This is a genomic window from Micromonospora sp. NPDC049257, from assembly GCF_040678915.1.
GTDB classification, from domain to species: domain Bacteria; phylum Actinomycetota; class Actinomycetes; order Mycobacteriales; family Micromonosporaceae; genus Micromonospora; species Micromonospora antibiotica.
The window spans coordinates 1-57671 of record NZ_JBFAQU010000031.1; the positions used below are offsets into that span (position 1 = coordinate 1).

Genomic DNA, 57671 nt, shown 5'->3' on the forward strand with positions numbered 1-57671 from the left:
GCCCGCAGCGCCGGCACGGTGGCGGCGGTGACCCCGCCGATGGCGATCACCGGCACGGCGACGGCGGCGACGACGGCGTGGATGCCGACCCGCCCCCGGCCCGACGGGTCCGGTCTCAGCAGCGGGGCACGTTCGGGATGTAGCCGTCGTGGCCGGTGTAGACGTAGGCGTCGGCGATGAACCGGCCGGAGCCGATCCGGTCCCAGATCGCGCTGGTGCCGTAGGTGCCGGTGACCGTGGTGCCGCTGGTCTGGCAGCCGATGGTGACGTTGGTGCCGTCGGCGACCGTGCCGACCGACGCGTAGCCGGTGCCCGGCCCGGACCGCACGGTCAGGGGCGTGCCGGCGGTGTCGACCGTGCCCGACCCGGTGCCGCTGGAGCAGCCGTTGCCGCTGGTGTACGTCTTGGTGCCCCAGTACAGCGCGACCGTGCCGTTGAACTTGACCTTGATGTCGTCGCCGTTGAGGCGCTGCTCGTAGTGCAGGTGCGGGCCGGTGGAGCCGCCGGTGGAGCCGACCCAGCCGATCACCTTGCCGTAGCCGACCTGCTGCCCGACCGAGACGTTGAAGCCGTTGAGGTGGGCGTAGTAGGTCGTGTAGCCGCCGCCGTGGTCGATCCGGACGTACTTGCCGTAGCTCGTACCGCCGAGGTCGGTGACCCGGTCGACGGTGCCGGGGGCGCTGGCGACCACCGGGTCACCGACGTCGTCGGTGCGGTTGAAGTCGATCGCGTTCGCCGGGCTGTGGTCCGACCGGGTCTGGCCGGACCAGGACTGGTTGCAGGGGAAGGGCACCTTGAACGTGGGCGCGGCCCACGCCGGGCCGGCCGGCACCAGGATTCCGGTGGCCAGCAGAAACGCTGCCAGCAAGCTCCACCACCGTTTACGCATCCAGCACCTCCGATGTAGAGATTCTTCGATGTCCTGCCCTGAGGGTGGCAGATATCGCCATCAATGGGAAGCGGTACGGACCCCTGCCCACCCCTATTCGGTGACCACGGGTGGGAGCGCGCCCACCAGCGGTGAGAGGGTTTCGTGATTGTTACCGGGCCGTGTCCACCAGGGGGGTGGACCGATCGGGATGCAAGCGCTTACATGTGGGGACGACTCATCGGACCGGCGTCGGGTTCCCCCACCTGTGGGCGCGCCGGCAAGGAAGGAGAACGGCATGGCGTTTGCCAGATCACGCCAGGCTCTCGCGATCGCCGGCGTGCTGGGGCTGGCCCTCGGCGCCGCCGCCTGTGGCACCGGCAACGACAAGAAGAGCAGCAACGCGGGCTCCGCCGAGTGCGCCGCATTTGAGAAGTACGGCGACCTCGACGGCAAGAAGGTCACCGCCTACTCGTCTATCCGGGACATCGAGGCCGACCGGCTGGCCCAGTCCTGGAAGCAGTTCGAGGACTGCACCGGCATCGAGATCGACCACGAGGGCTCCGGCGAGTTCGAGGCCCAGATCACCGTGCGGGTCGACGGTGGCAACGCCCCCGATCTCGCCTTCATCCCGCAGCCCGGCCTGATCAAGCGGTTCGCCGACGCCGGCAAGCTCAAGCCTGTCGCCGCCGCCACCAAGACCGAGGCCGAGGCGAACTACTCCCCCGACTGGCTGAAGTACAGCACCGTCAACGGCCAGTTCTACGGCGCCCCGCTGGGCTCGAACGTCAAGTCGTTCGTCTGGTACTCGCCGAAGACCTTCAAGGAGAAGGGCTGGGCGCCCCCGACCACCTGGGACGAGCTGATCAAGCTCTCCGACACCATCGCGGCCAGCGGCACCAAGCCGTGGTGCGCCGGCATCGAGTCCCAGGACGCCACCGGCTGGCCGGCCACCGACTGGATCGAGGACGTGCTTCTGCGTACAGCCGGCCCCGAGGTCTACGACCAGTGGACCACCCACGGCATCCCGTTCAACGACCCAAAGGTGGCCGACGCGCTCAACCGGGCCGGCACCATCCTCAAGAACGAGAAGTACGTCAACGGCGGCTTCGGCGGCGTGAAGAGCATCGCCACCACCTCCTTCCAGGAGGCGGGCGTCCCGATCACCACCGGTAAGTGCGCCCTGCACCGGCAGGCGTCCTTCTATGCCAACCAGTGGCCGAAGGGCACCAAGGTGGCCGAGGACGGCGACGTCTTCGCGTTCTACTTCCCGTCCATCGACCCGGCCAAGGGCAAGCCGGTGCTGGGCGCGGGCGAGTTCGTCGCGGCCTTCACCGACCGCCCCGAGGTCCAGGCGGTGCAGACCTACCTCGCCTCCGGCGAGTACGCCAACAGCCGCGCCAAGATCGGTGACTGGGTGTCGGCGAACAAGAAGCTCGACCTGGCCAACGTCCCGAACCCGGTGGACAAGCTCTCCGTGGGCATCCTCCAGGACCCGAAGACCGTGTTCCGCTTCGACGGCTCCGACCTGATGCCGGCCGCCGTGGGCACCGGCACCTTCTGGAAGGGCATGATCGAGTGGATCAACGGCAAGGACACCGCCACCGTGCTGGGCAACATCGAGAACAGCTGGAAGTGAGCTGAGACGGTGGCCCGGTCCGTACCCACGGGCCGGGCCACCGTCTGATACCGAACCCTTGAGAGGGAGGGTCGATGGAGTTCGACTTCGCTGAGGAACAGCCGAAGTTCCTCATGCTGATGTACGGGCTGATCGCTTTCGTCGCGGTGGTGGGCGGTCTGCTCCTGCTCCTCGACGTGGTGCCGGCCTGGTTCGCCCGCCGTCGGGAGGCGCAGTTGGTCGCCGCCTCGACCGGCGGTGGTCCACTGCCCCGCCGACGCAAGCCGCGGGAGGGGCTGTTCGCGCTGTTCTTCCTGTTGCCGACGTTGCTGCTGCTCAGCATCGGGTTGGTGGTGCCGGCGCTGCGGACCGTCCTGCTCTCCTTCATGGACGCCGGCAGCAAAGACTGGGTGGGGCTGAGCAACTACAGCTGGATGTTCTCCGAGGACTCGATCGTCCGGGTCCTGCTCAACACCCTCATCTGGGTGCTGCTGGTGCCGCTGGTGGCCACCAGCTTCGGCCTGCTCTACGCCGTGATGGTGGACAAGGCCCGGTTCGAGTCCATCGCCAAGTCACTGATCTTCCTGCCGATGGCGATCTCGTTCGTCGGCGCCAGCATCATCTGGAAGTTCGTCTACGCCTACCGCAGCGAGGACCAGGACCAGATCGGCCTGCTCAACCAGGTCGTGGTCAGCCTCGGCGGAGAACCCCGGCAGTGGCTGCTCGACTCACCGCTGAACACCTTCCTGCTCATCGTCATCATGGTCTGGATCCAGGCCGGTTTCGCCATGGTGGTGCTCTCCGCGGCGATCAAGGCGATCCCGGCGGACATCGTGGAGGCGGCCCGCCTCGACGGGGTCAGCCCGTGGCAGATGTTCTGGCAGATCACCATGCCGAGCATCCGTCCGGCGCTGATCGTGGTGGTGGTGACCCTGTCGATCGCCACGCTCAAGGTCTTCGACATCGTCCGGACGGCCACCAACGGCAACTACGACACCAGCGTGATCGCCAACGAGATGTACAACCAGGCGTTCCGGTACGGCGAGAACGGGCAGGGCTCCGCCCTGGCGGTCTTCCTCTTCATCCTGGTGATCCCGATCGTGATCTACCAGATCCGCAACCTGCGTCAACAGCGGGAGGGCTGAGATGACCACCGCCACGCCCACCGTCGGAGCCGGGGCCCAGGCCGCCGGGAAACCGACCACCACCGCCGGCCGGGTCCGTAACCGGCTCAACAGCCGCACCGCCACCCTGGTCTCGATCGTGATCGCGCTGCTCTGGACGATCCCGACCTTCGGCCTGTTCATCTCCTCGTTCCGCCCCGAGGCGGAGATCAAGTCCACCGGCTGGTGGACGTTCTTCACCGACCCGCAGTTCACCCTGGAGAACTACCAGGACGTGCTCTTCGGCTCGTCCTCCTCGTCGGGGCAGCTGGCCAGCTACTTCATCAACTCGCTGGCCATCACCATCCCCTCGGTGCTGTTCCCGTTGGCCTTCGCCTCACTCGCCGCGTACGCACTGGCCTGGATCAACTTCCGGGGGCGGGACTGGCTCTACATCGCGATCTTCGCGATGCAGATCGTGCCGTTGCAGATGGCCCTGGTGCCGCTGCTGAAGTTCTTCTCGACCGGGGTCACCGTGGCCGGTGTGCAGCTGATGCCGGCCTGGAACCTGGTGGACGAGCAGAAGTTCGCCCAGGTGTGGTTCGCGCACACCTGCTTCGCGCTGCCCTTCGCGGTGTTCCTGCTGCACAACTTCGTCTCGCAGCTGCCCCGGGACCTGATGGAGGCGGCCCGGGTCGACGGGGCCACCCACCCCAAGATCTTCCGCACCATCGTGCTGCCGCTGATCACCCCGGCCCTGGCGGCCTTCGGCATCTTCCAGTTCCTCTGGGTCTGGAACGACCTGCTGGTCGCACTGATCTTCGCCGGGGGCGGCAACGAGACCGCCCCACTCACCGTGCGGCTGGCCGAGATGGCCGGCACCCGGGGCAACGAGTGGCAGCGGCTCACGGCCGGCGCGTTCGTCTCGATCGTCGTACCGCTTGTCGTGTTCCTGTCGTTGCAGCGCTTCTTCGTGCGCGGTCTGCTCGCCGGCAGCGTCAAGGGTTGAGGTCCATTCGCCGCCGCCCGGCAGCACCGGGCGGCGGCGGAGGGCGGCGCGGAGCGGGGGAACCACAGCGTGACCAGGATCGACGACGTGGCCCGGCTGGCCGGGGTCTCCACCGCCACCGTCTCACGGGCGTTGCGCGGCCTGCCGACGGTGTCGGCCGCGACGCGCCGCCGGGTGCTCGCCGCCGCCGAACAGCTCCAGTACGCGGTGTCGCCGAGCGCCTCCCGACTGGCCGGCGGCCGGACCGGCACCGTCGCCGTGGTGGTCCCCCGGATCACCCGCTGGTTCTTCGGCACCGTCGTCGAGGCGGTCGAGGAGTTCCTCCACGACTCCGGTTACGACCTGCTGCTCTACAACCTCGGCGGGCGGGAGCAGGTGCGGCAGCGGGTGCTGCGCACCGCCAACCTGCACAAGCGGGTCGACGCGATCGTGCTGGTCGCCACCCCGCTACGGCCGGCCGACCTGACCGCCCTGGCCGAGCTGGACCTGCCCGGCATCACCATCAGCTCCGGCAGCACGGTGCCGGGTTGGCCCTGCGTCCGGATCGACGACGTCGCGGCGGCCCGGACCGCCACCCGGCACCTGCTCGACCTGGGCCACCGACGGATCGCCCACATCTCCGGCGACCCGACCGACGAGTTGGCCTTCACCACCCACACCGACCGTCGTCGGGGCTACCGGGAGGCGCTGCGCCGCGCGGGTCTGCGCCCCGATCCCAGCCTGGACATGGAGTCGCAGTTCACCATCGACGGCGGCAACCAGGCCACCGTCGAACTGCTGGCCCGGGGCGAACCACCCACGGCGATCTTCGCCGCCTGCGACGAGATCGCGATGGGCGCGATGACCGCGCTGCGCGACGCCGGGTTGCGGGTGCCGCAGGACGTCAGCGTGATCGGCGTGGACGACCACGACCTGTCCGGCGTGCTCGGGCTGAGCACCATCGCCCAGCCCGCCGCCGAGCAGGGCCGGCTCGCCGCCCGGCTGCTGCTCGATCCGCTGGGCACCGGCACCGTCGAGCCGTACGCCGGACGGGTGCCGGCTCCCCGCGGGGCCGACGGCGACGGCACCACGCCGACCCCGCCGGTGATCCTGCCCACTCGGCTGGTGGTACGGGAATCGACCGCCCCTCCCCGGGCACACTGAACGGATTCACCCCCGCACGGCACGGCACGCTCGACACAGGGAGAAGGCTCTGAACACCGACGCGAGGCAGCAGGACCAGTCCATGGGCGTGGCCCACGGATGGTGGACCGAAGCCGTCATCTACCAGATCTACCCGCGGTCCTTCGCCGACTCCGACGGCGACGGCATCGGTGACCTGCCCGGCATCACCGCCCGGCTCGGGCACCTGGCCGAGCTGGGTGTCGACGCCGTCTGGCTGTCGCCGTTCTACCCGTCGCCGCAGGCCGACGCGGGCTACGACGTCGCCGACTACCGCGACGTCGACCCGCTGTTCGGGAGCCTGGCCGACGCCGACGCGCTGATCGCCGAGGCCCGCGCGAAGGGCCTCAAGGTGATCGTCGACCTGGTGCCCAACCACACCTCGTCGGCGCATCGCTGGTTCCGGGCCGCCGTCACCGCCGCCCCCGGCAGCCCCGAGCGGGCCCGGTACATCTTCCGCGACGGCCTCGGCCCGGACGGCGCGACGCCGCCCAACGACTGGCAGAGCGTCTTCGGTGGCCCCGCCTGGACCCGGCTCGTCGAGCCCGACGGCCGGCCCGGCCAGTGGTACCTGCACCTGTTCGACACCGCCCAGCCCGACCTCAACTGGGACAACCCGGAGATCCGCGCCGAGTTCCTGGACGTGCTCCGGTTCTGGCTGGACCGGGGGGTCGACGGCTTCCGGGTGGACGTGGCGCACGGCCTGATCAAACAGGCCGACCTGGCCAACTGGGAGGAGCCGCAGGAGATCCTCTCCGGCAACGAGGCGGACAAGCCGCGCCCACCCATGTGGGACCAGGACGGCGTCCACGAGATCTACCGGGACTGGCGGCAGGTGCTCGACTCCTACGACGGCGCGCGGATCCTGGTCGCCGAGGCATGGGTGGAGCCGGCCGAACGGATCGCCCGCTACGTCCGCCCCGACGAGATGCACCAGGCGTTCAACTTCGAGTACCTGCTCGCCGCCTGGACGGCCCCCGCCCAGTACGCGGTGATCACCCGCTCACTGGAGGCCACCGACGCCGTCGGCGCCCCCACCACCTGGGTGCTGTCCAACCACGACGTCATCCGGCACGCCTCCCGGATGGGCCTGTCCGCCCAGGGCGGCCGACCCAACGGCATCGGCATCGGCGACCCCCAGCCGGACGCCGCGCTGGGCCTGCGCCGGGCAAGGGCGGCCACCCTGCTGATGCTGGCCCTGCCCGGCTCGGCCTACCTCTTCCAGGGCGAGGAGTTGGGGCTGCCGGAGCACACCACGCTGCCCGACGAGGCCCGGCAGGACCCGACCTGGGAGCGCAGCGGCCACACCCAGCGGGGCCGGGACGGCTGCCGGGTGCCGATCCCGTGGGAGGCCGACGCCCCGTCGTACGGCTTCGGCCCGACCGACGCCAGCTGGCTGCCGCAACCGCCGCTGTGGGCCGAGTACGCCCTGGACCGGCAGCAGGGGGTGGCCGGTTCGACGTACGAGACGTACCGGACCGCGTTGCGGCTGCGGCGCGAGCACGGCCTGGGTCGGGGCACCCTGGAGTGGCTCTCCTCCGGCGACGAGACGCTGATCTTCCGCAACGCCGGGCTGACCGTGCTGACCAACTTCGGCACGGCCGCGGTGCCGCCCCCGGCCGGGGAGCTGCTGCACAGCAGCGCGCCGCTGGACGCCGACGGCCGGGTTCCCACCGACGTCACGGTCTGGGTCCGGCACTCCTGACCCACTCCGGCACCGCCGGGCGCTGCATCCACCCGTTGGTGCAGCGCCCGGCGGTGCCCGGCGCTCGGGCGGCTTCACTCCCGACGGTGCCCGGCGCTCAGGCGGTGCAGTTCCCCGGCGGTGCCGACGCTCGGGCTCACCGGTGACACCTGCCGGGCGGGACGGGACCGGGGCCCGGGTACTGCCGGTCGCGTCCTTTCGAGCTGATGACGTCAGCGACTCACCGACCCGGATGACACGCACCCACCAAAGTGACGACAGCAGCTCAGCGGCGGAAGACCCGCCCCAAGCCGATCGGCCGGGAACGTCCCGTCCCGCCCACACCGGCCTCTCAGCCACGATGGCGGGCCACGGACGGCGACGCGTTCGGGCTGGCTGGTGATCCGTCAACGTCATCAGCTCGAAAGGACGCGACGGGGTGTACCTGCCCGGCCCGACCGAGCGGGAGCGACACGGCCCCGGCAGGCAGGCCCCGGCAGGCAGGCCCCGGCGGGCAGGTCAGCGGCGGGCTGCGCGGTCGTGCAGCAGGTCGCGAACCGCGGTGATGTCGCGGGGTGAGGTGCGCGAGGCCAGCCAGTACATCAGCCCGGTAGGGATGAAGAAGAGCTGGAACGCGGCGAGCCCGACCGCGTAGTTCAACGGCGGCGGGAAGGCCACCCGCAACGCGTGGAAGGCCGCCCCGACCAGCCCGTTGCCGGCTGCCCGGCCGACCCCGTTGACCAGGTTACCCAGGCTGTAGACGGTGCCCCGGTGCTCCGGCGGGTTGACGTCGGCGATCAGGGCGAACCAGTTCGGCGAGTTCGCCGAGGTCAGCGCCAACGCCACCAGGGCCGTCAGCAGGCTCAGCCCGACCGTCGGCTCGGTCACCACGCTGGCCAGCACCGCACCCACCACCGCGCCGGTGCCGCCGCCGTCGGGCACGTCGATCCGGATCGGCACGAAGAACAGCACCAGGTAGAACGGCAGCGCCGCGAGGATGCCGACCGCCGCGACCAGGGCCCGCCCCCGGGGGGTACGCCGTTGCAGCGCGTCCCCGGCCAGCCCGCCGACGATGGAGAACACCCCGCCGAGCTGGAACAGGGTGGCGAAGACGCTGCCCACCACGACCGCCGTCGCCGCCGAGTAGCCCTGCCCCTGCGCCCGCTCGGCGAACAACACCGGCAGCCACACCAGCGAGCCGAACGCCGCCTGCGCGGTGAGGCCCTGCATGATCAACCAGCGGTTGGTCCGCCGGCCCAGGATGCGCGGCAGGTCGGCCCGGGTGATCCGGTAGTCGTACTCGACGCCCGCCTCGATCGCCCCGGCCAGCTCCGGTTCGCTCTGCCCGCGCCGGATGTCGTACGTCAGCAGGTAGGCCACCGTGGCGGCCAGACCGACCACGGTGAGCAGCAGGAACGGGCGTCGCCAGTCGGTCGCGCCGAGCAGCCCGCCGGTGAGCGTGCCGGCCAGGGTGCCGACCCCCTGGGACAGCCCCCAGAAGCTCATCACCAGCCCCCGGCGACGCGGGGAGATCAGGTCGGTCACCACAGAGAACCCGACCGAGCCGACCGCACCCAACCCGACCGCGGCGACCAGTTGCGCGGCGAGGAACGTCGGGAAACCGGTGGCGAACGCGCTGCCGCCGGTGCCGGCCGCCCAGACCAGTGTGCCCACCATCAGCAGCGGCTTGCGGTTGGTCCGGTCGCCGACGTACGCCCAGGCCACCGCCGCGACCGCGCTGACCAGGAAGCTCACCGCCGTGACCAGGCCGAGCATCCGCTGCGGCACCCCCAGCGCCCCGGAGATCGGCCCGTACAGCGGGGGCACCAGGCCGATCGCCACGTTGTCCAGCGAGGCGAGCACCACGAACACCACGACGCTGTAGAGGCGGTGCGCCGTGTTTCCGCGCCGGGGCATCCTGCTGCCGGTCATGTCCGGCAGCCAACCAGGTGGGTCTCCCGGCCCGACGGGCACCCCCGCCGGGGCGGCACCGCCGACCCCGTCCCTGCGGGATCACCACGCCCGACAGGTGGCCGGGCCCTCGTCGGAGGTGACCGGCAGGACCACGGGGGACCCGGTCGTCGACCGGTGACCGGCCCCCGTGCGCCGGTCACCGGTCGACGTCGCCGGTCGGGTGGATCACTCCCCGGTCGCGGCCACCCGGTCGAGGGTGTGGTCGCGGGCCTCGGCGTACCGCTGCCGGATGGCGGGGACGGGCTCCGCCGCGTACTCCTCGGTGTCCTTCGGCGCCCAGGTGGGCGGGGTCGCGCCACCCAGGGCGAGCCAGGCGGCCTGGCGGGCCGCGCCGTCGGCGACGTACTCCCCTGGCGGGGGCACCAGCACCGGGCGACCGAAGACCTGGGGCGCGATCCGGCGGACCGCCGCCGAGCGGGCCCCGCCACCGACCAGGATCACCCGCTCGACGGTGGCCCCCTGGGCGACCAGCGCGTCGAGGCCGTCGGCCAACGCGCAGAGCATCCCCTCGACCGCCGCCCGGGCCAGGTGGGCCGGGGTGGCGGTGCGCAGGGTGAGGCCATGCACCGAGCCGGTGGCGGTGGGCCGGTCCGGGGTCCGCTCCCCTTCCAGGTAGGGCACCATGACCAGGCCGTCCGCCCCGGGTGGGGCGCTCAACGCCAACTCGGACAACGCGTCGAGGTCGACGCCGAGCAGCGTCGCCGCCGAGTCGAGCACCCGGGCCGCGTTGAGCGTGCAGACCAGCGGCAGGAACCGGCCGGTGGCGTCGGCGAAGCCGGCCACCGCGCCCCCGGCGTCGGCGGCGGGGGTGTCCGCCACCGCGAAGACCGTGCCGGAGGTGCCGATCGAGACGACCACGTCGCCCGGACCCGCGCCGACGCCCAGCGCGGCGGCGGCGTTGTCCCCGGTGCCGGGGCCGAGCAGGACGTCCCCGCCCGGCGTGGGCGAGCCCGCAGCGCCGTCGGGCCGGCCGGCGGCACCGCCCAGCACGCCCGGGTCGAGCACCCCGGCCTGCTCGGCCGGGCCGAGCACCGTGGGCACCTCGACGACCCGACCGAACGCCTGTTCCAGCAGGTCGGGTCGGTACTGCCCGGTGGCCGGCGACCAGTAGCCGGTGCCGCTGGCGTCACCCCGGTCGGTGCGCAGCGCCGCCAGGCCCGGGGCGCCCGCCAACCGCCAGGTCAACCAGTCGTGCGGCAGGCAGACGGCGGCGACCCGGGCGGCGTGCTCCGGCTCGTGCCGGGCCAGCCAGCGCAGCTTGGTGGCGGTGAAGCTGGCCACCGGGACCAGCCCCACCGCGTCGGCCCAGAACCGGCGGCCGGTCTCCCCGCCGCCGGCCTCGGCGATCAGGTCCCGGGCCGCGTCGGCGGACCGGGTGTCGTTCCACAGCAGCGCCGGCCGGACGACCTCGCCCGCCTCGTCCAGGCAGACCATGCCGTGCTGCTGACCGGCGACCGCCACGGCCGCCACGTCGGCCAGCCCGCCGGCCGCCTCGACGGCGGCCAGCAGGGCATCCCACCAGGCCCGTGGGTCGACCTCGGTGCCGTCCGGGTGCGGCGCGCGGCCCTCACGGACCAGCGCGCCGGTCTCCGCGTCCCGGATCACCACCTTGCAGGACTGGGTGGACGAGTCCACCCCGGCGACGAGCGGCATGCCGGGCCGCCTCAGCGCGCGCCGAGCAGGTGCTCGACGGCGAGCTGGTTGAGCCGGACGAAGCCGAAGCCCTTCGCGGCCGTCGCGTCCACGTCGAACTCCTCGAACGCGGACCGGTCGGCGAGCAGCCCGGCGTAGCCCTCACCGTCGCCCAGCGTCGGGCTGGCCAGCTCGCCGACCTTGCTGGCGGCGAGCGCCTCCACGACCTCCGGGTCGGCCCGGAACGCCGCCGCCCGCTCCTTGAGCAGCAGGTAGGTCGCCATGTTGGCCTCGGCCGACGCCCACACCCCGGCGATGTCCTCGGTGCGGGAGGGCTTGTAGTCGAAGTGGCGCGGGCCGTCGTACGCCGGACCACCGTTGGGGCCGCCGTTCTCCAGCAGGTCCACCAGGGCGAACGCGTTCATCAGGTCGCCGTGGCCGAAGACCAGGTCCTGGTCGTACTTGATGCCGCGCTGGCCGTTGAGGTCGAGGTGGAACAGCTTGCCCTGCCAGAGCGCCTGGGCGATGCCGTGGGCGTAGTTGAGGCCGGCCATCTGCTCGTGCCCGACCTCCGGGTTGAGGCCGACCATCTCGGGGCGGGCCAGCTCGGAGATGAACGCCAGCGCGTGCCCGACGGTGGGCAGCAGGATGTCGCCGCGCGGCTCGTTCGGCTTGGGCTCGATGGCGAACCGCAGGTCGTAGCCCTGGTCGACGACGTACTGGCAGAGCACGTCAACGGCCTCGCGGTAGCGGTCCAGCGCGGCCCGGATGTCCTTGGCCACGTCGTACTCGGAGCCCTCCCGGCCGCCCCACATGACGAAGGTCTTGGCACCCAGGTCGGCGGCGAGGTCGACGTTGCGCAGCACCTTACGCAGCGCGTAGCGCCGGACGTCACGGTCGTTGCTGGTGAAACCGCCGTCCTTGAACACCGGGTGGGTGAAGAGGTTGGTGGTGACCATCGGCACGACCAGCCCGGTCTCGTCCAGCGCCTTGCGGAACCGGGCGAGCTGGGCCTCCCGGGCGGCGTTGTCGGCGCCGAACGGGATCAGGTCGTCGTCGTGGAAGGTGATGCCGTACGCGCCCAGCTCGGCGAGCCGGTGCACGGCCTCGACGGCGTCCAGCTCAGGGCGGGTGGCGTCGCCGAACGGGTCACGGGCCTGCCAGCCCACCGTCCAGAGCCCGAAGGAGAACTTGTCGGCGGGGGTGGGACGGGGTGCCATGGCAGACCTCCGGTGGGGATGATGGTGGTGGCGGTGGGTGTGTCGCCCGCAATTTGTTCAGTGGTTGAATTAAATGGCCGTGCTGTGGCACTGTCAAGGGGTGACCGAGACCCGGACCGTCGGCGCGGTCCGCCAGGGAAGCCTGCGCGAACTCAACCTCGCCGTGGTGCTGCGGCGGATCGCCGACACCGGCCGGCCGCCCTCCCGGGCCGAGATCGCCGCCGACACCGGCCTGACCCGGGCCACCGTGTCCGCGGTCGTCGACGACCTGATCGCCGGCCGGCTGGTCACCGAGGCCGATCCCGCGCCCCGCACCGGTGCCGGCCGGCCCGCCCGAGGGCTGCTGCTCGGCGACACCGGCCCGGCCGGGCTCGGCCTGGAGGTCAACGTCGACTACCTCGCGGCCTGCGTGGTCGACCTCACCGGTGCCGTCCGGCACCACGAGGTACGCCGGATCGACCTGCGCCCCCTCTCCCCCGCCGACGCGCTCACCGCCCTGGTCGCCCTGGCCCGCCGGGCGCGTACCGTCGCCGACGACGCCGGACTCGGCCTGGCCGGGGCGGCCCTGGCCGTGCCGGGGCTGGTCGACGCGCGGGGCCTCGTCCGGCTCGCCCCCAACCTCGGCTGGCGGGACGTGGACGTGCCGGCCCTGCTCGCCGGTCACCCCGCCCTCACCGACCCGGTCGACGGGGTGCCCCCACTGGTGGTGGAGAACGAGGCGAACCTCGCCGCGCTCGGCGAACTGCACGCCCGCCCCGGCGGCCCACAGAGCTTCCTGCACGTCTCCGGCGAGATCGGCATCGGTGCCGGGATCGTGCTCGACGGGGCGCTCTTCCGGGGTTCCCGGGGCTGGAGCGGCGAGTTGGGCCACGTACCTGTCGATCCGGGTGGTCCCACCTGCCGCTGCGGCGCCCGGGGCTGCCTGGAGACGTACGCCGGGCAGGAGGCCGTGCTGGCGGCGGCCGGGCTGGCGGGCGCGGACCTGCCCGCCGACACCGCCGCCCGCCGGCTGGCCGACCTGGCCTGCTCCGGTGACCCGGCCGCGCTCGCCGCGCTGAACGCCGCCGGCACCGCCCTCGGGGTCGCCGTCGCCGGGGTGGTGAACCTGCTCGACCTGGACACCGTCGTGCTCGGCGGCGGATACGCGACCCTCGCGCCGTGGCTGTGCCCACCGGTGCTGGCCGAACTCGACGACCGGGTGCTCACCAGCGGCTGGTCCCCGGTGACGGTGCGCCCGGCGGCGCTCGGTGCCGAATCCGCCGCCGTCGGCGGGGCCGGTTCGGTCGTCCGCCGGATCATCGCCCGGCCGTCCGGGTGGCTGTCCCACCCGCGCTGACCCCCGGTTGTCGGCTGGGCGATCGTCACCCCACCTCGGTACGCTTTCCCTGAGGCAACGATTCCTACCGAGGAGAGCACTCCCAGCATGCGCAGAGGTCGACAGACCGACGCGCCCGGCGACCGACGGTGACGACCACCCGTCGGGACGGGCGCGCCGGTCCGGTCAGCGGGGATGGCCCGGTGTCGCACGCGCCGGCCCGGCCGCCGGCGGACCAGTCGCTGCCGGCCGACCCCCAGCTGGCCCGGGAGCTGCTCGACGGTCTCGCCGAGGCCGTGGTCACCACCGACCCTGCCGGGCGGGTCACCCTGGTCAACGCGATGGCCGGGCAGCTCCTGCCCGAACTGGCCCCCGGCGTCGACCTGGCCGCGCACACCGTGCCGGCGCTGGCCCGGGCGGTCGTCGAGGGCACCGGGACGTTCGACGCCGAACACCACGGCCGCCGGCTGCGCGGCGTCTGCCGCCCCCTCGCCACCGGCGGCTGCGCCTGGTATGTCCGCGACGTCACCGACGAACAGGCCCGCACCGACGCGCTGCTCGCCGAGCGCTCCCGCACCGCCTTCCTGGCCCGCGCCGGCAGCCGACTCGGGCTGTCCCTGCACCGCGAGCAGACCCTGCGGGCCACCGTCACCCTGCCGGTGCCCTACCTCGCGGACGTCGCGCTGGTCGTGCACCGGTCACCACAGCCCGGCGAGGACCTCCCGCACTGGTTCCGGTACGCCGACGGCGAACCCGGCCCGGTCGGCGGGGTCGCCAGCCGGCAACTGGCCGGCGCGGTCCCCGGGCTCGTCGAGGCGCTCGACGGCGAGTCCACCGACCCCAGCCCCTGGCTCGACGCCGAGCTGGCCGACCTGACCGCCGTCCTGCCGGAGACCTTCGGCCGCCCCGGGACCGTGCTGATCAGCCCGATGCTCAGCGCGGGTGGGCCGGCTGGCGCGTTGATCCTGGTCCGGCGGGCGGGGCGGGCCGGTTTCGACCCGCGCGACATCGAGCTGACCAGGGAGTTCGCCGCCCGCGCCGGGTCCGCGATCGCCGCCGCCGAACTCTACGGCGAACAGGCGCACCTGGCCCGGGTGCTCCAGCACAGCCTGCTCCCCCCGCAGCTGCCCCCGGTGCCCGGCGTCACCCTCGCCGGTGGTTACCGCTCCGCCGGGGACAGCCTGCGCATCGGCGGCGACTTCTACGAGGTCTTCCCCACCGCCACCGGCGCCCTGTTCGCCCTCGGCGACGTCTGCGGCAAGGGGGTCGGCGCGGCCGTGCTCACCGGCCGGGTACGCCAGTCGTTGCAGACCCTGCGACTGGTCGAGCAGCGCCCCCACGAACTCGTCCAACTGCTCAACCGGGCACTGTTCGACTCCCCCGACGCCGCCCGGCGTAGCCAGTTCACCACCCTGCTGCTGGGCACCACCGAGCCGGGGTCCGACGGCGGGGTCCGGGTCCGGATCGCCGGCGGCGGGCACCCGTCCCCCCTGGTGGTACGCGCCGACGGGAGCATCGTCGAGGTGCGGGTGGGCGGGATGCCGATCGGTGCGTTCGCCACGGCGACGTTCGCCGAGGTGGAGGTGCGGCTCGCCCCGGGGGAACTGCTGCTGGCGTACACCGACGGGGTGACCGAGGCACGCGGTGGATCGGCGGCCGTCGAGATGTTCGGCGAACACCGGCTGCGGCAGGCGCTCGCCTCGGTGGCCGGGCTGCCGCCGTCCGCCGTGATCGACTGGTTGCTCCAGCTCGTCGACGAGTGGCTCGACGGCGAGAGCCACGACGACATCGCGATGCTGGCCGTCTGCGCGGCGGAACCTGCGTGACCCGACCGACCCCGGACGAACCCACCCGGGAGGAACCGGGCCGGGCGACCGGCGAGGAACCGGCCGGTACGCGCCGACCGCCACCGGAAGATCCTGGGCGGGTCACACCGGAAGATCCGGGGCGGGTCACACCGGACGGACCGGGGCGGGTGGCACCGGGTGTCGTCCAGGCCTACCTCGGCTGCCTGGACCGGGCCGACCTGGGCGGCGCCATCCGGCTCGCGACCGGGCTGCTGGACGCGGGTGCCTCGGTGGCCGACGTCCTGGTGGACCTGGTCGCCGTCGCGCAGCGCGAGGTGGGGCTGCGCTGGCTGTCCGGCCGGTGGAGCATCGCCCAGGAGCACGCGGCCACCCACGTCAGCGAGCAGGTGGTCGAGGCGGTCGCCGCCCACACCGCCCCGACGGACGACCGGGGCCACGTGGTCCTGGCCTGTGTCGAAGGCGAGTGGCACGCGCTGGCCGCCCGGATCGTGATGGAGGTGGTCCGCGCCGCCGGCTGGCGGGTCACCTTCCTCGGCGCCAGTGTGCCGGTCCGGCACCTGGTCTCCTACCTGCATCAGACCGGCCCGGACGCGGTGCTGCTGAGCTGCGTGCAGCCGAGCCGGTTGGTGCGGGCGGGGCGGATGGTCGAGGCGTGCCGGGCGGCCGGGGTGCCGGTGGTGGCCGGCGGGCCCGGTTTCGGCCCCGAGGGCCGCTGGGCCACCGCGGTCGGTGCCGCCGGCTGGGGCGCCACCGCCCGGGACGCCGTCCGGCTGCTGTCCGGCCCGCTGCTCGCGGCCCCGCACACCGGTGCCGCGCCGACGGCCGGCTCCGACGAGTACGTACCGGTGCTGCGTCGCCGTCGGGAACTCGTCCAGCTCGTGCTCCGCGAGGTCACCCCCGCGGCGGAACGGGCGGAGGAGGTCGCCGGGGTCGTCGCCCAACTGGTCGACGCGCTGGCTGCGGCGATCCGGATCGGCGACCCGCAGCTGCTGGTCGAGTTCGTCCGTTGGCAGGCGGGGGTGCTCGACACCAGGGACGGGGCCCGGCTGGTGGACGACGTGCTGCGGGTGTGTGCCACCGCGCTGACCGAGCATCCCCGCTCGGCCGACCACCTGCACCGGGCCCGGACCGCACTGGCCACGCCACCGTGACCGGCCCGGGTCAGGCCGAGCGGGCCGCCGGTGGGTCGGCGGAGCCCGGACCGGGCTGGGTGGGTGGGTGCGGTGCCGACCGGAACTCCACCGCCGGCCCGGTCTCCCCCTCCCGGGCCCGCGCCACCCGGTCGAACTCCACCAGACCGCGCAGCAGTGCCTGCCGCCCCTCGCCGCTCATCCCGGCCAGCACGTCGGCGAGCCGTTGCCGGCGGTCCCGCCGCAGCTCAGCGAGCAGGCGGATGGACTCCGGGGTCAGGTGCAGGGCGATCTCCCGTCGGTCCGACCGGCCCGGCTCCCGCTCCAGCATGCCGGCGGCGACCAGTCGGTCACAGAGCCGGCTCGCCGAGGAGAGCAACATGTTCAGCAGGGCGGCGAGCCGGCGCAGGTTGATCCCGTCGTACCGCTCGACCACCATGACGGCGCGCAACTGCGCGCCGGACAGCCGGCTGGTGGTGTTCTCCCGGGCCGCCTCCCACACAGACAGCAGGGTCCCCGTCGCGCCGTCCAACTCGGCGGCCATACTCACGTCTGATCCGTAAGGACCACTCTCTTCGGCCATGGTGGGCCCGAGACTACCCCCCGTACCAGGGGATCTGCGCTTTCAGGAGGCGTGATGACGAGCGGACCCGAGGCCCGGGCCCGGCAGGTGCTGACCGAATCTCCGGCGGACCTGCTGCTGGACCGGCTCGCCGGGGAGCTGACACGGGCCTATCGGATCACCGACGTGGAGCTGTTCCAGGTCGACTACCGGTTGTCGGTGCTGCTGCCGCTGGCCGGTGGGGAGCCCGTGAGCGGCCCCGGTCACCCGGCCTGGCGCTGCTTCGACCACCAGCAGCCGGTGCTCACCGAGGGGGTGGGCTGGTTCCCCGTCGGGATGCGGGGTGAACGGCGCGGGGTGCTGCGGTTGGCCCCGGTGCCCGACGACCGGGCCACCGTCGGCGAGTTGGCCCGCATCGCCACCGCCCTGGGGCACGAGTTGGCCGCCGTCACCGCCGGCACCGACGTGTACCGCACCTCGCGCCGGGCCCGCCGGCTCACCCTGGCCGCCGAGATGCAGTGGGAACTGCTGCCGGGACGCAGCCGGGACCGGCCGTCGTTCCGCCTCGCCGGCCAGCTCGAACCGGCGTACGCGGTGCGCGGGGACAGTTTCGACTGGTCCGACGACGGCGACCGGCTGTGGCTGTCGACGATCAACGGGACGGGTGAGGGGGTGGCCGCCTCGATGCTCACCGCGTTGGCCACCCACGCGCTGCGCAACGCCCGCCGGGGCGGACTGGGCCTCGCCGACCAGGTCGCCCTCGCCGACCAGGCGATCTATGCCCTGCACGGGGGTGAGCAGCACCTGTCCGCCCTGGTCATGGAGCTGGATCTGGGCAGCGGTGTGCTGACCGCGGTGGACGCCGGGTCGCCCCGGTTGATGCTGCTGCGCGACGGCGAGGTCACCGAGCAGGTGCTGGACAAACAGTTCCCGTTGGGCATGTTCGAGGGCACCGACTACCAGCACCAGCGTTTCGAGCTGCGCCGCGGTGACCGGCTCTTCGTCCTCAGTGACGGCGTGCTCGACGCGACGGACCGGCACGTCCGGTACGGGGAGACGGCGCTGGAGCGCTTCCTGCGTCGTACCGGACCGATGACGCCGCTGGACGCGGTCCGCTCGCTCATCGGTGACCTGCGCGCCTTCGTGGCCGGTGACCTGGTCGACGACGCGGTGGTCGTCTGCCTGGACTGGCCCGGCCCGCACCCGTGAACCGGAGTGCGGGCCGGGCCGCGGGGGCCGGGTCAGTAGGCCCCGCGCCCGCGCAGCACCGCGCCGAAGGTCTTCCACAGGATGGTCAGGTCGGCGGCGAGTGACCAGTTCTCCACGTAGTAGAGGTCCAGCCGGATGCCGTCCTCCCAGCTCAGGTCGGACCGGCCGCTGACCTGCCAGAGGCCGGTCATGCCGGGCTTGACCAGCAGGCGGCGGGCCACGTCGCCGTCGTAGCGGGCCACCTCGGAGGGCAGCGGCGGACGGGGGCCGACCAGGCTCATCTGCCCGAGCAGCACGTTGACCAGCTGGGGCAGCTCGTCGGCCGACCACTTCCGCAGCAGGCGGCCGATCCGGGTGACCCGCGGGTCGTCGCGCATCTTGAACATCAGCCCGTTGGTCTCGTTGCGGGCCGCCAGTTCGGCGAGGAGCGCGTCGGCGTTGACCACCATGGTGCGGAACTTCAGCACCCCGAACTCCTGGCCGCCCTGCCCGACCCGGGTCTGCCGGAACAGCACCGGGCCCCGGCTGTCCAGCTTGACGGCGAGCGCGATCACCGCCACCAGCGGCAGCAGCAGTGCCAGCGCCACCGCGGCGGCCGACCGGTCGACGAACTCCTTGACCAGCTTGCGGGCCCCCCGGAACTCGGGCGCCTCGACGTGGATCAGCGGCAGCCCGGCCACCGGCCGGGTGTGGATGCGCGGCCCGGCCACGTCGGTGAGCGCCGGGGCGACCACCAGGTCGATCCCGGTGCCTTCCAACTGCCAGCCCAGCCGGCGCAGCCGGGTCGCGGTCAACTCGCCGGACGCGGTGACCGCGACGGTGTCCGCGCCGATCGCGGCGGCCGCCTCCGGGATGCCCCGCAGGGAGCCGACCACCGGCACGTCGCTGAGCCGTTGCGGCACGGGGGCGAGCAGCGCGTCGGGGATACACGCGCCGACCACGTGGTAGCCGGCGTACGGCTCCCGACGCAGGGTGTGCACCAACTCCAGCACGTGTGCGGTGTCCCCGACGACGAGGACCCGACGGGACCATCCGTCGCCCCGGCAGCGGGCCCGGTGCAGCGCCTTACGGGCGGCGAACCGGGTGACCACCAGCCCGACCGTGCCGACGGCGAAGGAGATGCCGAGGAAACCCCGGGAGACCCCGGCGTCGAAGATGTAACCGGCGATCGCGACCCCACCGGCCAGGCGCAGGCTGGCCCCGCTGACCCGCCGGTACTCGTCGGCCCCGTAGCCGAGTACCCGGTCGTCGTAACAGCGCAGTGCCTTGAGCGAGACCAACCAGACCAGCACCAGGGCCGGTGCCACCACCACGTACGGGATCTCGGAGCCGCGCGGCACCGCGTCGCCGAAGCGGGTGGCGTAGCCGGCGAGGACCGCCAGCGACAGCACGGCGGTGTCCAGCACCACCAGGGTGCGGACGTAGCCCCGCTGGTTGGCCTGGGAACGGGTACCCGCCGATCGGCGACCTGGCGCCGACGGCGGGGTACGGACGGGCGTGGACAGCGTTGCCGAGGTCACCCAACCTCCCCCACATCACACTTGTCGGCTCCGAGCCCGATGCTCACCTCTGGCGGGGCCTGCCGGCCGGAGCGCTCCCGACATCCTGCCCCACAATGATGCTCACCTATTGCTTCGGACGCATTACTGTCAGTTTTCTTTCGCCGCCGAGATGGCGGAATCCCATCACCGCATTATTTCTCACCGAATGCAGCGATTCGTTTGCCCTGTGCGACGGCTCAACGCGGCGCGTTCGGACGCAACGCGATGGCCTTCAGGAAGATGTCACCGATCTTGGAGGGGTCCTCGGTGACGAAGGCGCCACCACCGGTGACGCTGGTGATCGACTGGAGTTCGGTCTTGGAGACCTCACTGCCGATGCCGATGATGACCACCTGCACCGGACGCTCCGGATCGTTGAGCTGCTTGAGCCGGGTGATCAATCCGCTCTGTGAAATGCCGTTCTTGTCCTCGTTCTTACCGTCGGTGAACAGCACCACCGAATTGACCCGGCCGGGCTCCCAACCGTCCTGGACCGTCTTGTACGCCGCCAGCATGGTGTCGTACAGGCCGGTGTCGCCGCTGGACGGGCGGATGCCGGCGAGCCCCTGCTCCAGTTTGGCCCGGTTGCCGGAGAGCGGGTTGATCGGCTCGATCTCCCGCCAGTCCCGCGAACCGACCAGTTCGGTGGAGAACGTCCACAGCCCGATCGACCAGGAGTCGTCGAAGAGGTTCAGCCCCCGGCTGGCCGCCGCCACGGTCACCTGTTCGCGGCTGGCGTTGTTGGCCGACGGGACCGGGGCCTTCATCGACCCGGAGACGTCGATGACACAGAGCATCCGCCCGGACTGGGTGGCGATCGACCAGCCGGAGACCGCACGGTCTATGGCCACCGGGTCCAGGCCACCCGCGGCGGTCCCGCCGGACGGCGGCACCGCCGTACCGCCGCCGGCCGGGCTCGGCGCACCCTGCGGTGCCTTGAAGCCGTCACCCCAGTTGCCGTCCGGGGCACGCAGCGACTGCACGGCCAGCCGGTTCTTGAAGCCCTGCGTGGTGAGCAGCTCGAAGAGCACCTTCGCCGCCGACGCCTTGGTCTGGTCGATCCCGGGCAGCACCGCGTAGGGGTAGTCCAGCGGCATCGGCGACGGCTCCAGATAGAGCGCGGCCAGCGGGATCGGCGGCTTGGTGTTGTTGTAGGCGATGACGTCCTCCTCCGACAGCGCGGCGGCGCCGAGCGCGCTGGCGATGGAGGTCGGGTCGTTGGAGCGCGGGAACCGGGCCAGCAGGTCCTGCCGCAGCGCCGACCGGCCGGTGGCCAGCGCCCGCAGGGCGGCCGTGGTCGCCTGCTGGGCGTCGCCGCCTCCGCCGCTCGCGGCGGCGGTCAGGGAGAGCAGGCCGGAGAGCCCGGCGGCGTCCTGGGTCGGCTCGACGATGCCGGCCCGCAGCGGCTTGTCACTGCGGACGGCGCGCAGCATGTCGTTCCAGGTGAGCTTCTTGTCCGGCCAGCCGAACTTGGTGGTGGCGACCGGCTGCGGCATGGCCACCACGACCGGGCTGCGGGCGATGGAGGCGCCGTTGCCGGGCGCGAACGCGGTGGCGCCGCCGCTCTTGAGGCGCAGCAGCCAGGTCGACGAGTCCGGGATCCAGACGTCGGGGGTGACCGCGGTGCCGCTGGCCTGTCCCACCCCGGCGAGGCTGGCCCCGTGCTTACTGGCCACCGCGGCGGCCACCTCCACCGGCTCGGAGGCGGCGACGTTCACCTTGATGCAGGTGCCACCGACCGCCGCGCCGTCCGCCACCCACTGGGCCGCCGCCGCCTCGACGGCCGGTGCCACCTCGGGCGCGGCGGCCACGCCGAGCTGGATCCCTCCTGAGCAGGACGGTCCGGCCAGCTGCTGGTAACCGACCCAGGAGCCGCCGACCACGACGACGAGCGCGGTCGCCGCCGCGGCGGCGCCCGCTCCACGGATACTTGAACGCATGCGATGGCGGCCAGACACGCTGACCATCTTGCGTATCTCGTGCGCTTACTGCCACAACCGTTCGGACGAAAGTTACGCAGGAGAAACAGTTGATCACTATTTTCCCACTCTGCGTAATCAGACCGTTTCGTGACGTGGCCCGAATCCACCCTGGACAACCGGCATCTGTCAGGGCAGTACGCAGGTCGGGCTGCCGGTCGACACCGGCTCACCCACCGGCGACGGCACGCCCGAGTCCGGGTCGACCCAAAACACCCGGATCATGTCGGCCCGTTCGTCGGCCACATAGAGGTGCCGCCCGCTCAACGTAAAGTGCCGGGGCCACTCCCCACCGGTGTCCACCTCGTCGACCAGCCGCGGCAGGTCCCCGTCGAGAGCGAAGACCGCCACCGTGCCCACCCCGCGGTTGCCCACGTAGAGGAACCGGCCGTCCGGCCCCACGGTGATCTCCGACGGCTGGACGTGGCCGGCCCGCGCGCTCGCGTCCACCCGGCCCCGCTGGTGCAGCACCCCCTCGGCGGTCACCTCGTAGGCGGTCACCGTCGCATCCAGCTCACCGGCGAGCCAGCAGCGCCGCCCGTCGGGATGCCGGGCCAGGTGCCGGGGACCGGTGCCGGGGGCCGTCCGCACCCGGGGGGCCCGCGGCGTCAGCCGGCCGGAGGCCGCGTCCAGGTCGTACCGGTAGATCGAGTCGGTGCCCAGGTCGACGACGAGCAGCGGGCCGGCGCCGGGGTCGGGCGACACCATGTGGCAGTGCGCCTGTTCCTGCCGCTCCGGGTCCGGACCGTGCCCCTGGTGGATCACCAGGTCGGTGCGTTCCCCGGGCACCCCCCGCCCGTCCAGCGGCAGGACGGCGACGCTGCCCCCGCCGTAGTTGGCGACGAAGAGGTGCCCGCCGTCGGGAGCGACCGCCAGATGGGCCGGCTCGGCACCCCCGGTCGACCACACCCCCAGCGGGGTCAGCCCGCCGTCAGGGCCGACGTCGAAGGCGCTCACCTGCCCCTCGGGCAACTCGTTGACGGCGTACAGCACCGGCCGGGCGGGGTGGCGGGCGAGGAAGGACGGCGACGGGGTCGACGCGACCGTGCCGAGCAGGGTCAACTGCCCCGACTCCGGATCGCGTCGGGCGGCGACGATGCCCTCCCCGCGCCCGCCCGACCGTGCCGTGTAACCGCCGATGTGGACGATCGTGCCCGTCACCGAACCACCCTCCGCCGAATCCGCCGTCGATCTCCAGGCTTCCCGCAATCCCCGGCCGTCACCCCTGATTTCCGGGTTTTCCTCACCGGCGGGACCCGGCCGGCCGGTTCAGCCCACCGGCACCGGTTCCCCACGCTGGCGGGCCACGTGCTCCACCAGCGAGATCAGCACCAGCTTGCCGGACTGCCGGTCCCGGGCGTCACAGAGCACCACGGGCACCTCCGGCTCGATGTCCAGCGCCTGCCGGACCGCCTCCGCGCCGAACCGACGGGTGTCCTCGAAGCAGTTCACGCCCACCACGAACGGGATGCCGCGCTGCTCGAAGTAGTCGATCGACGGGAAACAGTCGGGCAGCCGGCGGGTGTCGGCCAGCACCACCGCGCCGAGCGCGCCGAAGGCCAACTCGTCCCAGAGGAACCAGAACCGATCCTGCCCCGGGGTGCCGAACAGATAGACCTGGAGGTCGTCGGTGATGGTGATCCGACCGAAGTCCATCGCCACCGTGGTGGTCGATTTGCCCTCCACCCCGGAGAGGTCGTCGGTGCCGATGCCGGCGTCGGTCAGCACCTCCTCGGTCTGCAACGGCCGGACCTCACTGAGCGCACTCACCAGCGTCGTCTTGCCGGCACCGAAGCCACCGGCGATGAGGATCTTGAGGGCCAGGGGCAACCGGGCCGGTGAGGGGTCGCGCTCAGAGCGCACGTAGTCCACTGACCACCGCCTTGAGAATGTCGTTGTCGGGAAGGCCGGCGGCGGCCGGCGGTTCGTGCACGGTGACCAGCCCACGGGCGAGCAGGTCACCGAGGAGGACCTGGACCACGCCGAGGGCGAGGTCCAGGTCGGCGGCGAGATCCACGACCGCCACCGGTTGCCGGGCGCACTCCACCAGCCGGCGGTGCTCGGGTTGCAACCCCGGCTGGCCGTACGGGTCGACGCCCGCCGCGGCCAGCACGAAGGCCACCAGGTCGAAGCCGCCGACGGCAGGCCGCACCCGACCACCGGTGAGGGTGTACGGGCGTACGACCGGCCCGGCTGCGCCGTCCAACCACTCGTGCTGGTGACCCGGCTGCTCAGCCCGCATCGGCGATCCCCGCCGCCGCCCTGGCCGGCGCGGTCAGGTTCTCGCCGACCCGGACGACCAGCATCGCCATCTCGTACGCCACCAGGCCGATGTCCGCGTCCGCCGCGCAGGCCACCGCCAGGCAGGCCCCCTGACCGGCGGCCGTCACGAAGAGGTACGCCTCCTCCATCTCCACCACGGTCTGCCGGACGCCACCGGCGGCCAACTGCCGGCTGGCCCCCTTCGCCAGGCTGGAGAAGCCCGAGGCCAGTGCGCAGAGGTGCTCGGCGTCGGAGCGGTCCAAATCGGCGGACGCGCCGAGCAGCAGGCCGTCGGCGGAGAGGATCACCGCCTGCCGGGCCGCCGGCACCCGTTCCACCAGCTCGTCGAGCAACCAGCCGAGATCAGCGTTCTGCCGTGTCGTGTGCACCACTAGGCGTCCCTCTCAGTCGCGGTCGAATCGGACGTCGCCGCCGGGCCGGCCGGTGACGGTGGCACCCCGACGCCGTCGGTCCGTCCCGGCTCGTCGCCGGCGGTCGGGTCGGGCCGGGCCGGCGGCGCCGGGTGGACGCCGCTGCTGTCCAGGCGCCCCCGGGCGGTACCGGCCTGGAGGGCCGACATCTGCCGGCGTACCTCCTCGGGAGAGCGGGCGGCGGGCGCGTCCTGACTGGCCGGGGGCAGCTGGTGGGCGGCCGGCCCCCGACGGCGGACCCGACGGGGCAGACCGTCGCCGTCGGGGGCGGCCTCCACCGACGAGGTACGGGCCGGGGCGAACGGCAGCACGGTCTGCTCCGGCCGTTCCCGGGTGGTCCGGGTGGTCCGTGGTCGGGGCAGCGTGGTCAGCCGGGACACCGACGCCGCCGGGCGGTCCCGGGTGGGCGCGGCGATCGGCGGCTCCTCGGTGACCAGGTCGGCGGGGATACGCACCAGCGCGGTGAGCCCGACCGGCGTGCCGGCCCGCAGGGTGACCTTGACGTCGTGCCGGGCGGCCAGCCGGGACACCACGAACAGGCCGAGCCGGGCGCTGTCGGCCGGATCGAACTCCGGCGGGGTGGCCAGCCGCCGGTTGGCGTCCTCGATCGCCTGGGGCGACATCCCCAGCCCGTGGTCGGTGATCTCGACGAGGTAGCCGTCGACGACGGGCGTCCCGGTCACCTCGACCCGACGCTCGGGCGGGGAGAACGCGGTGGCGTTCTCGATCAGCTCGGCGAGCAGGTGGATGACGTCGGCGACGGCCCGGCCGAGCAGTCCGGCCGGGCCGACCCGGCCGATGTCCACCCGGTCGTACGCCTCGACCTCGGAGATCGCGCCGCGCAGCACGTCCAGCAGGGCGACCGGCTGCCGCCAGCCCCGCCCCGGGGCCGCGCCGGCCAGGATGACCAGGTCCTCGGCGTGCCGGCGCAGCCGGGTGGCGAGGTGGTCCACGCGGAACAACTCGGCCAGTTCGTCCGGGTCCTCGGCGCGGCGTTCCATCCGGTCGAGCACCGCAAGTTGCCGGTGCACCAGCCCCTGGCTGCGCCGGGCCAGGTTGAGGAAGACCTCGTTCAACCCCCGTCGCAGCGTCACCTCGTCGATCGCCGACCGGACCGCCACCCGGCTGACCTCGGTGAACGCCCGACCGACGTCGCCGATCTCGTCGGCGCCGTAGGACAGCGGCGGGGCCTCCCGGGCCACGTCGACCTGCTCACCCCGGCGCAACCGGGTGACCACGTCGGGCAGCCGGTGCTCGGCCAGTTCCAGCGCGGCGGCGCGGACCGCGGACAGCCGGCGGGCCAGCGTCCGGCCGACCCGGACGGCGACCAGCAGCGACGCCACGATCGCCGCCAGCCCCAGCACCCCGGCCACACCGAGCCGGGCCAGGATCGTGACGGCGACCGGCACCGAACGCTCGGCCAGCCCGTCGGCCTGGCTCAGCTCGAAGTCGCGCAGCTCCTGCTGCACCGCTTCCTGACTGGCCTGCCAGGTCCGGGCGTCGATCGGCGGGACGGCGGACGGCCCGACGGTCAGCAGCTGCTCCTGCATGGTGCGCAGCCGGACGAACGCCTCCCCCTCCACCAACCGCTGGTAGGCGGCCCGGTCGGCGGCCGGCAGGTCGGCCACGGACGCCTCCGCGACGAACCGCTCGTTGGCGATGGTCTGCACCAGCCGCAGGTGCTCGCCCTCGGTGAACCGGCCGGTTACGAACGCACCGGCCAGCACCGCGTCGGTCTGGCCGAGCAGCTCGCGGGAGCGGCCGAGCGCGGTCAGGGCGAGCGCCTGCCGGTTCAGCTCCGCGTCGGGCAGGGCCGCCGTGGCGGCGAACGCCTGGAACGCCGAGGAGATCATGCCGCTGTAGAGCCCGATCGCGCCGGCCCGGTCGACCTGCCGCCGGTCGATGAACCCCCGACCGGCGGGCAGCGCCTCCAGGGCGGCGCCGAGCGCGTCCAGCCGGGCGTTGAGCAGGTCGCCTGCGGCGTCGCGTAGCTGCTCCCCGGCCATCAGCCGACGCAGCTCGACGATCGCCTCGTCGGTGCGGCGCCGCTGTTGCGCCAGGGCGGGCAGGGTGTCGGTGCCGGCCAGGTGGATCACCGAGGCCCGGCGCTCCCGTTGCAGCTCGGCCACCACCTGTTCGCCGGGCCGACCGAAGTCCGACAGCAGGGTCCGGGCGGCGAGCAGGTCGAGAGCCGGCCCGAAGGTCAACGTCGTGGCAAAGATCCAGAGCGCCAGCAGGGCGGCCACGGGGGTGACGACCAGGGCGGTCAGCTTGGCGCGGATCGGCCAGTCGCGGGTGTCCATGATTCCTCGCCCGGGCGGGAGTGTCGGCGGTGACGCCGGTACCGGCCGGGCGGTCCGGCATCGACGCCGGGCACCGGCGCGGCGCCTTGGGCAGGATACGTAATCCTGACGCTCAGCACTACCGTGCGTCTCCCGCCGTCACCGCTGCGTCGCCGCCGCCGGACCCGCCGTCGCGGCCCGGCGGATCGGGTCGCACCCGGGTTGATCAGGCATCGACGACACCCACCACGACCACCGACGACCCGTCGGCTGGCCCCGGGTACCGGCGGAAAAAACGTGACCGGGCCGCCCGCCCCGATCGACCCCGGACGTACGACGTGACCGGTTCGTCACGGTCCGGTGCGAACCGGCGAAGGAAATTCGCCGGATCGGGATTGGTGATCAGTGCGGGGAGGGAATACCGGAGGGTGAAGGAGGAGGCCATGTCGCCCACGCAGATAGTCCTACTGGTTCTCGTCGTCCTGGTGGTGGCGGCGCTGGTCGCCGTGGCCGTCGTGGCCAACCGACGACGCGCCCTCAGGTCCCGGTTCGGCCCCGAGTACGACCGGGTGGTCGCGGAGCAGGACAGCCGCAGCGCCGCCGAACGCGAACTGCGCGAGCGGGAGCGCCGGCACGCGGAGCTGACCCTGACCCCGCTCAGCCCGCAGGACCGGGCCCGGTACGCCGCCGCCTGGGAAGAGTTGCAGGTCCGCTTCGTCGACTCGCCGGCCGAGACCGTCGGCGACGCCGACGAGCTGGTCAGCCAGCTGATCACCGACCGGGGTTACCCGACCGGCGAGTTCACCGAGCAGGTCGCCCACCTCTCCGTGGAGCACGCCCGCACGCTGACCCACTACCGGGAGGCGCACGAGATCCGGCTGCGCAACGAGCGCGGTGAGGCCGGCACCGAGGACCTCCGCCAGGCCGTCGTCCACTACCGGGCGCTCTTCGCCGACCTGCTCGGCGAGGACCCGGTCGGGCACCGCCCGGCGCAGCAGCAGCACCCGGACCGCCCGCAGGACGCCACCACCCGCTGAGGAGAACCCCACCATGCGCCAGGACGAGCAGCAGCTCCACACCGACCACCCGGAGGTCGTCCGGTCCACCCCGGTGGCGGTGCCACCCCCGGACGCGGAGGACACCGACACCGCCGGCCGGCACGGCCGGGACCGGCACGCCGGGACGCCCGAGGACGCGCTCGACGACCGGGGCATCTTCGACGACCCGGGGGCCGACGGCGACCTGGACACCACCCGCCCGTACCCCGTGGACGACGCCGACCGGGACGGGCTGGACGACCGGCACGACCGGGACGCGCTGAGCGACCGGGACGCGCTGAGCGACCGGGACGACGTGACCGGTCCCGACGGTGACCGGCGGCCGGAGTTCCACGAGCCGGCGCCCCTGCCGACCGCCTTCGGCGCGACCAGCGTGGGTGACGCGGTGGCCGCCTCGGCCCTGGCCGGCGGGCGACCGCAGGACGAGCGGGACGCCCGGGACGAGGACACCGTCGCGCCCGGCGACGGGGCGCCGGGGCAGACCGGGCCGTTCGACGACGAGCGGGCCGACCCGACCGCGGCGGACCGGATCCACGACCGGGACCGTTGGTCGTCCGGGGCCACCGACCCGCACCCCACCGCCGAGGACACCGACCTCCCGGCCGCCGACCGAGCCACCACCGCCGACCCGGACACCACGACGGACCGCGCCGCCGCCGACCTGGACACCACGGGCGGCCCGGACATCACGGGCGGCCCGGACACCACCGCCGCGCCGGGCACCACGGCCGGCGGCGTCGTGACGGCGGCGGCAGCAGGCGGCGCGGCCGGCGCGGTCGCCTCGGCCGACGCCGGCCGGTCGGCGAACAGCACCGTGCCCAGCGACGCCGCCACGCTGTTCGAGGCGGACGCCGCGCAGGGCTTCCGGGACCGCTGGCGCGACGTCCAGCTGCGGTTCGTCGACGATCCCCGGGCGGCCGCCGGCGAGGCGCAGTCGCTCGTCGAGGAGGCGATCGGGGCGCTGTCCAAAGCGCTCGCCGCGCAGAAGGAGAAGCTGGGGGGCTGGCAGGGTGCCGGCGAGGCCGACACCGAGCAGCTCCGGGTGGCGGTCCGTCAGTACCGCGACTTCCTGGACCGGGTGCTGGGCCGCTGAGCCGACCCGGGACAGCCGGCCGCCGCCCCGCGCGGACCATTGCGTCCCAACGGCGGACCGGGCCGCCCGGGCCCGACCTACCGACCAACCCTGACGACCACCGCGGCACCACTCGACGCCCCGGCCGGAACACTTCCGGCCGGGGCGTCGTCGGAATCACCGCCGAATCCACACGGACGGTGTGAAACCCCGCACGGTGGGTAATAGCGCGCTCGGCGGGTGCCGACGGCGCGATCAGAGGGGTGGCGGGCGATGGACGGTGCCGGGCTCAGACTGAACATGAACGTGCTGGACTACGGGATCCTGGCGCTCTACTTCGTCACCGTGCTGGGGGTCGGCTTCGCCGCCCGTCGGGCGATCCGCACCAGCGTCGACTTCTTCCTCTCCGGGCGTTCGCTGCCCGCCTGGGTGACCGGCCTGGCCTTCGTCTCGGCCAACCTGGGCGCCCTGGAGATCATCGGGATGGCCGCCAACGGCGCGCAGTACGGCATCATGACCGTCCACTACTACTGGATCGGCGCCGTACCGGCGATGATCTTTCTGGGCATCGTGATGATGCCGTTCTACTACGGCTCCCGGGTGCGCAGCGTCCCGGAATACCTGCGACTGCGGTTCAACCGGCCGACCCACCTGCTGAACGCGATCAGCTTCGCGGTGGCCCAGGTGCTGATCGCCGGGGTCAACCTGTACGCGCTGGCGCTGATCATGCAGGCGCTGCTCGGCTGGCCGCTCTGGCTGGCGATCGTCATCGGGGCGGCGATCGTGCTGGCCTACATCACCGTCGGCGGGCTGACCGGCGCGATCTACAACGAGGTGCTCCAGTTCTTCGTCATCATCGCCGGGCTGGTGCCGATCACCGTCATCGGCCTGGTCAAGGTGGGCGGCTGGGCCGGCCTGATGGACTCGGTCCGCGACTCCAAGCTGGGCGAGGCCGGGCTGCACGCCTGGGAGGGCACCGGCAGCACCGCCAACCCGCTCGGCGCGCACTGGCTGGGCATCGTGTTCGGGCTCGGTTTCGTGCTCTCCTTCGGCTACTGGACCACCAACTTCGCCGAGGTGCAGCGGGCGCTGTCGGCCAAGAACATGAGCGCCGCCAGGCGTACGCCGATCATCGCCGCGTACCCGAAACTGGTCATCCCGGTGGTGACCGTGGTCCCGGGCCTGATCGCGCTGGTCACCGTCAAGGGGCTGGGGGCCGAGTCCGGTGACCTGGTCTACAACAACGCGATTCCGCTGCTGATGCGCGACCTGCTGCCCAACGGGGTGCTCGGGATCGCGGTCACCGGCCTGGTCGCCTCGTTCATGGCCGGCATGGCGGCCAACGTCAGCGGCTTCAACACCGTCTTCACCTACGACATCTGGCAGGCGTACGTCCGCAGGGAGCGCTCCGACGACTACTACATCCGGATCGGTCGGATCGCGACCGTGGCCGGGGTGGTGGTGGGCATCGGCACCGCGTTCATCGCCGCCGGGTTCAGCAACATCATGAACTACATCCAGGCGCTGTTCTCCCTGTTCAACGCCCCGCTGTTCGCCACCTTCATCATCGGCATGTTCTGGCGGCGGATGAGCGCCCTGGCCGGTTTCTGGTCGCTGCTGGCGGGCACCCTGGCCGCGCTGGCGACCTACCTGCTCTACAAGGCCGGCGTGGTGCACTTCAACTCCGACCTGGAGGAGAGCTTCTGGGGCGCGGGCATCGCCTTCGTCACGGTCGCCGTGGTGGCGGCGGTGGTCACCCCGCTGACCCGACCCAAGCGGGCCGAGGAGTTGCAGGGTCTGGTCTACGGCATGGGCGGGATCGACCTGAAGGGCGACGTGCTCGCCGGGGACCAGGTCTGGTGGCGTTCGCCGGTGCTGCTGGGCGCGATCGCGCTGGTGCTGGCCGTGCTCTTCTACATCCCGGTCTTCTGAGCCCGGTCCGTCACGAGAGGGAGGCGCAGGCGTGGACCAGCACAGCGAGCGGGCTAACGACCCGCAGGTCGTCGAGACGGAGAACGAGCGCAAGCGGTCCGCCGCCGCCCGGCTGTTCGACATCCGCCGGGTCATCGGTGGTCTCTTCGTGGTGTACGGGGTGATCGTCGGCCTGGTCGGTCTCTTCGACTCGGCTGCCGAGATCGACAAGGCGCAGGGCGTCCGGATCAACCTGTGGGCCGGGCTGGCGATGTTGGCTTTCGGGCTGTTCATGCTGGCCTGGCAGTGGCTGCGGCCGGTGGTGCCGCCCACCACCGAGGAGGCCCGGGAGGTCTGATCCGCCCCGGCATGGCGTCGCCCGGACGGGGTACCCGGGGCGCGGAACGCGTCTGGGACAGGAGGGCGGCACCATGACCGATCGTGACCCGAACCGACCGTTGGAGGAACGCCCGGAGGTGGCCGCCGCGGTGGACGACGACTCCACCGTGCCGCAGCTGGCCCGGGGCGGCGGTGGGCCGGCCGACCCGTCGTTCGTCGCGCCGGGTGACCAGCCCGGCGCGTCGACCGAGGAGCTGATCGGTGACCCGTACGCGGCGGGCACCGGGGCCACCGGGACCGGCACGGGGGCCGGTGGGGACAACATCCGCACCGGGGCCGAGCAGCCCTGGGAGCCGGAGGACCTGGTCATGGCGCGCGGGCAGGACCTGACGCCGCAGAACCTGGAGCGGGCCCGCCGGGACCTGGCCGAGTTGGGCCGGGCGGCGGTGGAACGAACCGTGCCCTGAGTCCCGCCGCGGTCGCCTCGCGCCCGGTGGGGTGTGCGGCGACCCGGGGACCGGGAGACCGGGGGCCCCACATGACGACCGTCCGGTCCCGGCCCGGGGGCCCGGGGAGACGGGTGGGCCCCCGGCCCGACCTCTCGGTCGGACCGGGGGCCCGGGTGCGCCCGCCGCGTCAGTGCCTCACTCCAGCCGCGGCGGGCTGGTTCGTCAGAGCGCCGGGTAGGCGTTCTTCATGAGCTCCTGGAACTGGGCGGAGAACCAGGCGCCGGAGATCGGCGCGTTGGGCAGGGCGCCGCTCATGCTGTTGCCGTTACGGGCGTTACCGGTGTAGGTCGGGTCGCACATCCGGTCGAAGCCCTTGCCCTCGTTGTTCGGGATGAGGGAGCTGGAGCCGTCGGACTCACCCGGGGGCTTCACCCAGACGTAGGCGTCGATGCCCGGCTCGGGGTTGGCCTTCGGCCGCTCGCCGAGACCCGCACCGACCTGGTTGCACCAGTTGCCGGCGTGGAAGCGACGGTCGATGCGACCACCGTTGACGTAGGTGTCGACGCTGGTCGTCGCACCCGGGCCGGTGGGCCGGGCGGTGCCGCCCCAGCCGTTACGGGAGGTGTCGATCAGCATGCCGATGTTGCTGTTGAAGCCGACCGAGATCAGCTTGGTGCGGAACGCCTGGGCGAACGACAGCTCGTCGACATAGAAGTTCCAGTCGATCCACTTGGACTGGCGGACGGTCTGGCCGTTCACCGAGTCGGTGATCTTGATGTACGGCTCCTTCAGGGCGGAGTAGTTCGCCGTGTTGGTGATGAAGCCGTGCACGTAGTTCACGTTGCTGCCGGAGGCGACGGCAGCGGTCTTCAGGATGTCGGCGGTCGGGCCGAAGTTGGTGTCCCAACCCAGCCAGCCGTGGTGACCAGCGTCGATGTAGTTGTAGACGTTACCGATCGCGCCCAGCTTGGCCAGGGCGTAGCCGACACCGTTGACGTACGCGCCGTTGGCCTTCACCACGTCGCACTGCACCGTGCCACCGGCGTTGCCGGAGGTGTTGGTGACCAGGTTCGGCAGCGAGTCGATCTCGATGATGTTGACGATCCGCAGGCTGGCGTACTTGGCCTGGCTCTGGATCGCGGCGATCGGGTCGATGTACTCCGCCTTGTAGCGCGGCAGTTCGTCGGCGGCCAGCTCACCGTTGGAGGCGAGCGCCGAGCAGTCCCGGCCGGGCAGGTTGTAGATCACGAACTGGATGTAGCCGGCACCCTGGGCCAGGGCCGCGTCCAGGTGGTCCTTGACGCCCATCGCACCGTTGGAGCTGCTGTCGGTGGTGCCGTTGATCGCGGCGATCCGGTCCAGCCACACCGCGGTCGGGTTGTTGGAGACCCGGCTGCCACCGGCCTCGGCGTCCGCCTTGGCCTTCCACTCCGGGTTCACGTACCCCTTGACCCCGACGTAGGGGTTGTCCACCTTCTGCCCCGGCGGGGGCGTGGTGGGCGGCGGGGTGGTGGGCGGAGGCGTCGTGGGCGGCGGGGTGGTGGGCGGAGGCGTGGTCGGCGGAGGCGTGGTGGGCGGAGGCGTCGTCGGCGTGACGCCGCCACAGACCACCCCGTTCAGGGTGAACGAGGCCGGCTTGGGGTTGCTGCCGCTCCACGAGCCGTTGAAGCCGAGGGTGGTGCTGCCGCCGCGACCCAGCGAGCCGTTGTAGGACTCGTTGGTGGCGGTCACGTTCTGGCCGCTCTGCGACCACTTGGCCGACCAGCCCTGGGTGACCCGCTGGCTGCTGTTGGGGAAGGTGAAGCCGAGGGTCCAGTTGCTGATCGGGTCACCCACGTTGCGGATGGTGACGTTCGCGGTGAAACCGCCGGACCAGTCGTTGGTGGTGTAGTCGATGCTGCACTGGGTGGCGGCCTGCGCCGCGGTGACCGGGATGGTCACCAGCCCGCCCGCGACCAGCACGCTCGCCCCGGTGAGGGCGAACGCCCGGCGTCGGGCGGACAGACTTCTCCACAGATTCATGCCTTTTGCACTCCTTGGGCGAGACCGGCACCGCATGGGGACCGGCAAGTGGCGCGTGAGCGTCCTGGGGTACGGACGAGCCCGGCGCCAACGGGACATCTCGGGGGGTGCCCGACCCGGAGGGCGGGCATGGTGGTGGCGAGCTGCACCGGCCCCGTGGGACCGGTCGGCGGCGACGTCGTCCGGTGCACCGGTTGCCCTCGACATCTGCCGTGCGCGGTGTGGCTCCCCGAACCGCGTGCAGCGATTCTTGCATGGGAGCGCTTCCATGGCAATGGCTCGATACTTGGCGGCAACCTGGCGGCAACGCCGGACCGACACCCGGGGCCCTGGCGAGCCTATCCCCGCCCAGCTCGGCCGGCAGGGCACCAACCGCCCCCCGAGGCGGCAAATGACGACACAAGCGCTCTAGCTCCCTTAAGCCCCGCATCATCGGTAAAGCCGAAAACACGAATCTTTCCCCGAATAAGTCGTGAAACGGTCTAACGTCGGTCATAGCTCGACTGTCGTCGGGCTCAGGACAACAGGGGATGGAGTGACGCAGGTCATGGCTAACAAGATGCTCGGGAAGGTTGTCGCGGGTGCCGCTCTCGGTGGCGCGTCCCTTCTGGTGTTCACGCCGGGGATCGCGTTCGCGGACGGTCACCACGACGGCGAGAGCCGGGACGGCAAGGTCATCGCCAAGCCACACGTCGTCAAGCCCGGCGACGAGGTCAAGCTCATCGAGATCTGCCCGGAGGCACAGGAACACGCCTTCGTCTGGTCCGAGGTCACCGGCAAGGTCAAGCTCAAGCCCGAAGGCCGCGGCGAGGACCACGGCAAGGGCGACGAGCACGGCAAGGGCGAAGAGGGCAAGGGCGAGGACCACGGCAAGGGACCCGACGGGAAGGGCCCCGACGACAACGGCCCCAAGCCGCAGCCGCCGGCCGAGGGTGGCCAACCCCCGGCTGACGGCGGGCAGCCGCCGGCCGACGGCCGGGGCGGTGGCTTCATGGCCGCCGACCAGGGGCCGGACCATGGCGACAAGGGCGACGAGGGCAAGGGCGAGGAGCACGGCAAGCCCGGCGAGCACGGCAAGCCCGGCGAAGAGTCCGGTAAGCCTGGCGAGCACGGCAAGCCCGGCGAGGAGTCCGGCGAGCACGGCAAGCCCGGCGCCGAAGAGGAGCACGGCAAGCCGGGCTACGGCGAGGAGTCCGACGAGGACGACTGGCTGGGCCACGACGAGTATGGCCAGGACGAGGAGTACGGATACGGCAAGGGCGAGGAGTCCGACCACGGCAAGGACGAGGGTGGCTGGGAGCACAAGAAGGACTTCGTCTACTACGGCGAGGCCGAGGTCTCCGAGCACGCCCGTCCGGGCCGGTACGAGCTGAAGGGCTCGTGCGGCGAAGGCGAACTGGTCGTCCTGCCGAAGGGCCACGTCGACGGCGGTGACGGTGGGATGACCACCACCGCCGCCGACCGGAGCATGGCCGTCGGCGGAGCGGGCATGATCGGCGCGGCTGCCCTCGGCGGCATCGTGCTGATGCGTCGGCGTCGGGCCGATGAGCTCGGCTGACCCGACGGCGACACGGGCCGGCGGCCGTCACGGGAGACCGTGGCGTGCCGCCGGCGCGGCCGTCGTCGTCCTGCTCGCCATGGCCGGCTCCGGCATGGTCGGCGCGTCACTGCGCACCACGCCCCCGCCGCGCCCCCCACAGCCGGCGGCCCAGGGTGCGCCGCAGACCACCCCGGCGACCACCCCCGCCGGGGAGACCGGGCCGGTCGACGACCCGGACGCCCAGGTCCCCGCCGACGCGAGCGTGCCACCGGGCCCCGATCCGCTGCTCCGGGCCGCCCCCACCGCCATCGTGATCCCGCGGATCGGGGTCGACGCGGAGATCATGCCGCTGGGCACCAACCCGGACGGCACGGTCCAGGTGCCCCCGCTGGACCAGGCCCAGCGCGCCGGCTGGTACGAGCCGGGCGTCAGCCCCGGGGAGACCGGCAATGCGGTGATCGTCGGGCACGTCGACTCGGCGAAGCTCGGGCCGGCGGTCTTCTTCCAACTCGGCGCGCTCCTGCCGGGCGACACCATCACGGTGTCCCGGGCCGATGGCGGCGTCGCCATCTTCACCGTCGACGAGGTGCGTTCCTATCCCAAGGACCAGTTCCCCACCGAGCTGGTGTACGGCCCGAACGACCGACCCGGACTGCGGGTGGTGACCTGCGGCGGCCAGTTCGACCAGGGCGCCGGCAGCTACCAGGACAACGTGATCGTCTTCGCCACCCTGACGTCCTGACTCCTACCGCACCTCCCGGCGGGACACCGCCGGCCGAGCACACCGGTGCCGCGCCTGCGGCGGGACGAGGATCCCACCGCAGGCGCGGCCGGTGTCACGGTCAGGCGGCGGCGGACGTCCGGACCAGGGTGCGGATCTGCCGCAGCAGCACCGACAACGAGGCGAGGTCCGCCCGCGACTCGTCGAACTCCCCCATCGCCCGGTGCGCCCGGTGGATCGAGGTGGCGTTCGACTGTTCCCACTGGAGCACCCGCTCCTGCGGCGGCAGGTCGCCCGAGGTGGAGTCGAGCACCTCCCCGGTGAGCGCGGCCAGCGCGGCGTACAGGTCGTAGCGCAACGCCATCCGGGCCAACGTCTGCCAGCGGTCCTCGCGCGGCAGCAGGGAGATCTTCGACAGCAGCGAGTCGACCCGGAACCGGTCGGAGAGCACGAAGTAGACCGAGGCCACCTCACCGACGTCGCGGCCACTGGTCCGCGCCGTCTCCACCACGTCCAGCAGACCGAAGCTGTACATCAGCCGGGTCGCCTGCTCGGCCAGGCCGGCCGGCAGCCCCCGGGCGGTCATCGCGTCGATGTGCTCCCGCAACGACTCCCGCTCGCTGCCGTGGAACCGGTCCTGGAGGTCGGGCAGTAGCCGGGCCACCCCGTCGCGGAGCCGCTCGATCTCGGCCGGCACGTCGATCGGCGAGCGCCGGTTGGTCACCAGCCAGCGCACCGCCCGGTCGAGCAGCCGCCGGGTGTCGAGGTAGACGCTGGTCTGCAACTCCGGCGAGACCTGGTTGTCCAGCGCCTCGACCGCGTCCCACAGCTCCCGCAGCCCGAAGACCTCCCGGACCACCACGTACGCCCGGATGACGTCGGCCGGCGACGCGGCCGTCTCCTCGACGACCCGGAAGACGAACGAGATGCCGCCCCGGTTGATCGCCTCGTTGACCAGGACCGTGGTGACGATGTCCCGACGCAGCCGGTGCTGGGCCATCCGGTCGGCGAACCGCTCGCGCATCGGCGTCGGGAAGTAGTCGACCAGCACCCTGGTCGTCCACTCCTCGTCCGCGAGGCCCTCGGCGAGGATCTCCCGCTCCAGCACGATCTTGACGTACGCGAGCAGCACCGCGAACTCCGGCGCGGTCAGCCCGGACTCGGTGCGTACCGCCAGCTCCTCGTCCGGGGGCAGCGCCTCCAGCGCCCGGTCGAGCTGACCGGCCCGCTCCAGTTCGCTGATCATCCGGCGGTGCACCGGCAGCAGCGAGGCGGCCTGGGCCTGCGAGTTGTTGATCGCCCGTGCCTGGTCGTAGTTGTCCCGCAGGACCAGCTCGGCGACCTCGTCGGTCATCTGGGCCAGCAGCTCGTCACGGGCGGGGACGTCCAGCGCCCCGTCGGCGACCGCCGTGTTCAGCAGGATCTTGATGTTCACCTCGTGGTCGGAGCAGTCCACTCCGGCCGCGTTGTCGATGAAGTCGGTGTAGATCCGGCCGCCGGTAGACGCGTACTCGATCCGGCCGAGCTGGGTGCAGCCCAGGTTGCCGCCCTCGCCGACGACCCGGCAGCGCAGGCTCCTGCCGTCCACCCGGATCGCGTCGTTGGACTTGTCGCCCACCTCGGCGTTGGTCTGGCTGGACGCCTTCACGTAGGTGCCGATGCCGCCGTTCCAGAACAGGTCCACCGGCGCGGTGAGGATCGCCTTCATCAGCTCCGGCGGGCTGAGCTGGGTGACGTCGTCGGCCAGGCCGATGGCCGCCCGCACCTGAGGGGTGATCGGGATCGACTTGGCCCCGCGCGGGAAGATCCCGCCGCCTTCGGAGATCAGCTTCGGGTCGTAGTCCTCCCAGGACGACCGGGGCAGCCCGAACAGCCGCTGACGTTCCCGGAAGGAGGTGGCGGCGTCCGGGTCCGGGTCGAGGAAGATGTGCCGGTGGTCGAACGCGGCCACCAACCGGATGTGTTCGGAGAGCAGCATCCCGTTGCCGAACACGTCGCCGGACATGTCGCCGACGCCGACCACGGTGAAGTCAGCCGTCTGGGTGTCGTGGCCCAGCTCGCGGAAGTGCCGCTTGACCGACTCCCAGGCCCCCCGGGCGGTGATGCCCATCTTCTTGTGGTCGTAGCCGGCCGAACCGCCGGAGGCGAACGCGTCACCCAGCCAGAAGCCGTGCGCCGCCGAGATCTGGTTGGCGATGTCGGAGAACGTCGCGGTGCCCTTGTCCGCCGCCACCACCAGGTACGGGTCGTCCGGGTCGTGCCGCACCACGTCCACCGGCGGCACGATGTCCCCGGCGACGATGTTGTCGGTGACGTCGAGCATCGCGCCGACGAACTCCTGGTAGCAGGCGACCGCCTCGTCCCGGTCCCCCGGCTTCTGCTTCAGCACGAAGCCGCCCTTGGCACCCACCGGCACGATCACCGCGTTCTTCACCATCTGCGCCTTGACCAGGCCGAGCACCTCGGTGCGGAAGTCCTCCCGCCGGTCGGACCAGCGCAGCCCGCCCCGGGCCACCGCCCCGTAGCGCAGGTGCACGCCCTCGAACCGGGGCGAGTAGACGAAGATCTCGAACCTGGGTCGGGGCGCCGGCAGGTCCGGGATGGCCTGCGGGTCCAGCTTGAACGCCACGTACGGCTTGGGTCGCCCGTCGGCGCGCTTCTGGTAGAAGCTGGTCCGCAGGGTGGCCTGCATCAACGTCAGGTAGGCGCGCAGGATGCGGTCCTGGTCGAGGCTGGCCACGTCGTCCAGCGCGACGCCGATCGCGTCGACCAGCTCGCCGCTGCGCTCCCGGCGCTGCTCGGCGGTCCGCCCGTCCGGGGCGAACCGCACCTCGAAGAGTTCCACCAGCAGCGCGGCGATCTTGGGGTAGGCGATGAAGGTCTGCTCCATGTACTCCTGGGAGAAGACCGCACCGGTCTGCCGCAGGTACTTCGCGTACGCCCGCAGCACCACCACCTGCCGCCAGGTCAGGCCGCCGCGCAGGACCAGCTCGTTGAAGCCGTCCACCTCGGCCTCACCCCGCCAGGCGGCGGCGAAGGCGTTCTCCACGTGCGGGCGCACCTCGGCCAGCTCCTGGTGCCCCTCGGGCAGGCGCAGCCCGAAGTCGTACAGGAAGACCCGGCCGTCGATCCGGTCCACCTCGTACGGGTGCTCGTCGACCACCCGTACGCCCAGCGAGTGCAGCACCGGCAGCACGGCGGAGAGCATCATCGGCTCGCCGTACCGGTAGACCTTGAACCGGACGTCCATCGCCTCGTCGGCCCCGGCGTCGCGCTGCCCCGGCCGGGGCGCCCACTGCTTACGGAACAGGTGCATCTCCAGCTGGCCGGGCTCCTCCAGCAGCTCCAGCTTGGCCAGGTCCTTCATCGCCTCGTACGGCGTGTGCCCGTCCTTGTAGCCCTCCGGGAACGCGTCGGCGTACCGGACGAAGAGCCGTTTGGACTGTTCGTCGCCGAGCTTGCGCTCCAGCACCAGCCGGTAGTCGTCGTCCCAGAGCCGGGTGGCGTCGGCCAACTCCTCGGCGAGCAGGTCGGCGTCGATCTCCCCGGGCGGCCGGTTCGGATCGGTCCGGACGATGAAGTGCACCCGGGCCAGCATCGACTCGGTGACCCGGGTGGTGTAGTCCACCCCCACCCCGTTCAGCTCACGCAGCAGGATGTCCTGCATGCGCAGCCGGTTCTGGGTGGTGAACCGGTCCCGGGGCAGGTAGATCAGGCAGGAGATGAACCGCCCGTACGCGTCGCGGCGCAGGAACACCCGCAGCTGCCGGCGGCCGGCCATCCGCAACACCCCGACCACCGCGTGGTACAGGTCGTCGGTCTTGATCTGGAACAGCTCGTCGCGCGGGTAGGTCTCCAGGATCTGGAGCAGGTCCTTGCCGGAGTGGCTGCGCTGACTCAGCCCGGACCGGTCCAGCACCTCGGCCACCTTGCGGCGGACCACTGGCAGCTCCCGCACGCTCGTCCGGTAGGCGGCGGTGGAGAACAGGCCCAGGAACCGCCGCTCGCCGACCACCCGGCCGGCCTCGTCGAAGATCTTGAAGCCGATGTAGTCCAGGTAGGCCGAGCGGTGCACGGTGGCCCGGGAGTTCGCCTTGGTGATGATCAGCAGCCGCTTCTCCATCACCTTCTCGTGCGCCTCCGGCGTCATCGACGACAGCGCGCGCGCCTCGGGCGAGTCCGACCGCAGGATGCCCAGGCCGGTGCCGAGCACCGCCTCCAGCGCCGGGCCGCCCTGCCCGCCGGAGTCGACCAGCCGGTACTCCCGGTAGCCGAGGAAGGTGAAGTGGTCGTGGGCCAGCCAGCGCAGCAGCTCCACCGAGTCGGTGATGTCCTTTTCCGGCACCGGTGGGCGGTCGTTCGCCGTCCGGGCGGTGGACAACTCGTCGGCGAGCGCCAGGGCCCGCTGCCGCATCTTCGGCCAGTCCTCGACGGCCTCCCGCACGTCGGTGAGCACCCGCTGCAACTCGCGGCGCAGCTTGTCCCGCTGGTCGGCGTCCCGGACCGGGTCGATCTCGATCCGCATCCAGCTCTCGACCAGGTCACCGGCGATCGCGTCGTCCGGCTCCACGTCGGCGGAGACCTCGGTCAGCCGGCCCAGCGGCTCCCGCCGCACCACCACCAACGGGTGCACCAGCAGGTGTACGTCGAGGTGGTGGGCGTTGAGCAGGGCGGTCACCGAGTCGACCAGGAACGGCATGTCGTCGGTGACGATCTCGACGACGGTGTGGTGCTGGTCGGCGTCGGGGGGCAGGATGCGCAGCTTCAGCTCACCCGGCACCCGCTGCTGGGCGAGGTCACGGTGGGCCCGGGCGGCGTCGAGCATCTCCTCGGCGGTGAACCCGATCAGCTCCTCGTCCGGCGCGAACCGCCAGAACCGGCCCACCAGGGTCGCCGCGTCGTGGTCGTCACCGGCCAACGCCACCGCCTGGGCCACCAGGCGCTCCGCGTTGGGCACCGGCTCGTCGAGCTCGGCGTCCTCCACGTCGTCACCGAGCGCTTCCACCGGAAGCCCCAGGTCGTAGAGGGTGTCGATGCTCGAACCGGTCAACCCGGTCACTCCTGTGTCGAGTCGACCGTAGCCGTCCCCGTCGATCGGCGGGCTGTCCCCGTCGGTCACCGAATCGAAGCTGTCGTCCCGGCCGGTGTCAGTCTGCCGGAGGTCGGGTCCCGGTTTGATCGCCGGACGCCGGTCCATGGGTGCCACTCCCCTCGACGACCCACCGCGTTGTGGGTCACTCTGCCGCCCCACCTTAGGCCCTGCCGTTCCGGTCATCGGTCGGCGGACCGTCGGCCGGACGTCCGGTCCGCGACTCTGGGCCGGTCGCCTGTTGCAGATCCACGTCGGCCGGCTGCCGAGTACCCCGCTGTGGGATGTTCACAACACCCGGGGGCCCACCTCTTCGCCCTGCCCACCGGGGCGGAAAGGGCGTCGACCGCTCCCGCCCGGCGACCCGGTCCGGCCGCGCGGGGCGGTACGGGCGGCCGCCGCGTACTAGCGTGCAGGGCAGCCCGCCACCCGGAAGGTGCCAGCTCCATGCCCCTGTCGTACCCGTACCACCGCCCCGGCACTCCCCTGCGGCGGGCTCTCGCGGCCGTGGCCGCCACGGTGCTGGCGGCCGGTGCCCTCGTCGGCTGCTCCGGCGACGACGACCTGGCGGGCAGCGTGGACGCGTTCCTCGCCGGCTGGCGCAGCGGCAAGCTGGACAAGGTGGGATTTGTCGACCCGACCGGCGCGAGAGTGCCCGCCGCGACCGTCACCGAGCAGATCAAGGCACTCTCCGGCGATCTCGCCGCCACCGTGCCCACCCTGGGTCGCGCCGGGGACGCCGAGGTCACCAAGAACCTCGCCACCGCGAAGGTCGACATCAGCTGGGCGTTGCCGGGCGGGGCCACCTGGGCCTACCAGCGGCCGGTCCGGCTGCGGCAGAACAGCGGCGACGACCGGTGGCAGGTGATCTGGGAACCCCAGGTGCTGCACGAGCAACTGGAGAAGGGCGACCGGCTGGCGCTGCGGCGGACCGCCGCGCCCCGGGCCGGGGTGCTCGACGGCGCGGGGCAGCCGATCGTGGCACCCCGCCCGGTGGTCCGCATCGGCGTGCAGCCGGGCGAGGTCACCGACGCCAAGGCCCTGGTGGGAGGGCTCGATGCCGCGTTCAAGGCGGTCAAGCCGCCGATCAGCCCACCGGTGGACCTCAGCGACCTGCCGCAACGGCTGCGCGACGCCGATCCGGGCGCCTTCGTCGAGGTGGTGACGTTACGCGACGAGGCGTACCGGCAGATCCGGCCCCGGATCTACGACCTGCCGGGGACGAAGTTCCGGGCCGAGAAGCTCGACCTGGCCCCCACCCGGGAGTTCGCCCGCGCCCTGCTCGGCACGGTCGACCAGGCGCAGGCCGACGACCTGGCCGCCCACCCCGACCGGTACGCCAAGGGTGACCTGGTCGGCCACGGTGGTCTCCAGGGCCGCTACGACGAGCGGCTGCGCGGTGCTCCCGGCACCATCGTGGAGATCCGCCGACCCACCCCGGAGGGCGGCAGCACCGTCGTCACCGAGGCGTTCCGGCAGGACCCGACCGCCGGTGAGCCGGTCCGCACCAGCCTCGACGTGGCCGTCCAGAACGCCGCCGACGGCGCGTTGCGGGCGGAGAAGCGACGGTCGGCCCTGGTCGCGGTGCGGATCAGCGACGGCGCGGTGCTCGCCGCCGCCAACGGCCCCGGAGCGGCCGGGGAGAACCTGGCCTTCACCGCCCAGGTGCCGCCGGGCTCCACCTTCAAGACGGTCAGCGCCCTCGCCCTGCTGGACAAGGGCGCGGTGACCCCACAGACCATCGTCGACTGTCCCAAGACCCGCGCGGTGGACGGTCGGCCGTTCAAGAACTCCGACGACTTCGTCCTCGGCAAGGTGCCGTTCCGCACCGACTTCGCCAAGTCCTGCAACACGGCCTTCGTGGCGCTGGCCCCGCAACTCGGCCCGGACGGGCTGGCCGCCACCGGCCGTACCCTCGGCCTGGAGGGCAGCTGGGACCTCGGCGCGGACGTCTTCACCGGCAAGGTCTCCACCGGCGGCGCCCCCACCGAGCAGGCCGCCGCGGCGATCGGTCAGGGCACCACCGTGGTCAGTCCGCTGGCCATGGCCGGCGCCACCGCCGCTGTCGCCCGGGGCCGCTGGGAGCAGCCGAAGCTGGTGCTCGACCCGGCCCCGGCCGCACCCGCCGAGGCCGGCCCGTCGTTGAAGGCCGAGTCGGTGGCGGGGCTCAAGACGATGATGCGCGAGGTGGTCACGGCCGGCACCGGCAAGGCGCTGTCCGACGTGCCCGGTGGCCCGGTGTACGGCAAGACCGGCACCGCCGAGTACGACAACGACCCGGCGCACACCCACGCCTGGTTCGTCGGTTGGCGGGGGGACGTCGCGTTCGCCGTCTTCGTCGAGCAGGGCGGGTCGAGTACGGCCAGCGCCGTCCCGATCGTCGAACGCTTCCTGCGCGCCCGCCCCTGACCCGCCCCGGCGGGCGCTGTCGGGGCGGTGGAGCGCAACGTCGACCCTTCCGGGGATCGTGCTCAGGCGACCGGCTCTTCGGCACGCCCCGGCACGTCGGCCGGCCCGGAAACAGCCGGCCCGGAGGCGAAGGGCTCGGGAACGGACGGCCCCGGGACGGATCGTCCGGAGTGGGACGGGCCGGGATCGGTGGGGTGTGGCTGGGGTGGCAGCAGTCGGGGCGCGACGGCGTCCGGGGCGACCACCGGGGCCAGTCCGGCGACGACCGTGTTGACGATCTCGGCGGCGTACGCACCGTCCGGGTCGTAGTCGGGGTCGAAGACGGTCAGCTCGACGCCGAGGCAGTGTGGGGTGTCCACCAGCCCGGCGAGCAGGATCTCCAGCTCGGCGAAGGCGATCCCGCCGGGGTCGGGGGCGTCCACGGCCGGCATCACCGCCGGGTCGAGCACGTCGACGTCGATGTGCACCCAGTAGCCGGCGCAGTCGGCCAGTTGCTCGTGCGCCCACTGGGCGCTGCGGGCGGCCCCCTCGGCGCGCAGGGCCGGCACCGGTCGGGTGGTGATCCCGGCGGCTTGGAGGTCGAGCCGGTACTCGTCCTGTGCCCGGATGCCGAGCACCACCACGTCGATGTCCCGGAAGTACGGTCGACGCCCCTCGATCGCGGCCAGGTCGGCCTGGCCGCGCCCGGTCACCAGGGCAAGGTCCTCGCCGGCTGCCGCACCCACGTAGGAGGCGTTGCCGGGGTGCCGGAAGTCGGAGTGGCCGTCGACGAAGACCAGCCCGATCCGCCCGCCGACCGCCTCGCCGAGCCGGTGCATGGCCAGCGCCGAGCCGAGCAGCACCGAGCAGTCCCCGCCGAGGACCAGGGGAAACTCGTCCCGGTCGATGATCGCGCCGATCCGGTCGGCGAGGGCCGTCGAGTAGCCGGAGATCTCCCGGGCGTGGCAGACCCCGTCACCGGGCCGCCAGTCGCCCGGGTCGTACCGGGGGGCGGTGAGGCAGCCGGCGTCCCGGGCGCCCAGTCGGGCCAGCAGCCCGTGGTCGCGCAGCGCGCCGGGGGCCTTGCCGCAGCCGGGGACGGAGGTGGAGGTGGGTGGGCGCAGACCCAGGTTGGTCGGCGCGTCGAGGACGGCGATTCGGCGCATCACAGGCTCCCGTCCTCGATGGGTGGCGGGCCGGCCGGGGGGCCGGCCCGCGCGGGGATGTCAGGGGTTCAGAACAGGGCGCTGGCCAGGGCGCGTCGGGCGGAGGCCACGGCGGGGTCGTCCGGGCCGGCGATGCTGAACAGGGCGATCAGGTGTTGGCGGGCCTTGTCCCGGTCGTCACCGGCGGTCCGCCGGACCACCCCGACCAGCCGCGCGTACGCCTGCTCGGCCATCCCGCTGAGCACCTCGATGTCGGCGGCGAGCAGTTGGGCGTCGACGTCGTCGGGGTTGGCCTGCGCGGCGGCGAGGGCGGCCTGCGGGTCCGCGCCGGCGACCCGCCGGGCCACCCCGACCTGGGCCAGCCCGGCCTCGGCCGCGGCGTCCGCCGGGGACTCGGCGAGGATCTTGCGGTACGCCTGCTCGGCGGCGTCCAGGTCGCCGCTCATCAACGCGTCGTCGGCCTCGTCGAGGCGCGGGTCCTCCGGCTCGGCCACGGTGACGCCACCGGCCTTGAGCACGGCGGCGAGCCACTGGCGCAGCTGGGGCTCGGGGATCACCCCGGGGAAGGCGTCGATGGGCCGCCCGCCGACGATCGCGTAGACGGTGGGGATGGCCTGGATCTGGAACATCTGCGCGATCCGCGGGTTTTCCTGGACGTCGACCCGGGCGAGGACCCACTGGCCGGCGCCCTCGGCCGCCAACCGCTCCAGCACCGGGGCGAACTGGTCGCTGTCCGGGTAGCCGGCCGCGCCGAAGAAGACCACCACGGGTGTGGTCATCGACCGTTCCAGCACCTCGGACTGGATGTTCGCCTCGGTCACGTCGAGCGCGGCGGCGGCGCCACCTGTGGCGGGACCGCCCGCCAGGCCGGTGGAGGCACCGGTCTGGCTCGGTGTGGCGGGACGGGAACTGGCCGGGGCGGTGCCGCGCAGCGCGCTGAGGTCGACCGCGCCGCGGGTGAAGATCGACGAGGTGATCCGTGGGTCGCTCATGGTTATCTAGTCTCGCACGATCCCCACCGTCCCCGGCTCAGCCACAACGCCCACAGTTGCCACTCTCACCTCCCGTTCTCCCCCTCCCACCCCCCACCCCCACCCCCGGGGGTCAGAAGCGGGCGGGTTCGCGGTAGGTGCCCCATTCGGCGCGCAGGGCGTCGCAGATCTCGCCGAGGGTGGCTTCGGCGCGGACGGCGTCGAGCATGGGCGGGATCATGTTGCCGCCGGTGCGGCTGACCTCGATCATGCGCTGCACCGCCGCCGTCACCGCGGCGTCGTCACGGGCGGCCTTGCGCTCGGCGAGGACCCGGCGCTGCTCCAGCTCCACCTCGTGCGAGATGCGCAGGATCTCCAGTTCCTTGGCGGTCGTGCTGGTGTGGCAGTTGACCCCGACGATCTTCTTGTCGCCCTTCTCCAGCGCCTGCTGGTAGACGAAGGCCGACTCGGCGATGTGGCCGGTGAACCAACCGTCCTCGATGCCGCGCAGGATGCCGGAGGTCATCGGGCCGATCTGGTGCGGGCCCTCGCCGCCGAGCTGCCGGATCCGGGCGAAGATCGCCTCCGCCTCGGCCTCGATGGCGTCGGTGAGCGCCTCGACGTACCAGGAGCCGCCGAGCGGGTCGGCCACGTTGGTCACCCCGATCTCCTCCATCAGCACCTGCTGGGTACGCAGGGCGATCTCGGCGGATTCGTCGGTGGGCAGGGCCAGGGTCTCGTCGAGGGCGTTGGTGTGCAGCGAGTTGGTGCCGCCGAGCACCGCGGCGAGGGCCTCCACTGCGGTGCGTACCACGTTGTTGACCGGTTGTTGCGCGGTCAGCGACACCCCGGCGGTCTGGGTGTGGAACCGCAGCCAGAGGGCCTTCTCGCTGGTCGCGCCGTAGACGTCGCGCAGCCAGCGGGCCCAGATCCGGCGGGCGGCCCGGAACTTGGCGATCTCCTCGAAGAAGTCCAGGTGCGCGTCGAAGAAGAAGCTCAGCCCGGGGGCGAAGACGTTGACGTCCAACCCCCGCGAGAGTCCCAGCTCGACGTAGCCGAACCCGTCGGCCAGGGTGTACGCCAGCTCCTGCGCGGCGGTGGAACCGGCCTCGCGGATGTGGTAGCCGGAGACCGACAGCGGCTTGTAGCGGGGGATCTCGGCGGCGCAGTACTCCATCAGGTCGCCGATCAGGCGCAGGTGCGGCTCGGGGTCGAACAGCCACTCCTTCTGCGCGATGTACTCCTTGAAGATGTCGGTCTGCAACGTGCCGTCCAGCCGGGACAGGTCGACGCCCTGCCGCTCGGCGGCGACCAGGTACATGCAGAACACCGGCACCGCCGGCCCGGAGATGGTCATCGAGGTGGTGACGCCGGCCAGGTCGATGCCGTCGAAGAGCGTCTCCATGTCGGCGGCGGTGTCCACCGCGACCCCGCAGTGGCCGACCTCGCCGAGCGCCTGCGGGTCGTCGGAGTCGCGCCCCATCAGGGTCGGCATGTCGAACGCGACGGAGAGCCCACCGCCGCCCGCGCCGAGGATCATCTTGTACCGCTCGTTGGTCTGCTGGGCGTTGCCGAAGCCGGCGAACTGTCGGATCGTCCAGGCCCGCCCCCGGTAGCCGGTCGGGTGCAACCCCCGGGTGTACGGGAACTCGCCCGGCCAGCCGATCCGTTCGAACCCGGGGTAGGCGGTGCCCTCGGGTGGCCCGTACACCGGTTGCACGGTGGCTCCGGACAGGGTGGTGAAGTCCGCGTCCCGCTTGCGCGCGGCGTCGTACCGGGCCTGCCAGCGTGCCCGTCCGGCGGCGATCTCGTCGGCGTTCATCCGCGGGGCTCCTCCTCGAGTCCTCGACCGAACCCCGAGTGTAGAACGAAGCCTGAACGATCGCTAAGGAAGCTCGTACCCGCCGGTAGCCCGCCGAGCACCGCGAAGGGAGGCGAGCGGAGTCAGGCCGCCGGCAGTGCGGGCACCTCGAAGTCGTAGGTGAAGCTGTCCAGCGCGACCTTGACGAGCACCCGACTCGCCTTCGTGACCTTCTCGCTGCCGGCACAGATCAATTCCGTCTGCCAATTGGAAGTCGCCGGCAGGCCCGGCGGGCGGGACGCAACTTCACCCAACTCCACCTGACGGCACTCACCCTTCTTTCCGGCCGCGTCGCGCAGGCCGTACCGGGCGCCCTTCGGGCCGACCACGTCGAAGCGCACTTCGGCCGAAGCGCTACGCACGGCCACGACACGGACGGCGTCGGGGCCGAAGACGGGAAGCTCGCTCGGGACCTCGGACACCGCCTGCCGGGGAGTCTCCGAGACTTCCGTGGCGGGCGAAGAATCAGGAGATGCATCTTCCGGTCCCGCGGAACAACCTACGAGGGAAACGGTGACGCTGAGCGACAATCCACATAAAAGCAAGATCCCCGAAACTCTGTCTTTCATTGTCACCCGTTTCGCATTAATAGCTTTTTCGCGATGATACAGAATGGGTCTGGGCAAGTCAAGGGACAACAATGCCGACCTTCCCCTGATATCTTGGCGGCATTCGTGGCGGCCTAATCAACGAGCCGCCCCGCGCATCCACGGGGAGACAGCTTGAACTTCAGGAAACGTATGTTGAGTGTCGTGTCGGCGATTGCGGTTCTGCCGCTGCCCGTGGTGGCCCTCCAGGCCCCGGCCCTGGCAGGTCCGCAGGGCTGCCCGGCCGAGGGTGAGAACCCGATCTACACCTTCACCAACATCAGCAAGTCGACGCGGCCGACCGACGTCTACAGCGCCTACATCACTGGCCCCGGCACCATCTCCTACAGCGAGAACGAGACCGCCAACGTCGCCGCGACGGCGTCGGCGACGGTATCCGCCGAAGCCGGCGTCGTTTTCGCGAAGGCGAGCACGTCCATCGGGGTGTCGGTGACAGCCGGACGCTCGTGGACTGCCGGCTTCAGTTACGCGCTGGAAGTGCCGAGTGGGCAACGTCGCAGGATGCGGCTCTTTCAGGAGTCTCGCTCTTTTGTGGTGAAGAAGCAGACCTGGAACGTCGCGCAGTGCAAATTCCTCACCAACTATTCGGGAGCCAGCGCGAACGCTCCCCGAACCGCCCGGGTCGACGAATGGAAGCTCGAGTCCTGAGGACCGGCCGCTGACCCTGACAGATCATTGCCAGCGGAAGCAGAAATGCAGCGAGGGTACGGCTGATCGGCCGGAAATGCTCCGGCGACCGATCGGCCGTACCCTCGTGCCGGACCACTTCCGCGTCAGATCCTGCGTGGCCCGGGCACCACCGAATTCCACCGCGTGTCAGGCGCGTGCCCCGGGTGGACGGCTCAGGTGCCGATCTGGGCGAGCAGTTCGTCGGCCGCCGCGTACGGGTCGAGGGCCCCCTCGGCGACCTTCGCGGCGAGCGCCGGCAACTCCGTACCGTCGCGTAGGGAACCGATGCGGGCGCGCAGGGTGCCCAGCGCGATCGCCTCGATCTCGGCGGCGGCCCGCTTCTCCCGACGTAGGCGGAGCTGGTCGTGCTGCTCCAGCCAGGCACGGTGCTTGTCGATCGCGGCGGCGATGTCGTCGATCCCCTCGCCGCGCGCGGCGATCGACCGCACCACCTGCGGACGCCACTGCCCCGGCCCCCGCTCACCCAACGCGATCATGCCCTGGATGTCCCGGACGGTGTTGTCCGCGCCGTCCCGGTCGGCCTTGTTGACCACGAAGACGTCGGCGATCTCCAGGATGCCGGCCTTGACCGCCTGGATCGCGTCACCCATCCCCGGGGCGAGCAGCACCAGCGTGGTGTCGGCGAGCGACGCCACCTCGACCTCGGCCTGGCCGACCCCGACGGTCTCCACCAGCACCACGTCGCAGCCGGCGCCCTCCAACACCCGGACCGCCTGCGGGGTCGCCGACGACAGCCCACCGAGGTGCCCCCGGCTGGACATCGACCGGATGTAGACACCCGGGTCGGTCGCGTGGTCCTGCATCCGGACCCGGTCGCCGAGGATCGCCCCGCCGGTGAACGGGCTGGACGGGTCGATGGCCAGCACCCCGACCCGGTGCCCACCCGCCCGCAACGCCCGGACCAACTCATTGGTGGTGGTCGACTTGCCCACCCCCGGGGAGCCGGTCAACCCGACCACCTGGGCCTGCCCCGCATAGGGCGCAAGCGCCGCCGCCACCTGCGGCAGCATCTCGTCACCGGACTCGACCAGGGTGATCAGCCGGGCCACCGCCCGGGGGTCACCCTCGCGCGCCCTCTCCACCAGCATCGGTACGTCCCGACTGCGGCGCACCGGGACAGCGGCGGGGGTGGGGGCGCTCTCGACACTCACCGGGTCACCTTCGCCCACGACTGCGGTGCTCGCCAACCCCACTCACTCCTCGCACTCACACGCCCACCTCGCCCGACGACCGTGAGCTGGGAAGTTCCCGCCCCCGACCGTTGTCTTCGCCGCACCGACCCGGACCCGCGACCACGCTCCGCGCCATCCGGCCCGACGGCCGGTCAGTTCCCGGTGTCGGCGGGTACGTGGATGATCAGGGCGTCACCCTGGCCACCGCCGCCGCACAGCGCCGCCGCGCCGGTGCCACCACCACGGCGCTGGAGTTCCAGCGCGAGGGTGAGCACCAGCCGGGCCCCGGACATGCCGATCGGGTGGCCGAGCGCGATCGCCCCACCGTTGACGTTGACCTTGTCGGTGCTGACGCCGAGGTCCCGCGTGGACTGGATGCCGACCTGGGCGAACGCCTCGTTGATCTCGATGAGGTCGAGGTCCTCGACGCTCAGGCCGCCCTTCTTCAGGGCGTGCTGGATGGCGTTCGACGGCTGCGAGTGCAGAGAGTTGTCCGGGCCGGCCACGTTGCCGTGCGCGCCGATCTCGGCCAACCAGGTCAGGCCCAACTCGTTCGCCTTGGCTTTGCTCATCACCACCACGGCCGCCGCGCCGTCCGAGATCGGCGACGAGGTGCCGGCGGTGATCGTGCCGTCCTTGGCGAACGCCGGGCGCAACTTCGCCAGCGACTCGACGGTGGTGTCCGGGCGGATGCCCTCGTCCTCGCTGATCACCAGCGGGTCGCCCTTGCGCTGCGGGATGACCACCGGGGTGATCTCGTCGGCGAAGTGCCCGTTCTTCTGCGCGGCGGCGGCCCGCTGGTGGCTGGCCGCCGCGAACGCGTCCTGCTCCTCGCGGGTGATCCCGTGCCGTCCGCCGAGCCGCTCGGTGGACTCCCCCATCGAGCAGCAGTCCCAGGCGTCGCTGAGCCCGTCGTGGGCCATGTGGTCCTTGACCGTCACGTCGCCGTACTTGTAACCGGCGCGCTGGCCGAGCAGCAGGTGCGGGGCGTTGGTCATCGACTCCATGCCACCGGCCACCACGATGTCGAACTCGCCGGCCCGGATGAGCTGGTCGGCCAGGGCGATCGCATCCAGGCCGGAGAGGCACACCTTGTTGATGGTCAGCGCCGGCACCGACATCGGGACGCCCGCCTCCACCGCCGCCTGCCGGGCCGGGATCTGCCCCGCACCGGCCTGGAGCACCTGACCCATGATCACGTACTGCACCTGGTCCGGGGCCACCCCGGCGCGCTCCAGCGCCGCCTTGATCGCGATGCCGCCGAGCTTCGTCGCCGGGAGGTCCTTGAGGTTGCCCAGCAGCCGGCCCATCGGGGTCCGCGCGCCGCTGACGATCACCGATGCCACTGCCTGCCTCCGAGGGGGGTACCAACCTGTACGCCTTAACGCCTGTTCGGCCAGACTAGCGGCATGGCTGAAAACTCCTCCGTCGAGCCCGCTGCCGACTACGTCACAGACATCGGGCTGCTCCGTATCGATCACGTCGGGGTCGCGGTCGCCGACCTCGACGCCGCGATCGACTTCTATCAGCGCACCTTCGGGATGCGCTGCATACACCAGGAGACCAACACCGAGCAGGGGGTACGCGAAGCGATGCTGGCCGTCGGCCCGACCGCCGAGGGCGGCTGCGTGCAGCTGCTCGCCCCGTTGTCGCCGGAGTCGACCATCGCCAAGTTCCTCGACCGCAACGGACCCGGGGTGCAGCAGGTGGCGTACACGGTCGCCGACATCGACGTGGCCTGTGCGACCCTGCGCGAACGTGGCGTACGACTGCTCTACGACACCCCGAAGCGCGGCACCGCCAACTCCCGGGTCAACTTCGTCCACCCCAAGGCCGCCGGTGGCGTCCTCGTCGAACTCGTCCAACCCGCCACCACCCCCCACTGACCCCACCCCCTCACTCCCCCACCCCGCCCCGCCCCCGCTCCCCCACCCCACCCCACCCCGCCCCACCCGGCCCTGCCTCGCCCCGCCCTGCCTCGCCCCGCCCTGCCCCGCCCCGGTGATCAAGAGGTTTGCGTCAGATCTGAAGATCAAAGTGACCTAAACCTCTTGATCACCGGGGCCTGGCCGGGTGGGCCGGGTGGGCCGGGGCGGTTGGGGGTGTGGGTGGGAGGGGTGGTGGGGTGGAGTGGGGTGGGATTGGGTTTTGGGCGGGGGTGGTGGGCGTATTGCGGTGGCTTGCCAATTGGGGGTGGTGGAAAGGGCGCCGGGGGCGGGGGCGGGGCCTCAGTTTCGTTACTTCGCGTGACGGCGGGTCCGCCCGGACCTGCCAAGATCGCCGTTTGGGCGGGGCCGACGGGACGACCCGGTGGACCCTGTAAAGAGGACACGAAAGCTCGGCACCGCTCTTGCGAACGACCCCGGGGGGTCTGCAAGTATGTCCCAATGCCCCAGCAGCAGTCCTCCCCTCTCGCGTTCTTCGATAACGCGAACTCGCAGCCGGACTTCACGGTCGGCCTACGCGGCTACAACACCCACCAGGTCGACGACTTTCTCGGCCGGATGACGGCCGCGCTGACCCAGTCGGAGCAGGCCCGCGCCGAGGCCGAGCAGCGGATGAACGACGCCCAGCGTCGACTTCGCCAGGCCGAGCAGCGGCAGGCCGCGCTCGAGCAGAAGCTCACCGACACCAACAAGCAGCTCGAGGAGAACAGCCGGCCGACCCTCTCCGGTCTCGGTACCCGGGTCGAGCAGATCCTCCGGCTGGCCGAGGAGCAGGCCAACGACCACCGCAACGAGGCCAAGCGCGAGTCGGAAGGGATCCTCTCCGCTGCCCGGCTGGAGGCGCGGGAGATCACCGACAAGGCGCGCGCCGAAGCCGCCGCGATGAAGGCCACCGCCGAGCGGGAGGCCGGCACCGTCCGTACCGCCGCCGAGCGGGAGGCCGCCGAGGCCCGGGTGCAGGCCCGCCGGGAGGCCGACACGCTGCGCGCCGACGCCGACCGGGAGACCAAGCAGCTGCGTACGGTCACCGCGCACGAGGTGGCCGAGCTGAAGTCGACCGTCGAGCGGGAAGTCGCCACCCTGCGCGCCACCGCCGAGCGGGAGATCACCCAGCAGCGGGCGAAGGCCGCCCGGGAGGCCGAGGAGAAGCGCGCCGAGGCGACGAAGCTGCTCACCGACGCCCGTGACAAGCGGGACAAGGACCTCCAGGCCCTGGAGCTCCAGCTCGCCGAGCGCCGGGAGAAGGCCGAGCGCGAGGAGTCGGAGCGGCACGCCGCCCAGGTGGCGCAGACCCAGAAGCTGGTCGGCGAGGCTGAGCAGCGGGCCCGGGCCGCCCAGGAGCGGGCCAAGGAGATCGAGCAGCGCGCCGAGGCCCGCCGGGTCGAGTCCGAGCGCACCGCCAACGAGACCGTCGACAAAGCCAAGGCGCTGTCCGAGAAGACCCTCAACGAGGCCAAGGCCGAAGCGAAGCGGCTGCTCACCGAGGCGCGCACCGAGGCGGACCTGACCACCCAGGCGGCCCGCCGCGAGGTGGAGGACCTCACCCGCCAGAAGGACGCGGTCACCTCGCAGCTCGGTCAGATGCTCTCCGGCCTGGCCGGGATCGTGCCGGGCGTACCGGCCCAGCAGCCGGCCGCCGCGCCGGCCAAGTCGGAGCCGGCCAAGGCCGACGCCGACTCGCGGGCCACCGCGGAGACCGCCAGCTGACCGGCTGCACCGACGGGGCATGTGTCACGGCGCGGAATGACACCGGGTAACCGGTGGACCCCCGCGCCGTACGCGTTCCGGCCCTGTGACACCCTGTCGCGCGACCACAGTGAAACAGCTCCCCACAGCGGCGTCCGTATCGCCCCCGGAGGGCAGGATGCGTGTGAGGATGGGGGCATGTCGCACGGCGAGGAACTGTTCGCTCTCGGCGGGGACGTGACGACGGAGCCCAGCTTCGAGTCCGCCCTGCGTGGATACGACAAACGACAGGTCGACCGGTACGTCGCTCGTGCGGAGCACGAGATCACCACCCTGACGGGTGAGCGGGAGCAGGCGTACACCCAGATCCACAAGCTGGCCGGCCAGGTCGAGCATCTCCAGCGGGATCTCGCCCAGGTGCGCAAGCAGATCGGCGTGGTGGACCGGGCCTCCTTCAAGCACCTCGGCCCCCGGGTCGAGCAGATCCTCGCCCTCGCCGAGGAGCAGGCGGACGCCATCCTGGCCGCCGCCAACGAGGAGATCGAGGCCCGCCGGGCCGCCGCCGAACACATCATCGACGAGGCCCGTGAGCAGGCCGCCCGGGCGCTCAAGGACTTCGAGATCGCCCTCGCCGCGCGGCGTGCCGAAGAGGAACGGCACACCACGGCCCGCAAAGCCGAGGCGGACGCCGCCGTGCGTACGGCGAAGGAGGAGGCCGCCCGGCTGCGGGCCACCGCCAAGGACGAGTCGACTCTGCTGCGGGCCACCGCCGAGGACGAGTCGAACCGGCTGCGGGCCACCGCCCAGGAGGCCCTGAGCCGCGCCCAGCAGGAGGCCACCCAGCTGCGCGACACCGCTCGGGAGATCCACACCCGGGCCCAGCAGGAGGCCGCGAAGCTGCGTGAGGCGGCCAAGGCGGCGCTGGCCACGGCCCAGAAGGAGGCCACCGACCTGCGTGAGGCCGCCAAGGAAGTGCACACCAAGGCGCAGCAGGAGGCCCGGCGGCTCACCGAGTCGGCCACCGAGGCCAGCCGGGCCACCCGTGCCAAGGCGCTCCAGGAGGCCAAGCAGGTCACCGACGACGCCGAGGGGGCGGCGAAGGCGACCCGGACCCGGTCCCAGCAGGAGGCGCACCGGCTGACCACCGAGGCGACCGAGGCGGCGCAGCGCAGCCGGGCCGAGGCCGAGGCGTACGTGCAGCGGATGCGCACCGAGACCGAGGCGTACGTGCAGCAGTCCCGCGCCCAGACGCAGCAGGAGCTGGGTGCCTGGCGCGCGGGGGTGGAGCAGGAGGTCAACGGCCGGCGGGAGGCCGCCGACCGGGAGCTGGCCCAGCGTCGCGCCGCCGCCGAGCAGGAGTTCGCCAAGCGCCGCGACGAGCTGGACCGCAAGCACCAGACCCGGCACAACGAGCTGGAGCAGCAGCACCGGACCCGGCAGGAGGAGCTGGAGCGGGAGTGGGCCGCCCGGCGTGACGAGATCGAGCAGGGCGCGGCGGAGATCCGCCGCTCCGCCGAGGCGGACGCGGCGACGCTGCGCCGGCAGGCCGAGCAGGAGACCGGCGAGCTACGTCGGCGGGTCGAGCAGGAGACCGCCGAGTTGCTCGACCGGGCCGAACGGGAGAGCGCCGACAAGCGTCGCCAGGCCGACGAGCACGTCGCCGCCTCGCGTCGGCAGTTCGACGAGTACGCGGCCACCACCCAGCAGCACCTCGCCACCACCCAGCAGCACCTCGCCACCACCCAGCAGGAGGCGGCGGCCGGCCGGCAGCAGCTCGCCCGGGTGATGTTGGAGATCGCCCAGGCTCAGCAGCAGCTCGCCGACCTGCGTCAGGAAACCTGGCAGGCGCGGCAGGAACACGACGAGGTGCAGCGGGACGTCACCGCGCTCCGGATGCACGCCGCGACGCCGGTGGGCCCCGACGCGGTGGCACCGTCACCGGACGGCGACCGACCCGGGACTGGCGTACGCGGCAACGGCACGAAGCCGAAGCCGAAGCCGACCCCCGGCACCGGCGAGCCGGCACCGGAGCCGGTGGGTGCCGGCGGCAGGCCGGATTCGGCCGTGGCGGTCACGAAGCCGGCGGGTGCCCCGGCCGTCAACGGCACCCGACCGGATGGCACGGGTACGAAGCCCAAGGCGGAGCCGGTGACCACGGTGGACGGTGGGACGGCCAGCGCCGGGGTGGACGGCGAACCGACCGTCGCCGCGGTCCCCGGCACCGCCGGTCGGGAGGCCACCCCGACAAAGATCACCAGTACCGGTGAGAACGGCAAGCGACCCACCAAGCCGACCACCGACGAGCGCAGCGCCACCCCGAGCACGGTGACCGTCGAGTCCGAGTGACCACGACCCGCGCGACCACGAACCGGCCGATCGCGAACCGGGTGACCACGAACCGGGTGACTGCGAACCGGCCGACCGCGACCCGCGCGACCACGAACCGCGCGACTGCGAACCGGGTGACTACGAACCGTAGGTGCGCTGCCGGGTGACCCGGGGTGGCTGGCGGTACCGGACCCCACTACCCTGCGGGCGGAGGCCCGTACGGTAGGTGTTCACCGGACGGGCATGGTGATCCACTCCGGTGAGCAGCGCCGGGGCGGAACTGGGGAGGCTCGGTGGCACAGCACGACCCGGCACGCGACGACGTGACCGGGGACGACACCCCTGCCGGCGGAACGTCGGACCGTTCGGGGGTGGCACCGGCCGCGGACCGTTCGAGGGCTGTACCGGCGGCGGACCGCACCGGTACGACGGACCAGATCACGGGCGGGGCGTCGTCCACCGCCCTGGCCGGCGCGGCGAGCACCGGGCCGGTCGCCGACTCCCGCACAGCTTCCGACCCCACCGAAGACCCCACCACCGCCGAGGACACCGGCACCGCCGTCAGGGCGAAGGCAGCGGCGGGTGCCGCGACGGAGCAGGTCGAGCCGGGGGAACCCGGGTCGGTCGCCACCGGTTCGGGACGGTTCGGTCGGCCCGGCCGGCCACTGCGCCGCAGCAGCTTCCTGGTCGGCTTCACCGGCGCGCTCGGCGTGCTGCTGGCGTACACCGTGTTCCTGGGCATCCGCAATGCCAGCGGGATCCTGGTGCTGGTGGTGATCGCGCTCTTTCTGGCGGTGGGGCTCAACCCGGCGGTGGTGCGGCTGCGCCGTTGGGGGCTGCCGCACGGCCTGGCCGTGACGGTGGTGGTGCTGACCCTGGTGCTGCTGATCATCGCGGGGCTGGTGGCGTTGGTGCCGCCGGTGGTGACCCAGACCGGGCAGTTCATCGAACAACTACCCAGCTATGTCGAGGAGCTACGCCGCAACCGTACCGTCAACGACCTGGTGGTGCGGTACGACGTGATGCAGCGGGTGCAGGAGCTGGCCAACGCCGACACCGTCGGTCGGGCGCTCGGCGGGGTCCTCGGCGGCGCCCAGTTGATCTTCGGCACCCTCTTCCGGGTGCTCACCGTGCTGGTGCTGACGATCTACTTCCTGGCCTACTTCGACAAACTGCGCGACCTCGGGTACGCGCTGGTGCCGAGGTCCCGCCGGCAACGGGTCAGCCTGATCGGCGACGAGATCCTGACCAAGGTCGGCGCGTACATGGTAGGGGCGCTGAGCATCGCCGTGCTGGCCGGCGCGACCACCTTCGTCTTCGCCCTGGTCGTCGAGCTGCCCTACCCGTTCGCGCTGGCCGTGGTGGTGGCGGTGACCGACCTGATCCCGCAGATCGGGGCCACCCTCGGCGCGGTGATCGTGAGCCTGGTCGGGTTCGCCACCGGGCTGCCGGTCGGCATCGCCTGCGTGGTCTTCTTCGTGCTCTACCAGCAGGTGGAGAACTACCTCATCTACCCCAAGATCATGCGAAGGTCGGTGGAGGTCAACGAGGTGGCCGCCCTGCTCGCCGCACTGCTCGGGGTGGCGCTGATGGGTGTGGTCGGCGCGTTGATCGCCATCCCGGTGGTGGCCGCCCTCCAACTGATCCTGCGCGAGGTGGTGCTCCCCCGCCAGGAACGCCGCTGACCAAGCCCACCCCGGCCCGCCCCAGCCGGACAACCCCCACGCCCAGCCCGCCGGGTTCCGGCCACAACAACAATGTTGTAGTGGGCTCCTCCGGCCAGGAGGCCACTACAACATGGATCGAGCACGATCTTGGACCGTCGCGCGCGGTCACGGGAAGGCGGAGCGGGCAGCGGGAGGGCAG

At 72.2% G+C, this 57671-nt stretch carries 41 protein-coding genes and 1 pseudogene; 22 read left to right on the forward strand and 20 right to left on the reverse strand.

What is annotated here, in order from left to right; translation table 11 throughout:
• Positions 1-115: 115 nt before the first annotated feature.
• Positions 116-868 (reverse strand): peptidoglycan DD-metalloendopeptidase family protein, encoded by a 753-nt coding sequence (locus tag AB0K25_RS28285; RefSeq protein WP_357534949.1) that lies wholly within the window; start codon positions 866-868, stop codon positions 116-118.
• A gap of 298 nt (positions 869-1166) precedes the next feature.
• On the opposite strand from AB0K25_RS28285, the gene AB0K25_RS28290 reads away from it, so the two are divergent.
• From AB0K25_RS28290 to AB0K25_RS28310, 5 genes are all read left to right on the forward strand, one after another.
• Positions 1167-2507, forward strand: a complete 1341-nt coding sequence (locus tag AB0K25_RS28290) for an ABC transporter substrate-binding protein (protein WP_219464396.1) — start codon at positions 1167-1169, stop codon at positions 2505-2507.
• A gap of 74 nt (positions 2508-2581) precedes the next feature.
• Positions 2582-3631: a sugar ABC transporter permease gene (locus AB0K25_RS28295; protein ID WP_208568462.1), complete on the forward strand. Its 1050-nt coding sequence runs from the start codon at positions 2582-2584 to the stop codon at positions 3629-3631.
• Position 3632: 1 nt separating this feature from the next.
• Complete coding sequence (locus AB0K25_RS28300; protein WP_208568461.1) at positions 3633-4598, forward strand: carbohydrate ABC transporter permease; 966 nt, start codon at positions 3633-3635, stop codon at positions 4596-4598.
• Between the two features lie 69 nt (positions 4599-4667).
• A complete protein-coding gene (locus tag AB0K25_RS28305; RefSeq protein ID WP_219464397.1) occupies positions 4668-5741 on the forward strand; it encodes a LacI family DNA-binding transcriptional regulator in 1074 nt (357 codons plus the stop codon).
• 82 nt (positions 5742-5823) lie between these two features.
• Positions 5824-7464 carry a glycoside hydrolase family 13 protein gene (locus tag AB0K25_RS28310; protein ID WP_357534951.1) on the forward strand — a complete coding sequence of 547 codons (1641 nt, stop codon included), beginning with the start codon at positions 5824-5826 and terminating at the stop codon, positions 7462-7464.
• A gap of 498 nt (positions 7465-7962) precedes the next feature.
• Here AB0K25_RS28310 and AB0K25_RS28315 read toward each other — a convergent pair whose 3' ends face one another.
• The 3 genes from AB0K25_RS28315 to xylA all read right to left on the reverse strand — a co-directional run bounded on the left by AB0K25_RS28315 (position 7963) and on the right by xylA (position 12269).
• Positions 7963-9375: an MFS transporter gene (locus AB0K25_RS28315; RefSeq protein WP_219464399.1), complete on the reverse strand. Its 1413-nt coding sequence runs from the start codon at positions 9373-9375 to the stop codon at positions 7963-7965.
• Positions 9376-9582: 207 nt separating this feature from the next.
• Positions 9583-11070 carry a xylulokinase gene (xylB, locus tag AB0K25_RS28320; protein WP_219464400.1) on the reverse strand — a complete coding sequence of 496 codons (1488 nt, stop codon included), beginning with the start codon at positions 11068-11070 and terminating at the stop codon, positions 9583-9585.
• An 11-nt stretch (positions 11071-11081) separates the two neighbouring features.
• Positions 11082-12269, reverse strand: coding sequence for a xylose isomerase (gene xylA / locus AB0K25_RS28325; protein ID WP_208568456.1), 1188 nt, complete (start codon positions 12267-12269; stop codon positions 11082-11084).
• A 73-nt stretch (positions 12270-12342) separates the two neighbouring features.
• Between xylA and AB0K25_RS28330 the strand changes: the two genes are divergently transcribed.
• The 3 genes from AB0K25_RS28330 to AB0K25_RS28340 all read left to right on the forward strand — a co-directional run bounded on the left by AB0K25_RS28330 (position 12343) and on the right by AB0K25_RS28340 (position 16543).
• Positions 12343-13605: an ROK family protein gene (locus AB0K25_RS28330; protein WP_219464401.1), complete on the forward strand. Its 1263-nt coding sequence runs from the start codon at positions 12343-12345 to the stop codon at positions 13603-13605.
• 182 nt (positions 13606-13787) lie between these two features.
• Complete coding sequence (locus AB0K25_RS28335) at positions 13788-15410, forward strand: PP2C family protein-serine/threonine phosphatase (RefSeq protein ID WP_357534954.1); 1623 nt, start codon at positions 13788-13790, stop codon at positions 15408-15410.
• A 149-nt stretch (positions 15411-15559) separates the two neighbouring features.
• On the forward strand, positions 15560-16543 hold the full coding sequence (locus AB0K25_RS28340) for a cobalamin-dependent protein (protein WP_357534956.1): 984 nt from the start codon (positions 15560-15562) through the stop codon (positions 16541-16543).
• A gap of 10 nt (positions 16544-16553) precedes the next feature.
• On the opposite strand, the gene AB0K25_RS28345 is transcribed toward AB0K25_RS28340, so the two are convergent.
• On the reverse strand, positions 16554-17066 hold the full coding sequence (locus AB0K25_RS28345; protein WP_208568506.1) for a MarR family transcriptional regulator: 513 nt from the start codon (positions 17064-17066) through the stop codon (positions 16554-16556).
• A 93-nt stretch (positions 17067-17159) separates the two neighbouring features.
• On the opposite strand from AB0K25_RS28345, the gene AB0K25_RS28350 reads away from it, so the two are divergent.
• Complete coding sequence (locus AB0K25_RS28350) at positions 17160-18293, forward strand: PP2C family protein-serine/threonine phosphatase (RefSeq protein WP_357534958.1); 1134 nt, start codon at positions 17160-17162, stop codon at positions 18291-18293.
• A gap of 32 nt (positions 18294-18325) precedes the next feature.
• Here the strand turns inward: AB0K25_RS28350 and AB0K25_RS28355 are convergent, their stop codons facing one another.
• The 7 genes from AB0K25_RS28355 to AB0K25_RS28385 all read right to left on the reverse strand — a co-directional run bounded on the left by AB0K25_RS28355 (position 18326) and on the right by AB0K25_RS28385 (position 26809).
• Complete coding sequence (locus AB0K25_RS28355) at positions 18326-19798, reverse strand: sugar transferase (RefSeq protein ID WP_255598569.1); 1473 nt, start codon at positions 19796-19798, stop codon at positions 18326-18328.
• 233 nt (positions 19799-20031) lie between these two features.
• Positions 20032-21774 carry a substrate-binding domain-containing protein gene (locus tag AB0K25_RS28360; RefSeq protein ID WP_357534960.1) on the reverse strand — a complete coding sequence of 581 codons (1743 nt, stop codon included), beginning with the start codon at positions 21772-21774 and terminating at the stop codon, positions 20032-20034.
• Positions 21775-21942: 168 nt separating this feature from the next.
• Positions 21943-22974 (reverse strand): lactonase family protein, encoded by a 1032-nt coding sequence (locus AB0K25_RS28365; protein WP_219464407.1) that lies wholly within the window; start codon positions 22972-22974, stop codon positions 21943-21945.
• Positions 22975-23082: 108 nt separating this feature from the next.
• Positions 23083-23685, reverse strand: coding sequence for an ATP/GTP-binding protein (locus AB0K25_RS28370; protein WP_208568448.1), 603 nt, complete (start codon positions 23683-23685; stop codon positions 23083-23085).
• Complete coding sequence (locus AB0K25_RS28375; RefSeq protein ID WP_208568447.1) at positions 23666-24055, reverse strand: DUF742 domain-containing protein; 390 nt, start codon at positions 24053-24055, stop codon at positions 23666-23668. The genes AB0K25_RS28370 and AB0K25_RS28375 overlap by 20 nt, the downstream gene beginning before the upstream one ends.
• Complete coding sequence (locus AB0K25_RS28380) at positions 24045-24467, reverse strand: roadblock/LC7 domain-containing protein (protein WP_219464408.1); 423 nt, start codon at positions 24465-24467, stop codon at positions 24045-24047. The genes AB0K25_RS28375 and AB0K25_RS28380 overlap by 11 nt, the downstream gene beginning before the upstream one ends.
• Entirely contained in the window at positions 24467-26809 is a 2343-nt protein-coding gene (locus AB0K25_RS28385) for a nitrate- and nitrite sensing domain-containing protein (RefSeq protein ID WP_357534963.1), read from the reverse strand. Before AB0K25_RS28385 ends, AB0K25_RS28380 begins: the two co-directional genes overlap by 1 nt.
• Before the next feature lie 422 nt (positions 26810-27231).
• On the opposite strand from AB0K25_RS28385, the gene AB0K25_RS28390 reads away from it, so the two are divergent.
• The 5 genes and pseudogenes from AB0K25_RS28390 to AB0K25_RS28410 all read left to right on the forward strand — a co-directional run bounded on the left by AB0K25_RS28390 (position 27232) and on the right by AB0K25_RS28410 (position 31635).
• Positions 27232-27825 carry a hypothetical protein gene (locus AB0K25_RS28390; RefSeq protein WP_219464411.1) on the forward strand — a complete coding sequence of 198 codons (594 nt, stop codon included), beginning with the start codon at positions 27232-27234 and terminating at the stop codon, positions 27823-27825.
• Positions 27826-28165: 340 nt separating this feature from the next.
• Positions 28166-28366: pseudogene (locus AB0K25_RS28395) on the forward strand (hypothetical protein); the annotation flags it as partial.
• A gap of 825 nt (positions 28367-29191) precedes the next feature.
• Positions 29192-30850 carry a sodium:solute symporter family protein gene (locus AB0K25_RS28400; RefSeq protein ID WP_363823661.1) on the forward strand — a complete coding sequence of 553 codons (1659 nt, stop codon included), beginning with the start codon at positions 29192-29194 and terminating at the stop codon, positions 30848-30850.
• A gap of 31 nt (positions 30851-30881) precedes the next feature.
• Positions 30882-31187, forward strand: coding sequence for a hypothetical protein (locus AB0K25_RS28405; RefSeq protein WP_208568441.1), 306 nt, complete (start codon positions 30882-30884; stop codon positions 31185-31187).
• Between the two features lie 73 nt (positions 31188-31260).
• Complete coding sequence (locus AB0K25_RS28410; RefSeq protein ID WP_219464415.1) at positions 31261-31635, forward strand: hypothetical protein; 375 nt, start codon at positions 31261-31263, stop codon at positions 31633-31635.
• Positions 31636-31839: 204 nt separating this feature from the next.
• Here AB0K25_RS28410 and AB0K25_RS28415 read toward each other — a convergent pair whose 3' ends face one another.
• The gene (locus tag AB0K25_RS28415; protein ID WP_357534965.1) at positions 31840-33639 is read right to left on the reverse strand and encodes a glycoside hydrolase family 6 protein; all 1800 of its coding nucleotides are present in this window, start codon (positions 33637-33639) and stop codon (positions 31840-31842) included.
• A gap of 547 nt (positions 33640-34186) precedes the next feature.
• Here AB0K25_RS28415 and AB0K25_RS28420 point away from each other — a divergent pair.
• Positions 34187-35197, forward strand: coding sequence for a hypothetical protein (locus AB0K25_RS28420; RefSeq protein WP_363823664.1), 1011 nt, complete (start codon positions 34187-34189; stop codon positions 35195-35197).
• A complete protein-coding gene (locus AB0K25_RS28425) occupies positions 35184-35921 on the forward strand; it encodes a class F sortase (protein ID WP_357534969.1) in 738 nt (245 codons plus the stop codon). Before AB0K25_RS28420 ends, AB0K25_RS28425 begins: the two co-directional genes overlap by 14 nt.
• A 100-nt stretch (positions 35922-36021) precedes the next feature.
• Here the strand turns inward: AB0K25_RS28425 and AB0K25_RS28430 are convergent, their stop codons facing one another.
• Positions 36022-41097 carry an NAD-glutamate dehydrogenase gene (locus AB0K25_RS28430; protein WP_363823667.1) on the reverse strand — a complete coding sequence of 1692 codons (5076 nt, stop codon included), beginning with the start codon at positions 41095-41097 and terminating at the stop codon, positions 36022-36024.
• 339 nt (positions 41098-41436) lie between these two features.
• Between AB0K25_RS28430 and AB0K25_RS28435 the strand changes: the two genes are divergently transcribed.
• Positions 41437-43398 carry a penicillin-binding transpeptidase domain-containing protein gene (locus AB0K25_RS28435; RefSeq protein WP_363823669.1) on the forward strand — a complete coding sequence of 654 codons (1962 nt, stop codon included), beginning with the start codon at positions 41437-41439 and terminating at the stop codon, positions 43396-43398.
• Between the two features lie 62 nt (positions 43399-43460).
• On the opposite strand, the gene AB0K25_RS28440 is transcribed toward AB0K25_RS28435, so the two are convergent.
• The 4 genes from AB0K25_RS28440 to AB0K25_RS28455 form a co-directional block, all read right to left on the reverse strand.
• A complete protein-coding gene (locus tag AB0K25_RS28440) occupies positions 43461-44546 on the reverse strand; it encodes an arginase family protein (RefSeq protein ID WP_363823670.1) in 1086 nt (361 codons plus the stop codon).
• Between the two features lie 65 nt (positions 44547-44611).
• Positions 44612-45535, reverse strand: a complete 924-nt coding sequence (locus tag AB0K25_RS28445) for a tetratricopeptide repeat protein (RefSeq protein ID WP_219464419.1) — start codon at positions 45533-45535, stop codon at positions 44612-44614.
• 112 nt (positions 45536-45647) lie between these two features.
• Complete coding sequence (locus AB0K25_RS28450) at positions 45648-47336, reverse strand: methylmalonyl-CoA mutase family protein (protein WP_219464421.1); 1689 nt, start codon at positions 47334-47336, stop codon at positions 45648-45650.
• A gap of 122 nt (positions 47337-47458) precedes the next feature.
• Entirely contained in the window at positions 47459-47797 is a 339-nt protein-coding gene (locus AB0K25_RS28455; protein WP_363823674.1) for a hypothetical protein, read from the reverse strand.
• A 330-nt stretch (positions 47798-48127) separates the two neighbouring features.
• On the opposite strand from AB0K25_RS28455, the gene AB0K25_RS28460 reads away from it, so the two are divergent.
• A complete protein-coding gene (locus AB0K25_RS28460; protein ID WP_357534978.1) occupies positions 48128-48631 on the forward strand; it encodes a hypothetical protein in 504 nt (167 codons plus the stop codon).
• 194 nt (positions 48632-48825) lie between these two features.
• Here the strand turns inward: AB0K25_RS28460 and meaB are convergent, their stop codons facing one another.
• Complete coding sequence (gene meaB / locus AB0K25_RS28465) at positions 48826-49761, reverse strand: methylmalonyl Co-A mutase-associated GTPase MeaB (protein ID WP_255598571.1); 936 nt, start codon at positions 49759-49761, stop codon at positions 48826-48828.
• Between the two features lie 236 nt (positions 49762-49997).
• A complete protein-coding gene (locus tag AB0K25_RS28470; protein ID WP_208568429.1) occupies positions 49998-51191 on the reverse strand; it encodes an acetyl-CoA C-acetyltransferase in 1194 nt (397 codons plus the stop codon).
• A gap of 63 nt (positions 51192-51254) precedes the next feature.
• On the opposite strand from AB0K25_RS28470, the gene mce reads away from it, so the two are divergent.
• The 4 genes from mce (at position 51255) to AB0K25_RS28490 (ending at position 57490) form a co-directional block, all read left to right on the forward strand.
• On the forward strand, positions 51255-51731 hold the full coding sequence (gene mce / locus AB0K25_RS28475; protein WP_357534980.1) for a methylmalonyl-CoA epimerase: 477 nt from the start codon (positions 51255-51257) through the stop codon (positions 51729-51731).
• Positions 51732-52232: 501 nt separating this feature from the next.
• The gene (locus AB0K25_RS28480; RefSeq protein ID WP_219464425.1) at positions 52233-53498 is read left to right on the forward strand and encodes a DivIVA domain-containing protein; all 1266 of its coding nucleotides are present in this window, start codon (positions 52233-52235) and stop codon (positions 53496-53498) included.
• 177 nt (positions 53499-53675) lie between these two features.
• Positions 53676-55823, forward strand: a complete 2148-nt coding sequence (locus AB0K25_RS28485) for a hypothetical protein (protein ID WP_363823679.1) — start codon at positions 53676-53678, stop codon at positions 55821-55823.
• 275 nt (positions 55824-56098) lie between these two features.
• Positions 56099-57490, forward strand: a complete 1392-nt coding sequence (locus tag AB0K25_RS28490) for an AI-2E family transporter (RefSeq protein ID WP_357534984.1) — start codon at positions 56099-56101, stop codon at positions 57488-57490.
• Positions 57491-57671 lie beyond the last annotated feature (181 nt).

What these genes read in the sequence shown, in the direction of transcription:
- AB0K25_RS28290 (WP_219464396.1), top strand. Translation starts at nt 1,167, where the DNA reads ATGGCGTTTGCCAGATCACGCCAGGCTCTCGCGATCGCCGGCGTGCTG.
- AB0K25_RS28295 (WP_208568462.1), top strand. Translation starts at nt 2,582, where the DNA reads ATGGAGTTCGACTTCGCTGAGGAACAGCCGAAGTTCCTCATGCTGATG.
- AB0K25_RS28300 (WP_208568461.1), top strand. Translation starts at nt 3,633, where the DNA reads ATGACCACCGCCACGCCCACCGTCGGAGCCGGGGCCCAGGCCGCCGGG.
- AB0K25_RS28310 (WP_357534951.1), top strand. Translation starts at nt 5,824, where the DNA reads ATGGGCGTGGCCCACGGATGGTGGACCGAAGCCGTCATCTACCAGATC.
- AB0K25_RS28315 (WP_219464399.1), bottom strand. Translation starts at nt 9,375, where the DNA reads ATGACCGGCAGCAGGATGCCCCGGCGCGGAAACACGGCGCACCGCCTC.
- xylB (WP_219464400.1), bottom strand. Translation starts at nt 11,070, where the DNA reads ATGCCGCTCGTCGCCGGGGTGGACTCGTCCACCCAGTCCTGCAAGGTG.
- xylA (WP_208568456.1), bottom strand. Translation starts at nt 12,269, where the DNA reads ATGGCACCCCGTCCCACCCCCGCCGACAAGTTCTCCTTCGGGCTCTGG.
- AB0K25_RS28330 (WP_219464401.1), top strand. Translation starts at nt 12,343, where the DNA reads ATGGCCGTGCTGTGGCACTGTCAAGGGGTGACCGAGACCCGGACCGTC.
- AB0K25_RS28345 (WP_208568506.1), bottom strand. Translation starts at nt 17,066, where the DNA reads ATGGCCGCCGAGTTGGACGGCGCGACGGGGACCCTGCTGTCTGTGTGG.
- AB0K25_RS28350 (WP_357534958.1), top strand. Translation starts at nt 17,160, where the DNA reads ATGACGAGCGGACCCGAGGCCCGGGCCCGGCAGGTGCTGACCGAATCT.
- AB0K25_RS28360 (WP_357534960.1), bottom strand. Translation starts at nt 21,774, where the DNA reads ATGCGTTCAAGTATCCGTGGAGCGGGCGCCGCCGCGGCGGCGACCGCG.
- AB0K25_RS28375 (WP_208568447.1), bottom strand. Translation starts at nt 24,055, where the DNA reads ATGCGGGCTGAGCAGCCGGGTCACCAGCACGAGTGGTTGGACGGCGCA.
- AB0K25_RS28385 (WP_357534963.1), bottom strand. Translation starts at nt 26,809, where the DNA reads ATGGACACCCGCGACTGGCCGATCCGCGCCAAGCTGACCGCCCTGGTC.
- AB0K25_RS28390 (WP_219464411.1), top strand. Translation starts at nt 27,232, where the DNA reads ATGTCGCCCACGCAGATAGTCCTACTGGTTCTCGTCGTCCTGGTGGTG.
- AB0K25_RS28400 (WP_363823661.1), top strand. Translation starts at nt 29,192, where the DNA reads ATGGACGGTGCCGGGCTCAGACTGAACATGAACGTGCTGGACTACGGG.
- AB0K25_RS28410 (WP_219464415.1), top strand. Translation starts at nt 31,261, where the DNA reads ATGACCGATCGTGACCCGAACCGACCGTTGGAGGAACGCCCGGAGGTG.
- AB0K25_RS28415 (WP_357534965.1), bottom strand. Translation starts at nt 33,639, where the DNA reads ATGAATCTGTGGAGAAGTCTGTCCGCCCGACGCCGGGCGTTCGCCCTC.
- AB0K25_RS28420 (WP_363823664.1), top strand. Translation starts at nt 34,187, where the DNA reads ATGGCTAACAAGATGCTCGGGAAGGTTGTCGCGGGTGCCGCTCTCGGT.
- AB0K25_RS28425 (WP_357534969.1), top strand. Translation starts at nt 35,184, where the DNA reads ATGAGCTCGGCTGACCCGACGGCGACACGGGCCGGCGGCCGTCACGGG.
- AB0K25_RS28430 (WP_363823667.1), bottom strand. Translation starts at nt 41,097, where the DNA reads ATGGACCGGCGTCCGGCGATCAAACCGGGACCCGACCTCCGGCAGACT.
- AB0K25_RS28435 (WP_363823669.1), top strand. Translation starts at nt 41,437, where the DNA reads ATGCCCCTGTCGTACCCGTACCACCGCCCCGGCACTCCCCTGCGGCGG.
- AB0K25_RS28445 (WP_219464419.1), bottom strand. Translation starts at nt 45,535, where the DNA reads ATGAGCGACCCACGGATCACCTCGTCGATCTTCACCCGCGGCGCGGTC.
- AB0K25_RS28450 (WP_219464421.1), bottom strand. Translation starts at nt 47,336, where the DNA reads ATGAACGCCGACGAGATCGCCGCCGGACGGGCACGCTGGCAGGCCCGG.
- meaB (WP_255598571.1), bottom strand. Translation starts at nt 49,761, where the DNA reads ATGCTGGTGGAGAGGGCGCGCGAGGGTGACCCCCGGGCGGTGGCCCGG.
- mce (WP_357534980.1), top strand. Translation starts at nt 51,255, where the DNA reads ATGGCTGAAAACTCCTCCGTCGAGCCCGCTGCCGACTACGTCACAGAC.
- AB0K25_RS28480 (WP_219464425.1), top strand. Translation starts at nt 52,233, where the DNA reads ATGCCCCAGCAGCAGTCCTCCCCTCTCGCGTTCTTCGATAACGCGAAC.
- AB0K25_RS28485 (WP_363823679.1), top strand. Translation starts at nt 53,676, where the DNA reads ATGTCGCACGGCGAGGAACTGTTCGCTCTCGGCGGGGACGTGACGACG.